General features: G+C 43.1%; 52 protein-coding genes and 1 pseudogene (2 of these 53 running past the window's edge). 19 read left to right on the forward strand and 34 right to left on the reverse strand.

All coding sequences use genetic code 11. From position 1 onward, the window contains the following. The 3 genes from rubA to RTJ53_RS02240 form a co-directional block, all read left to right on the forward strand. Positions 1-150, forward strand: the 3' portion of a protein-coding gene (gene rubA / locus RTJ53_RS02230; protein WP_036589380.1) for a rubredoxin RubA. Its footprint begins 15 nt before the window's first position; only the last 150 of its 165 coding nucleotides appear in the window; its start codon lies off the left edge, out of view; the stop codon is at positions 148-150. A gap of 21 nt (positions 151-171) precedes the next feature. Continuing rightward, entirely contained in the window at positions 172-1,611 is a 1,440-nt protein-coding gene (locus tag RTJ53_RS02235) for an FAD-dependent oxidoreductase (RefSeq protein ID WP_312275655.1), read from the forward strand. Positions 1,612-1,694: 83 nt separating this feature from the next. Continuing rightward, the gene (locus RTJ53_RS02240) at positions 1,695-2,654 is read left to right on the forward strand and encodes an alpha/beta fold hydrolase (protein WP_312275656.1); all 960 of its coding nucleotides are present in this window, start codon (positions 1,695-1,697) and stop codon (positions 2,652-2,654) included. Positions 2,655-2,658: 4 nt separating this feature from the next. On the opposite strand, the gene RTJ53_RS02245 is transcribed toward RTJ53_RS02240, so the two are convergent. From RTJ53_RS02245 to RTJ53_RS02260, 4 genes are all read right to left on the reverse strand, one after another. Further along, on the reverse strand, positions 2,659-4,323 hold the full coding sequence (locus RTJ53_RS02245; RefSeq protein ID WP_312275657.1) for an ABC1 kinase family protein: 1,665 nt from the start codon (positions 4,321-4,323) through the stop codon (positions 2,659-2,661). A gap of 145 nt (positions 4,324-4,468) precedes the next feature. Further along, positions 4,469-5,110: a ubiquinone biosynthesis accessory factor UbiJ gene (locus tag RTJ53_RS02250; RefSeq protein WP_312275658.1), complete on the reverse strand. Its 642-nt coding sequence runs from the start codon at positions 5,108-5,110 to the stop codon at positions 4,469-4,471. 55 nt (positions 5,111-5,165) lie between these two features. Beyond that, positions 5,166-6,197 (reverse strand): bifunctional demethylmenaquinone methyltransferase/2-methoxy-6-polyprenyl-1,4-benzoquinol methylase UbiE, encoded by a 1,032-nt coding sequence (gene ubiE, locus RTJ53_RS02255; RefSeq protein ID WP_312275659.1) that lies wholly within the window; start codon positions 6,195-6,197, stop codon positions 5,166-5,168. Positions 6,198-6,283: 86 nt separating this feature from the next. After that, positions 6,284-6,982, reverse strand: coding sequence for a DUF8198 family protein (locus RTJ53_RS02260; protein WP_312275660.1), 699 nt, complete (start codon positions 6,980-6,982; stop codon positions 6,284-6,286). Positions 6,983-7,204: 222 nt separating this feature from the next. Here RTJ53_RS02260 and RTJ53_RS02265 point away from each other — a divergent pair, with 222 nt between their 5' ends. Then, the gene (locus RTJ53_RS02265; RefSeq protein WP_312275661.1) at positions 7,205-8,911 is read left to right on the forward strand and encodes an ATPase; all 1,707 of its coding nucleotides are present in this window, start codon (positions 7,205-7,207) and stop codon (positions 8,909-8,911) included. Positions 8,912-9,104: 193 nt separating this feature from the next. Further along, entirely contained in the window at positions 9,105-10,973 is a 1,869-nt protein-coding gene (locus RTJ53_RS02270) for a SurA N-terminal domain-containing protein (RefSeq protein WP_312275662.1), read from the forward strand. A 136-nt stretch (positions 10,974-11,109) separates the two neighbouring features. Here RTJ53_RS02270 and fdx read toward each other — a convergent pair whose 3' ends face one another. From fdx to RTJ53_RS02310, 8 genes and pseudogenes are all read right to left on the reverse strand, one after another. Then, positions 11,110-11,448 carry an ISC system 2Fe-2S type ferredoxin gene (fdx, locus tag RTJ53_RS02275; protein ID WP_036597564.1) on the reverse strand — a complete coding sequence of 113 codons (339 nt, stop codon included), beginning with the start codon at positions 11,446-11,448 and terminating at the stop codon, positions 11,110-11,112. A 39-nt stretch (positions 11,449-11,487) separates the two neighbouring features. After that, positions 11,488-13,440, reverse strand: coding sequence for a Fe-S protein assembly chaperone HscA (gene hscA / locus RTJ53_RS02280; RefSeq protein WP_312275663.1), 1,953 nt, complete (start codon positions 13,438-13,440; stop codon positions 11,488-11,490). A 160-nt stretch (positions 13,441-13,600) separates the two neighbouring features. Further along, positions 13,601-14,233, reverse strand: coding sequence for a Fe-S protein assembly co-chaperone HscB (locus RTJ53_RS02285; protein WP_312275664.1), 633 nt, complete (start codon positions 14,231-14,233; stop codon positions 13,601-13,603). 52 nt (positions 14,234-14,285) lie between these two features. Continuing rightward, positions 14,286-14,627, reverse strand: a complete 342-nt coding sequence (gene iscA, locus RTJ53_RS02290; RefSeq protein WP_312275665.1) for an iron-sulfur cluster assembly protein IscA — start codon at positions 14,625-14,627, stop codon at positions 14,286-14,288. A 103-nt stretch (positions 14,628-14,730) separates the two neighbouring features. Next, positions 14,731-15,114: a Fe-S cluster assembly scaffold IscU gene (gene iscU / locus RTJ53_RS02295; protein WP_007116687.1), complete on the reverse strand. Its 384-nt coding sequence runs from the start codon at positions 15,112-15,114 to the stop codon at positions 14,731-14,733. Between the two features lie 97 nt (positions 15,115-15,211). Beyond that, the gene (locus tag RTJ53_RS02300) at positions 15,212-16,429 is read right to left on the reverse strand and encodes an IscS subfamily cysteine desulfurase (protein ID WP_312275666.1); all 1,218 of its coding nucleotides are present in this window, start codon (positions 16,427-16,429) and stop codon (positions 15,212-15,214) included. Between the two features lie 179 nt (positions 16,430-16,608). Further along, positions 16,609-17,040, reverse strand: a pseudogene (locus RTJ53_RS02305) (Rrf2 family transcriptional regulator); the annotation flags it as partial. A gap of 192 nt (positions 17,041-17,232) precedes the next feature. Then, on the reverse strand, positions 17,233-17,895 hold the full coding sequence (locus RTJ53_RS02310) for a hypothetical protein (RefSeq protein ID WP_312275667.1): 663 nt from the start codon (positions 17,893-17,895) through the stop codon (positions 17,233-17,235). A gap of 448 nt (positions 17,896-18,343) precedes the next feature. Here RTJ53_RS02310 and RTJ53_RS02315 point away from each other — a divergent pair, with 448 nt between their 5' ends. Continuing rightward, positions 18,344-18,616, forward strand: coding sequence for an HU family DNA-binding protein (locus RTJ53_RS02315; RefSeq protein ID WP_007116691.1), 273 nt, complete (start codon positions 18,344-18,346; stop codon positions 18,614-18,616). Between the two features lie 171 nt (positions 18,617-18,787). Here RTJ53_RS02315 and RTJ53_RS02320 read toward each other — a convergent pair whose 3' ends face one another. Both RTJ53_RS02320 and RTJ53_RS02325 read right to left on the reverse strand, forming a co-directional pair. Beyond that, a complete protein-coding gene (locus tag RTJ53_RS02320) occupies positions 18,788-21,841 on the reverse strand; it encodes a lytic transglycosylase (RefSeq protein WP_312275668.1) in 3,054 nt (1,017 codons plus the stop codon). Positions 21,842-22,068: 227 nt separating this feature from the next. Further along, on the reverse strand, positions 22,069-22,578 hold the full coding sequence (locus RTJ53_RS02325; protein WP_312275669.1) for a hypothetical protein: 510 nt from the start codon (positions 22,576-22,578) through the stop codon (positions 22,069-22,071). 346 nt (positions 22,579-22,924) lie between these two features. On the opposite strand from RTJ53_RS02325, the gene yajC reads away from it, so the two are divergent. The 5 genes from yajC (at position 22,925) to RTJ53_RS02350 (ending at position 27,806) form a co-directional block, all read left to right on the forward strand. Beyond that, a complete protein-coding gene (yajC, locus tag RTJ53_RS02330; RefSeq protein ID WP_081454568.1) occupies positions 22,925-23,269 on the forward strand; it encodes a preprotein translocase subunit YajC in 345 nt (114 codons plus the stop codon). A gap of 169 nt (positions 23,270-23,438) precedes the next feature. Then, complete coding sequence (secD, locus tag RTJ53_RS02335) at positions 23,439-25,334, forward strand: protein translocase subunit SecD (RefSeq protein WP_312275670.1); 1,896 nt, start codon at positions 23,439-23,441, stop codon at positions 25,332-25,334. Between the two features lie 112 nt (positions 25,335-25,446). Next, the gene (gene secF, locus RTJ53_RS02340) at positions 25,447-26,595 is read left to right on the forward strand and encodes a protein translocase subunit SecF (RefSeq protein ID WP_312275915.1); all 1,149 of its coding nucleotides are present in this window, start codon (positions 25,447-25,449) and stop codon (positions 26,593-26,595) included. A gap of 70 nt (positions 26,596-26,665) precedes the next feature. Then, positions 26,666-27,373, forward strand: coding sequence for an AzlC family ABC transporter permease (locus RTJ53_RS02345; RefSeq protein ID WP_312275671.1), 708 nt, complete (start codon positions 26,666-26,668; stop codon positions 27,371-27,373). A 61-nt stretch (positions 27,374-27,434) separates the two neighbouring features. Further along, positions 27,435-27,806 (forward strand): AzlD domain-containing protein, encoded by a 372-nt coding sequence (locus RTJ53_RS02350; protein ID WP_312275672.1) that lies wholly within the window; start codon positions 27,435-27,437, stop codon positions 27,804-27,806. 43 nt (positions 27,807-27,849) lie between these two features. Here the strand turns inward: RTJ53_RS02350 and purF are convergent, their stop codons facing one another. The 12 genes from purF to RTJ53_RS02410 form a co-directional block, all read right to left on the reverse strand. Then, positions 27,850-29,385 carry an amidophosphoribosyltransferase gene (purF, locus tag RTJ53_RS02355; RefSeq protein WP_159770135.1) on the reverse strand — a complete coding sequence of 512 codons (1,536 nt, stop codon included), beginning with the start codon at positions 29,383-29,385 and terminating at the stop codon, positions 27,850-27,852. A 117-nt stretch (positions 29,386-29,502) separates the two neighbouring features. Then, a complete protein-coding gene (locus RTJ53_RS02360; RefSeq protein WP_312275673.1) occupies positions 29,503-30,018 on the reverse strand; it encodes a CvpA family protein in 516 nt (171 codons plus the stop codon). A 24-nt stretch (positions 30,019-30,042) separates the two neighbouring features. Then, positions 30,043-31,086 carry a quinone-dependent dihydroorotate dehydrogenase gene (locus tag RTJ53_RS02365; protein WP_312275916.1) on the reverse strand — a complete coding sequence of 348 codons (1,044 nt, stop codon included), beginning with the start codon at positions 31,084-31,086 and terminating at the stop codon, positions 30,043-30,045. A 271-nt stretch (positions 31,087-31,357) separates the two neighbouring features. Then, entirely contained in the window at positions 31,358-31,870 is a 513-nt protein-coding gene (locus RTJ53_RS02370; protein WP_312275674.1) for a DUF4870 family protein, read from the reverse strand. A gap of 74 nt (positions 31,871-31,944) precedes the next feature. Next, positions 31,945-33,003 carry a hypothetical protein gene (locus tag RTJ53_RS02375; protein WP_312275675.1) on the reverse strand — a complete coding sequence of 353 codons (1,059 nt, stop codon included), beginning with the start codon at positions 33,001-33,003 and terminating at the stop codon, positions 31,945-31,947. A gap of 16 nt (positions 33,004-33,019) precedes the next feature. Continuing rightward, positions 33,020-34,330 (reverse strand): TolB periplasmic receptor, encoded by a 1,311-nt coding sequence (locus tag RTJ53_RS02380; protein WP_312275676.1) that lies wholly within the window; start codon positions 34,328-34,330, stop codon positions 33,020-33,022. Positions 34,331-34,456: 126 nt separating this feature from the next. After that, complete coding sequence (gene tolA, locus RTJ53_RS02385) at positions 34,457-35,422, reverse strand: cell envelope integrity protein TolA (RefSeq protein WP_312275677.1); 966 nt, start codon at positions 35,420-35,422, stop codon at positions 34,457-34,459. Positions 35,423-35,538: 116 nt separating this feature from the next. Beyond that, positions 35,539-36,006, reverse strand: a complete 468-nt coding sequence (tolR, locus tag RTJ53_RS02390) for a protein TolR (protein WP_076776109.1) — start codon at positions 36,004-36,006, stop codon at positions 35,539-35,541. 63 nt (positions 36,007-36,069) lie between these two features. Continuing rightward, on the reverse strand, positions 36,070-36,798 hold the full coding sequence (gene tolQ / locus RTJ53_RS02395) for a protein TolQ (RefSeq protein ID WP_312275678.1): 729 nt from the start codon (positions 36,796-36,798) through the stop codon (positions 36,070-36,072). A 274-nt stretch (positions 36,799-37,072) separates the two neighbouring features. Next, positions 37,073-37,819, reverse strand: coding sequence for a hypothetical protein (locus tag RTJ53_RS02400; protein ID WP_312275679.1), 747 nt, complete (start codon positions 37,817-37,819; stop codon positions 37,073-37,075). Between the two features lie 137 nt (positions 37,820-37,956). After that, positions 37,957-38,316 (reverse strand): hypothetical protein, encoded by a 360-nt coding sequence (locus tag RTJ53_RS02405; RefSeq protein WP_312275680.1) that lies wholly within the window; start codon positions 38,314-38,316, stop codon positions 37,957-37,959. Positions 38,317-38,584: 268 nt separating this feature from the next. Further along, positions 38,585-39,706, reverse strand: a complete 1,122-nt coding sequence (locus tag RTJ53_RS02410; RefSeq protein WP_312275681.1) for a DUF805 domain-containing protein — start codon at positions 39,704-39,706, stop codon at positions 38,585-38,587. Positions 39,707-39,947: 241 nt separating this feature from the next. Between RTJ53_RS02410 and RTJ53_RS02415 the strand changes: the two genes are divergently transcribed. Then, entirely contained in the window at positions 39,948-40,901 is a 954-nt protein-coding gene (locus tag RTJ53_RS02415; RefSeq protein ID WP_312275682.1) for a LysR family transcriptional regulator, read from the forward strand. A gap of 46 nt (positions 40,902-40,947) precedes the next feature. Here the strand turns inward: RTJ53_RS02415 and lipB are convergent, their stop codons facing one another. Both lipB and RTJ53_RS02425 read right to left on the reverse strand, forming a co-directional pair. Beyond that, positions 40,948-41,628, reverse strand: a complete 681-nt coding sequence (gene lipB / locus RTJ53_RS02420; protein WP_312275683.1) for a lipoyl(octanoyl) transferase LipB — start codon at positions 41,626-41,628, stop codon at positions 40,948-40,950. 44 nt (positions 41,629-41,672) lie between these two features. Further along, positions 41,673-43,016: a calcium-binding protein gene (locus tag RTJ53_RS02425; protein ID WP_312275684.1), complete on the reverse strand. Its 1,344-nt coding sequence runs from the start codon at positions 43,014-43,016 to the stop codon at positions 41,673-41,675. Between the two features lie 314 nt (positions 43,017-43,330). On the opposite strand from RTJ53_RS02425, the gene RTJ53_RS02430 reads away from it, so the two are divergent. The 6 genes from RTJ53_RS02430 to accC all read left to right on the forward strand — a co-directional run bounded on the left by RTJ53_RS02430 (position 43,331) and on the right by accC (position 51,072). After that, positions 43,331-44,845, forward strand: a complete 1,515-nt coding sequence (locus tag RTJ53_RS02430) for a protein adenylyltransferase SelO (protein WP_312275685.1) — start codon at positions 43,331-43,333, stop codon at positions 44,843-44,845. Positions 44,846-44,962: 117 nt separating this feature from the next. After that, the gene (locus tag RTJ53_RS02435) at positions 44,963-47,293 is read left to right on the forward strand and encodes an NADP-dependent malic enzyme (RefSeq protein ID WP_312275686.1); all 2,331 of its coding nucleotides are present in this window, start codon (positions 44,963-44,965) and stop codon (positions 47,291-47,293) included. A gap of 83 nt (positions 47,294-47,376) precedes the next feature. Continuing rightward, the gene (locus tag RTJ53_RS02440; RefSeq protein WP_312275687.1) at positions 47,377-48,558 is read left to right on the forward strand and encodes a tRNA nucleotidyltransferase/poly(A) polymerase-related protein; all 1,182 of its coding nucleotides are present in this window, start codon (positions 47,377-47,379) and stop codon (positions 48,556-48,558) included. Between the two features lie 10 nt (positions 48,559-48,568). Continuing rightward, positions 48,569-49,060: a type II 3-dehydroquinate dehydratase gene (gene aroQ / locus RTJ53_RS02445; RefSeq protein WP_312275688.1), complete on the forward strand. Its 492-nt coding sequence runs from the start codon at positions 48,569-48,571 to the stop codon at positions 49,058-49,060. A gap of 168 nt (positions 49,061-49,228) precedes the next feature. Next, positions 49,229-49,648 carry an acetyl-CoA carboxylase biotin carboxyl carrier protein gene (accB, locus tag RTJ53_RS02450; RefSeq protein ID WP_312275689.1) on the forward strand — a complete coding sequence of 140 codons (420 nt, stop codon included), beginning with the start codon at positions 49,229-49,231 and terminating at the stop codon, positions 49,646-49,648. Between the two features lie 56 nt (positions 49,649-49,704). Continuing rightward, positions 49,705-51,072 (forward strand): acetyl-CoA carboxylase biotin carboxylase subunit, encoded by a 1,368-nt coding sequence (gene accC, locus RTJ53_RS02455; protein WP_312275690.1) that lies wholly within the window; start codon positions 49,705-49,707, stop codon positions 51,070-51,072. 51 nt (positions 51,073-51,123) lie between these two features. Here the strand turns inward: accC and ruvA are convergent, their stop codons facing one another. The 4 genes from ruvA to RTJ53_RS02475 form a co-directional block, all read right to left on the reverse strand. Then, positions 51,124-51,744 (reverse strand): Holliday junction branch migration protein RuvA, encoded by a 621-nt coding sequence (gene ruvA, locus RTJ53_RS02460; protein WP_312275691.1) that lies wholly within the window; start codon positions 51,742-51,744, stop codon positions 51,124-51,126. A gap of 107 nt (positions 51,745-51,851) precedes the next feature. Next, positions 51,852-52,889, reverse strand: a complete 1,038-nt coding sequence (fba, locus tag RTJ53_RS02465) for a class II fructose-bisphosphate aldolase (protein WP_312275692.1) — start codon at positions 52,887-52,889, stop codon at positions 51,852-51,854. A 212-nt stretch (positions 52,890-53,101) separates the two neighbouring features. Then, positions 53,102-53,506, reverse strand: a complete 405-nt coding sequence (locus tag RTJ53_RS02470; protein ID WP_160001895.1) for a hypothetical protein — start codon at positions 53,504-53,506, stop codon at positions 53,102-53,104. A 175-nt stretch (positions 53,507-53,681) separates the two neighbouring features. Further along, on the reverse strand, positions 53,682-54,872 hold the full coding sequence (locus tag RTJ53_RS02475; protein ID WP_312275693.1) for a phosphoglycerate kinase: 1,191 nt from the start codon (positions 54,870-54,872) through the stop codon (positions 53,682-53,684). Between the two features lie 278 nt (positions 54,873-55,150). On the opposite strand from RTJ53_RS02475, the gene RTJ53_RS02480 reads away from it, so the two are divergent. Next, positions 55,151-55,477: a TraR/DksA family transcriptional regulator gene (locus RTJ53_RS02480; RefSeq protein WP_312275694.1), complete on the forward strand. Its 327-nt coding sequence runs from the start codon at positions 55,151-55,153 to the stop codon at positions 55,475-55,477. A gap of 110 nt (positions 55,478-55,587) precedes the next feature. Here the strand turns inward: RTJ53_RS02480 and RTJ53_RS02485 are convergent, their stop codons facing one another. Beyond that, positions 55,588-56,622 (reverse strand): D-alanyl-D-alanine carboxypeptidase family protein, encoded by a 1,035-nt coding sequence (locus RTJ53_RS02485; protein ID WP_312275695.1) that lies wholly within the window; start codon positions 56,620-56,622, stop codon positions 55,588-55,590. Positions 56,623-56,978: 356 nt separating this feature from the next. After that, positions 56,979-57,671 carry the end of a glutamine--tRNA ligase/YqeY domain fusion protein gene (locus RTJ53_RS02490; protein WP_312275696.1) on the reverse strand. It continues 1,059 nt past the right edge of the window, so the window shows 693 of its 1,752 coding nt (coding positions 1,060-1,752); its start codon lies beyond the right edge, outside the window; its stop codon occupies positions 56,979-56,981.

The following is a 57,671-nucleotide window of genomic DNA, read 5'->3' on the forward strand; positions in this document are numbered from 1 at the left end:
TGTATCGTGTGTGGTTGGGTGTATGATGAGGCACTGGGCTGCCCAGAAGAAGGCATCCTTCCGGGTACACGCTGGGAAGATATTCCCGAAGATTGGACTTGCCCTGAATGTGGGGTTAGCAAAGTGGACTTTGAAATGATTGAACTATAATAAATATAATAGGGTTTTATCATGCAATCAACTAACAATGTCAATAGTGCGAGTGTCGATAGTGCCAGTGACAATAGTGTAAGTCTAGACAGTATCAGTTCAAATGACGCGCCTATTGCGCAACTGTCAAATACACAACCACAACCCGTTATCATTATTGGCTCAGGCATGGCGGGCTATACGCTGGCGCGTGAGCTCAGAAAGTTAACGACTAGCTTGCCTATTGTCATGGTGTGTCAAGACAGTGGTGATAGCTACGCTAAGCCAACCTTGTCAAATGCCTATGCGCAAAACAAACTTGCCGATAGCATTGCCAATGCGAGCGCGGCAAAAATGGCAGAAACGTTAAACCTCACCCTATTAAATTTTCATCAAGTCACTGATATTAATGCCGCTGAACAAGTCATTGTGGTTCGCTCGTTAGTCAATCAAGCTTCTCAAACAACGCTTGCGTATCGAGATTTGGTATTGGCGACAGGCGCGCATTCTAGACTGTTACCCAATCTAGCTGTCAATCACCAAACCATTTTTGCCGTGAATCATTTAGATGAGTACAAAAGCTTTCAGCAGCGCCTAAACACCCTAAAATCTCAAAAATCAGCGCCCGTTAAGGTAGCGATTATTGGTGCAGGGTTGATTGGTTGTGAATTTGCCAATGATTTGATTGGTCAAAATACAGATAACCAGACCGCTGACATCACAGTGGCAGTGTTTGATAAAGCGGCACGCCCATTAGCTCAGCAACTCCCTAGCCAAGCAGGTATCATGCTACAAGACGCTTTGACTCAGTCAGGGGTGGCATTTTATTTAGGCACTGATATCACCAGTATCACGACAAACCTTAATACAAATATTGACACAAGCGATAATGCAACTGTGACCATCTCGTTTGACAGGGATAAGCAATCACAAACCTTTGAGGCGGATATTGTTTTGATAGCGATTGGTTTGGTGGCTAATACTGACCTTGCCGCATCTGCGAACATTGCCATAGCATCGTCACAGCACCTCAATCCTACAATAACCCATTTACCAAGAACAGTGCAGCAAGGCATCAAGGTCGATGCCTACCTAGCCACATCGGCAAAGCATATTTATGCCATTGGCGATTGTGCCAACGTGATGGGTAGCTATATGCCATATGTCATGCCATTGATGAACCAAGCCAAAGCCTTGGCAAAAACCCTGGCTGACCCTAATATGGCACCGACCAAAGTGGCGTATCCTGCCATGCCAGTGGCTATCAAGACACCTAGTTTACCTTTGGTGGTATTACCCGTATCAGGGCAGTACAGTGACGATCAACTGTATTGGCAAACGACCCCAACGACTGATGGTATGGTCATGACCGCTCATCCAAAAGATGGCTCTAATAGCATTTTAGGGTTTGTATTAGCGGGTAAAGAAGCAGCAAAACAGCGCTTAACGTTAACCAAGCAAGTGGCGGATTGGCTGTCTTAGTTGCCACGCTCGTGCAACGGGTCATATAACGCGGCAAGTTCATTCAACACCCCACTAGCAGATTGATATTTTTGGAATAAATTATGGATTTAGCCAAATTTAATTTTGAACCCTCAGTGATTACGGACTTTATGCAAAGTGCCATCATTGATATTGGTGATGAATTACAACTGTGTGTTGAAGTTGGTGGCAATCCCGACAATCCGCCCTTGCTGCTGATCATGGGCCTAGGCTCGCAGTTGGTGTTTTGGCCAGATAGTTTTGTCAAAGGCTTAATTGATGCAGGCTTTTTTGTGATTCGTTTTGACAATCGTGATATCGGGCTATCATCAAAAATCGCACGCCCCTTCCCCCGTTTTCCCGTCAACAATGTCAAAATGATGCTGCGTATGCAAGTGGGTTTGACGAACCGACATTTTCCTGTGGCGTATAACTTATTTGACATGGTCGAAGATACCCGCCGCTTGCTTGATAAATTAGCGCTGAACAATGTGTATGTGGTGGGGGCATCCATGGGCGGGATGATTGCGCAAATTTTGGCTGCCAAATACCCAAAACGCGTGTCGACACTGGGTCTCATGTTTACCAGTAACAACAAGCCATTTTTACCACCTACCAAGCCAAAGCAGCTGCAAACCCTACTTTCACATCCCAAAACCACCCAAATTGATGACGTGGTCGCATACGGCGTGTGGTGTATGCAGCGTATCGGCTCACCCAATCATGTGGATGAGCAAGAAGTAGAACGACTCATTCGTTTGCGGTTTGAACGTAGTTATCACCCACGTGGCGCACTTCAGCAGCTGCAAGCAATATTAGCCACTGGCTCTATCGTTAAATTCGACCAAAAAATCAAACAACCAACCATTATCATTCATGGGGAAAAAGATGGGCTGGTGCCATCGGCGCATGGTCGGGCGATTGCCAAAGCGATTGCGCACAGTGAGTTTCATTTGATTAAAGACATGGGACATGATTTGGCAAAACCCTTTATCCCTGCGATTGTCAAACTACTAGCCGATCATTATATGAAGCATGCTTAAGTCGCTAATTTAATAACCGCCACAATACAAACAGCACCGCCATCACATAAAAAATCGGCGCAAGCCAGCTACTCACCTGCCAGACGGCATGACTGGCAATCATTTGCGCGATAAACAACGAACCCACAAACCCAAGTATCGCCAGCCAATCCTGCTGGCGACTTTTGAGCATATCTGAGCGAATTTGCTGTATTTCACGCAGCTGCTGGTCTTGGTGTCCGCCTAGATTTGAAAGGCTTTGCAAACTGTTATCCAGCAATTGTGGCATGTCATTGAGACTCAGTAACAATTCAGGTAATTGCTTGCGTAGCTCACCAATTTTTTGCATCGGGTCAAATTGCTGCTTCACCCAGCCTGTCAAAATCGGTTTGGCGAGCGACCAGATATCAAGCTCAGGGTATAAATCCCGTCCTAGACCTTCCACATGCACTAGCGTTTTAAGCAGTAACATTAATTGCGGCGGTATATCCAAATGATAGCGACGAGCAATATCAAGCACCGACATGAGCACGCCTGCAAAATCAATGTCGTTGATTGGCTTACTAATCATCGGTGACACGGTGCGGCGCATATCGCGCATGAGGGCGTATTTATCGGTATTGGGTGGAATCCAGCCTGCCCGCGCAATGATATCCACCAGACCGGTAAAGTTATTGTTCATTACCGATAATAAAAGCCTTGCCACAATCATTTGGTCAGCTTTAGATAGCTCGCCCACGATTGAGCAATCAAGGGCGATGTAGCGGGGATTGGGATTGGGGGTATCGGCTGGCAGCGTTTCAACAAACACATTGCCTGGGTGCATATCGGCATGGAAGAAATTATCCCGAAACACTTGGGTGAAAAAAATCGTTAATCCTTTTGCCGCAAGTGCCGCCCTATCATATCCAAGCGCATCAAATACTTGGGTTTGCGAAATCGGTACCCCAACAATGCGCTCCATCACCATGATGTTTTTGCTGGCTTGATACACTTCAGGCACATACATCATCGATGAACCCAAAAAGTTGTTGCGCATTTGGGTGGTATTGGCAGCTTCAAGGGTTAAATCAAGCTCATTGAGCAAGACTTGCCGGTAATCTTCAACGATATCGATAATATGTACGGCACGCGCCGCTTCAATCCGTGCTGACGCCCACCCTGCCAAATCTCGCAATAATTCAAAATCTTCAATAATCTGTTCACGGATGGTTGGGCGAACTATTTTGACTACCACTTCACGCCCATCATGCAGGCGTGCGGTGTGTACTTGGGCGATGGATGCCGCCGCTAACGGTGTGCCATCAAATCTAGCAAATAGCTGGTTGATAGGTTGCCCCAAACCGCCTTTTTTTGTCGATTGTTCAATTTGCTCGATAACTATATCGACACTAAAGGGTTTCACCCTGTCTTGCAAATGCACCAACTGCTCAATAATCTCAGGGGTGACCAAATCACGACGCGTGGAAAGCAGCTGCCCTAATTTTAAAAACAGTGTGCCCATTTCTTCAAGCGCCAGCCTAACCCCGTCTGGATGGGGTTTTTGAAAATAGCTGGCAGGGTGCATACGGATAAGTTTGGCAATGGGCTCAAGCTGCGGCGTCTCTTCAATAGGCAGATGCGTATCAACACGATAATGAGCGGCAATGCGCCACAGTTGTAAAAGACGTTTGCGATGATTTAGTAACACGTTGGCAACTCGTTAGAAAGCTTATCAATGATGGGAATTCTAGCATGATATAAGCAATTTTTTAATGGTTAAAAAAAAGACGGGGATTTAACCCGTCATTTTGATTGTGCAAAAGCAACTTTTGCAATAAATCTACGCTTGTAATCTACTTTTCCAATAAAGCCGCTTGCTGTTGCTTGATGGCATCGAGTCTGGCTTGTTCACGTTCAATATCCGCCCGCAGTTTTAGTAGCTGTTGCTTTAACTCATTGCCTGTATTGTCATCATTATTTGCACCGTTGGTTTTCCACTCTCTGATATTGGCAATATCGGCAAACATCTCTTTGGCAGGTGCAGCGATTGTGCCTTTTAGGTTGGCTAACAGATTAGACAGTTGACTTGCCATCGGCAGACCAATCAGAGGTTGCAGTTTACCAATGATATCAGGGTCAAACCCAGCGACTAATTGTTTGACTTGCATCAGCACTTTATAATCACCCTCAATCGGCAGATTGCCTTGTGGTTCACCCATCAAATTGAGCAAATGCACAGGATTGTCCACTTTGACAATACAATCAGGTTTGCTTACCACGGCACTACCTTTAGGTTCAAAAACATCAACCGTCACAGGTTCAAAGCGAATGTGATCATCATTAAAAATCGTATCAAATTCAATGGCTGGCTCTGCCATCACTAGGCGCAAAACTTTACCCGATAACGGTTGTAACCCTGCTTGGGTGATGGGGTCAGTGGCAATCGCTAAATTAACCACTTTTTCAATGCCTGCGAGTAGTAATACAGTAAACATCTGATTCTCTTTTAGTATATAAATTTCAGTGAGCTATTATATTTTTCGCCATCAGTTACTTTTTAAACCCACGATGTACCGCCACGATACCGCCTGTTAGGTTGTTATAGTCACAATTCACAAACCCTGCGTCTTCCATCATGCCTTTTAAAGTGCGTTGGTCTGGGTGCATACGGATAGACTCTGCCAAATACTGATAGCTTTCGCTGTCATTCGCCACCAATTTACCCATGAGTGGCAATGCGGTAAATGAATACAAATCATACACTTTACCAAATGGCTCAAACACAGGTTTTGAAAATTCTAAAATCAGCAGACGTCCGCCTTTCTTGAGCACCCGATACATCGAGCGCAGTGCCGCGTCTTTGTCGGTGACGTTGCGTAGCCCAAAGCTAATTGTCACCAAATCAAAACTTTCATCATCAAATGGTGCCAGCGTCTCAGCATTGGCAAGTACAAAATCGACGTTACTACAGCCTGCATTGAGCAGACGCTCCCGACCGACCTCTAGCATCGCTTCATTGATATCGGACAATACCACATGACCTGTGCGACCCACCTCTTTACTAAAGGCTTTTGCCAAGTCACCTGTACCGCCTGCGATATCTAGCACCCGTTGACCTGCACGCACGCCCGTTAGGCTTATGGCATAGCGTTTCCACAGACGATGAATACCGAGTGACATTAAATCATTCATGATGTCGTATTTTTTGGCAACTGAGGTAAACACTTCTGCTACTTTTTCTTGTTTTTCAGCTTTTTTGACGGTTTTGTAGCCAAAATGGGTTTCTTCATTACCATCAGTGGCTTCGGTATGCGGATTGTAGATAGCTGATTTATCAAAACTGCTATGGGATTGCGCTGACGACTCATTGGGGATAGCGTCATTTGGGGTAGCGGTTGCAGGGCGAGTGAGCTGCTGACCTTGGGGCACGGATTCTGGCAAATCAGCTGTGCCAGTAAATTGACGGTTGATGGTCGTGTCAGCTGTCAGTGACTGTTGTACTTGGCTATTGAGTTTGTCATTGGCTTGGAGGCTGTCTTTTACCAAGCTGTCTTGGATTGAATTATGGTTATTGTCGTTCATGTGGTTTCCTAGTGAGGTCATCGCCAATCAAAAATTGGCAAAGTTAAAAGCGCAAAGTTCGTGCAAAATTTTTTTCTATTTTATCACTAAACATCAAAAGGATGTTCTTTGCCAGCATGCACATTAGTAATGATTTGCAACTCTTTTTCACAAAATGGCTCGATAAAGGCACCAATACTTTTAATCGGTTTGATGGCAGCAAAACCTTCAGCGATAAAATCATATAACGGCTGAAAACCTTTTTTATACGCTGTGCCTTTGGCAAGTGAAAATGCTTTTTGTAAGATAAATGATTTAAGATATTTATCTGTGCGATAGCACATTTGCTTGAGGTCAGCAATCTGCTGGCGTCTTGCCGACTCTGCATTGACGGACTGATAGGCTTTAATCATAGATGGCTCATCCACGGATAAATGATTTTCTTGTAAATATTGAGCAAGCTGTAAGTCAAGCTTAATGGCGTTAATCGCTTCGATGATACCGGCTGCGCCTGTGCTCACGGCATTGGCAGGGATAAATTTTTCTAGTTTTTCAGCCTTTTGCACCATACGCTCTAGCTGTTCAGCGAGCACGTTGAATTTTTCGCCGCCATACAGTTGGTCAATTAAAAATTCCCCCATGGCTTGGTTGTTGGCGCTGGCAAACAAGGCTTGATGGGTTTTATGAATACGACCGCGTTGCCAGGCTTGTACTTCACTGAGTTTTTGTGCTAACTGGGTATCGCTGTGGTATGAAAGGGCGCGGAATTGTTTTAAATCTTGTTCTAATTGGCTTAAGCTGCTCATAGGGCCTCGATTTTTTGCAAAATTTTTAAATTCAAAACAGAGAAACTGCAGTTTATCCATTGTATAAACCCACAGTAAAATGAAGTTTTGTGCCGCATTACCTTAATGTAAATCCACCAAAAATACAAATCGTAAATTGTTCAACAGTAGGATAACTGCTATCTTTTAAAAAAAATGAAGCGGTCATTAGCAAAATTTCGGGTATCTCCCTAAGAAGGTCGTATGCCAACACAAAATAGCAACAGTTTAAACAATAGCTTAGATAACAACTTAGATAATAATTTGGATAATAACAATACAGCCGCGTCTGCACCCTCTAATAACGCTGCCAAATCTACCAAAGCCAACAACGCTCACAAAACGCCACCTGCGACCCTTAAGGCGCAATTAAGTTTTGACTTGATTACCGAGCAAACCACCTTACGCGACCAACGGGCTGGCAAAAACTCGCGCGGGCTACTAATCTTGGTGAATGGTATGGAAAATTCGGGCAAAGGCGAAGCGGTCAAAGCGCTAACCGAATGGATGGACGCACGCTATATCAAGGTTCACGCCACCATGGGTCAGCATCCCAGCCGCTACCAACCGATTTGGCAACGTCACACATGGCAACTGCCTAGAAAGGGGGAAATTGCGGTGTATTTTGGCAACTGGTACGCTGACTTGATTCGTTATGTGTTTGACTGTGGCGATGATATAGATGAACAGCGCTTACAGCAAATGATTGAAGACATTGAGGCGTTTGAACAAGATTTGGTCAATAACAACACCGATATCGTCAAGTGCTGGTTTTCAGTGGATAACAAAACGCTAAAAAAACGCTTGAGCGATGAAGAGCCTGACCCTGAGCAGTTGTACCATTTAGATTGGTTTCGAAAAAAAGACGTGAAACGTTTCAAACGCTTTAGTAGCAAACTGATGGGGTTACAATCAAGCTGGCACCACATAGATGGACAAGATATTGATGCCTCAAATATCCAATTTGCGAATGTTGTATTAGCAGCGCTGCAAACCATGAACCAACTAGCTGCAGCTGATGATGCCCAAGACAACCCCCAAAAAGCCGACAAATCGGTTCACCCTAAAACGGATGAAAATCCTGTTAAACCCACCCCACTGCCTTTTAAAACCACCCCTCTGATTGATGAGTTGGTTAGCGTCGATAACCAAGCATTAGAAAAAGCAGATTATAAAAAACAACTGCATAGCAAACAATATATACTCGCTGAACTGATTCGTGAGCGAGGTCAGCGCCATATCATCTTTGTCTTCGAAGGTATGGATGCGGCAGGCAAAGGCGGTGCGATACGCCGCATCATTGCCCCACTCGACCCGCGTGAATTTACCATCCACGCTATCTCTGCGCCGACCGAAGATGAATTAAAACACGCCTATCTGTGGCGTTTTTGGACGCGCCTGCCCCATGATGAAATGGCAGATGTGGATATAGTGTATTTATCGCAAAAATTCAAACGCAATAAATGCGTCGCCTTACTCAAACAACGCCTGCATAATAGCCGAGTGACCATTTTTGACCGTAGTTGGTATGGCCGCGTACTTGTTGAGCGTATTGAGGGCTTTGCAAAAAAGGCAGACTGGCAACGTGCTTATGACGAAATCAATCGCTTTGAAAACGACTTGGTACAGAGCAATGCCATTTTGGTCAAGTTTTGGCTCGCTATCAGTGAAGAAGAAGAACTTAAACGCTTTAGAGCGCGTGAAGAGACGCCCAATAAGCAGTTTAAAATTACCGATGACGATTGGCGTAACCGCGCCAAATGGCATGAGTACGTACAAGCCGCTTCCGACATGATTCATTTAACCCACCATAAAAAACGCCCGTGGTATGTGATTGCCACCGATGATAAATATACCGCAAGACTCAAAATCCTTGACGCTATTATTTCCGAGCTATCTAAGAATTTATAAAGCGTTAGCTAAGAATTTATAAATTGTTAACAGCCTGCCTTTTTACTATTTTGCTATATCTTAAAACTGTCTACCCAACTTGATGAAAGATAATGATTTTGGTGGACAGTTCCCCTATAATATCGTGTTTGATTTGATTATTTAGCCTGATTAGTTATCCTTAATAAATCCATCTAAACTGCAAGTGAGCAATATGGAATCTTTACGCAATTTTTTGAAAGGTTGGATGGGCAAAGCCTTGCTCATTCTTTTTTTACTTCCTTTAGCCATCACGGGGTTTGAGTCAATTGTCCGTAGCGGAGATGACCCCAATGCTGTCGCCAAAGTTGCAGAGTTAAATATCGATAATGCTACCTTGCAAACCATGATTAACAATCGCCGCGAAACGTTGCTTGAGCAAGTGAATGGCGATGCAAGCCTACTTAATAGCGATAAATTACGTGAGCAGATGCTGCACAATTTAATTGACCGTTATTTGATTATCAACCAAGCCAACCAGCTTGGTTTTACGGTATCGGACGCCACCATCACCCAAATGTTGATGGCAGAAAAAACCTTTCAAGACGCCAGCGGAAAATTTTCTAATGAGTTGTTTGCTAGCTATTTAACCAGTCGCGGCATGACCAAAGAACAATTATTTGATTCGGTTCGTCAAGACTTGTTGGTAACTGCCTTTAGCCGCGGTATTATTAATACAGGGATTTTTGCGCAAGGGAGTATTGATAAACTTATGTCAATGCAGTCTGAGTCGCGCCCTGTGCAAGTGCTACGTTTGGACTGGCACAGCTTTGCGCCGCAGGTACAAGTGACGCCGCAAGAGATTGCAAGTTATTATCAAAAAAATCAAGCGACACTTAAATCTAGTGACATGGTGGATTTAACTTATTTAGAACTCAATAAAAATGCCCTGCCTGTTACTGCCCCAACGGCGCAGGAATTGCAGCAACAGTATCAAAGCTATTTGAAAAATAGCAACAACCAGACCGAATACGAATTGGCAATGATTTTGATGAATGGCGCTCAAGCACAAGCCACCTTAACCTCATTAAAAAGTAAACTTGATGCCAATCAAGCGGATTTTGCGGCACTTGCCAAACAGTACTCGCAAGATGAAGGCAGTAAAAACGATGGCGGTAACATCGGTCCGATTACCCAATCGATGTTCCCCAATGATTATGATACCATCATGACCCAAATCAAGACTCTAAAAGTCGGTCAAGTCACGAGCCCCATCAAAACTAACTATGGCTATCATTTATTCAAATTGGTAAAAATCAATGGTCAAACCCCACCAACCATTGAAAGCTTGACGCCTGTGTTAACCGAACAAATTATGACGCAAAAGCGTGAAGCCGCCTATCAAGATTTGATTGGTAAAATCAACAATGATGCAGTTGCCGGCGCTACTATCACCGAGCTTGCCAATCGCTATAAATTAACCGCCAAATCGATTAAAAACTACCCTAAAACCAATAACTTATCTGCACTCAATCAACCTGCCATTGTAGCGGCTGCATTTGAGCCACTGGCGCTGCAAGAAGGCAGTGTGTCAGTCGGTATTGATGTTTCTGATAAAGTGGTATGGTTACAATCAACCAATCACCGCACCAGCAAACTCATGACACAAGCAGAAGCCGAGCCGGTTATCAAAGCCAAACTTCTTGAAGAGAAAGCAAAAAGTTTAGCGGTAGCACAAGCCAATGCAATCGCTGCCAAAGTCAAACAAGCCAATTCAATTGCAGCGGCGAATGCCCCATTCCAAGATTTGGGAATTGTGACTCGTCAAGATAGCAAACTCAGCGATGACGAGCGTGGTGTGGCATTTAGTCAACCTGCTGTTAACAATCAACTAGCGGTCATGACGCGTCCTACTGTATCGGGCGCAAGCGTGATTGTTGGTGGGGTTATTAGCAATGACAACGCCCAAATCACGCCCGAAGTCAAACAACAAACTGCCCAAATCGTGCGCGAAAATATCGGTCAGTCTCAGTTTGAGGATTATTTAGCATACCTAAAATCCATCACTCAAGTCACGGTTAAACCGCAGACTGCTGCGCCATAATATGCTGTTAATACATATGCGCTGAATGAGTCAGCGCCTTGTTCTAGCTATGAGTAGTTTTTAGAGATACGCAGCGCCATAAAAAAAGGCTTACTAACCATGACATGATTAGTAAGCCTTTTTTTATCGGTTGGTATTAATGATTTTCAGAGGCGTGATTGATGGTATATTTTGGAATTTCAATGGTCAAATCTTGATCTTCGATGATGACTTGGCAAGACAATCTTGAATCCGGCTCTAGCCCCCAAGCACGATCTAGCAAATCAGCTTCGATATCATCCATTTCCTCCAAGCTATTAAACCCTTTTCGCACGATAACATGGCAAGTAGTACAAGCTTTTGACATATCACAAGCATGCTCAATTTTCACGCCTTTTTCTAGCAAACCACGGCATAGATTGTCGCCTTCGTTGAGTTCAATCTCTGCACCGGTAGGGCAAATTTGGTGATGCGGTAATACAGTAATTTTTGGCATAGCAATCTCTTAACGATTAATAGTCTTATGTATTCAAAATTAATTTGACCAATCCGCGGTTGAAGTGCCTTTCATGGTTTCATTGACCGCTTGGTTCATGATAAGTGCAGCAAAATCATCACTATGAACTTTTAGCTGCGCGCTCGCTGTTTCTAACTGGGCTTGTTCAGCACCATCAATCGCGTGTTGAACATCAGCCATCGAGGTTTGCAGCGTATTTTTCTGCGCATCGCTTAACAAAAAGCCAAATTCTGCAAGCGCGGATGCTAGCGCCAATAATTCTCGTTTTGCTTCTACTTGACTTTCAATCAAGCTACGCTGCAGTCGATCTTGCATGGCAAAATCAAAGCCTGCTTTAAGCAATTTTTCCTGCTCATCTTCTGACAACCCGTAAGACGGCTTGACTTGAATTTGGCTTGCTTTGCCCGTTGTCAACTCTTTAGCCCAGACGGTTAACTGACCATTAGCATCAATTTGAAAAGTGACTTCGATACGCGCCAACCCTGCTTTCATCGCTGGGATGTCAGTCAGTTTGAACTGTCCTAACGAGCGATTGTCAGCCACCGTATCGCGTTCACCTTGCACCACATGGATAATCATACCATTTTGGTTATCTTGATAGGTTGTAAATACCTGTTTGCGCGTCACAGGAATGGGCGTGTTACGCGGAATAATCACTTCGGTAAGACCTCCCATGGTCTCAAGCCCTAAAGATAAAGGCGTAACATCAAGCAGCAACACCGTATCTTGCTGTTGTCCGATTAATTGGTCAGCATATTTGGCTGCGCCCAACGCGACGACTTCATCTGGATTGATGCGTGACAGTGGCGATTGGTTAAAAGTTTCTGCCACGATCTGCTGAATCAATGGCATTCGTGTCGAACCACCTACCAATACCACTTCATCAAGCTGAGACGTCTCAAGTCCAGCATCACGTAATACTTGCGCACAAACCGCTAATGTACGGTCAGTCACAGGTTGGATGATTTGACGAAGATTGCTTTGGGTTAACACAATATCAAAAGCTTGACCATTCAGTGAAACTTCGGCAGTCACTTGGTCTGCTTTTGACAACTGCTCTTTAAGCGTGCGAGCCTGTACGTTTAGCAGCTGTTTTTGATGGTTATCAATGCTTGATGGATGCAGGCCTGTTTGTTGAATGAGCCAATTAGCGATCAATCGGTCAATATCATCGCCACCCAGTGCGCTATTGCCGCCCGTTGCCAGCACTTCATACACACCGTGATTGAGTTTTAACACCGATACATCAAACGTGCCGCCGCCCAAATCATAAATGAGATGATAAGCTTCGTCTTGTGCTTGGTTAAGCCCGTACGCCATCGCGGCAGCCGTCGGCTCGTTTAATAAGCGAATCACATGAATGCCTGCCAATTTAGCCGCATCTTTGGTCGCTTGGCGCTGTGCTTCATCAAAATAAGCCGGTACCGTAATTACCGCACCCACAATACTATTGTCAGGTAACGCCAATCTTGCTCGGTCATACAGATGTTTTAACAGGATACTTGATACTTCAACAGGATTTTTGGCACCTTGTGGGGTTTGGATACTTGGCATGACGTCGACATCACCAACTAACTCATAAGGATGATTGAACTTAATATCCTTGATGCTTCGACCCATAAACCGTTTGACCGAGCGTACAGTATGATTTGGTGCTTGTTCTGCCATCGCTTCAGCATGACTACCTACCAAAGTTTCTGGAGTGCCATTGTCATCTAAGCCAAAATATACCACCGAGGGTAAAAGTTTTTGGCAATCGATACCTTTTACCTGATTAGCAATTTGACTGTCGTCATTGGCGTTATTGTCACTAGATTGACACTCACTAACTTTATCGCCAATCACTTGTGGCTCGCCTGAACGGACTACCGCTACCAGTGAGCGCGTGGTTCCTAAATCAATTCCTAAAGCAAAACGATGCGCATGGGGCTTGGCACTTTGATTGGGTTCAGCGATTTGTAATAACGACATAAATTGGACCAATTAAAAAATAGAAAAAATAATTTGAAAATAAAACCAGCTTAGGTTATATCTTTATAGAAAGTCAAAACGGATGGTATTATAAATTAAAAATATGATAAACCAAATAAAACTTAACCACTGCTAGGACGACTTACCCTTTAATCATGATTTACACATACAGATCGTCATCATTATCAAAATTCTGCTGGGCTAATTCATCGGTGGTTTTTGCCACATCTGCTTGCAGTTTAACCAAAAACTGCAGTTTTTGAATGATATCTATCGCCTGTTTGATTAAGGCATCATCATTAGCCTCAGCTGCAGCTGGGTTATCAATTTTTTGGTAAACTTCGTCAAAGGCAAGTTGATAATTATTTAGCCATTCGCTAAGTTTTTTGCTAAGCAAGGTAATACTTTGGCTATCAGCATCATCTAAATCGATGCGAAATGACATGGCATCGTCTAAAAAGTCCAAATCACGAATCGGCTGATTAATAGATTGTGAAATGCCTTTGAGTGCCAATAAATGTGACGCGCGAGAATCAGGGTTTTTAAGCGTATTATAGGCTTCATTAATAATTGCAGACGCTTGCTCAGGCTTTAGTGCGGATAATTTGGCAATTGATTCACGCAAAAAACCATCCGTATTAGCAGGTAGCGAAAGGTTTTGCTCAGCTACAGACGCATCAAGATTATTATCAGGATGGAACTTAGATTGAAGTTGGCGAAGGGTCTGCTGAAGCTTGGCGATATCAATTTGATATTGTTGGGGTACATTCATCAACTCAAAATAATTAACCATTTTCAACTTCCCCTACCGAGCCATCACTATACTGAAAAAAAAATATTAAAAACTAAACGGTGAAAGATTCACCACAGCCACACTCACCTTTTTGGTTTGGATTACTAAATTTAAAGCCTTCATTGAGACCTTCTTTGACAAAATCCATTTTCAAACCATTAAGATAAACTAAGCTTTTTGGATCGATAAATACACTAACACCATTGCTTTCAAAACGTTGGTCGTTAGGGTCTGGCTCATCGACAAATTCCAGCACATAAGCTAAGCCAGAACAACCTGCGGTACGGATACCCACACGGATACCTTCCCCATGACCACGGTTTTGCAAAAAATCGCGTACATGTTCAGCTGCATCGTTTGATAATTCAATCACTTTAATACCCCATTTACTCATGTCAATCTGCAATCATTTCAATCTTTAGGCCAGTCACTTTGAGCGACTCACACACAGTCCTATTGAGGATGAATCAATAAGACTGTGACAATCGTGAAATCAATCAAGCTTCAGCTTTGGATTTATAATCTTCAATCGCTGCTTTAATGGCGTCTTCTGCCAGCACTGAGCAGTGCACTTTAACAGGTGGCAGTGCCAGCTCTTCAGCGATATCTTTGTTTTTAATTGCGCTAGCTTCATCCAGAGTTTTACCTTTAAGCCATTCTGTGACTAATGAACTTGAGGCAATGGCTGAACCACAGCCATAGGTTTTAAAGCGCGCATCTTCAATAATACCGTTATCACCCACTTGGATTTGCAGGCGCATCACATCACCACAGGCTGGCGCGCCGACCATACCGGTACCGACATTTTTGGCATCTTTATCTAAGTTTCCCACATTGCGTGGATTTTCATAATGGTCAAGCACTTTATCACTGTAGGCCATTTCATTTTCCTTTTGGCTGGTTACGTCAAGCGTAACTGACTAATCTTTAATTATTAAATTGAATAAATTTCTAATGGAAATTAATTTTTAATACAAATTAATGTTCGTTCCATTCCACACTATTTAAATCAACGCCTTCTTGGTACATATCCCAAAGCGGTGATAAAGCACGTAATTTTTCAACCGCAGTTCGCATCTCAGCAATCGCATGGTCAACATCTTCTTCGGTGGTATAGCGACCCAAACTAAAACGAATTGAACTGTGAGCAAGCTCATCTGACAATCCAAGCGCGCGTAATACGTACGAAGGCTCAAGCGTCGCTGATGTACAAGCAGAACCCGATGAAACGGCAAAATCTTTCAATGACATCATCAAGGATTCGCCTTCTACAAAGTTAAAGCTGATATTGACGATATTTGGAATACTGTGATTCATATCACCATTAAGATAAATTTCATCAAGCTCTTTTAAGCCATCCCAAAGTCGTTGACGCAGTTTTGTAAGTCTGGCTTCATCTTCTGCCATACGTTTGCCGGCAATGGCAAAGGCTTCACCCATCCCCACGATCTGATGCGTTGCCAAAGTACCTGAACGCATACCACGCTCATGACCACCACCTTGCATTTGTGATTTTAGACGCACACGTGGTTTACGGCGAACATATAGAGCACCAATACCTTTAGGACCATAAATTTTATGGGCAGAAAAACTCATCAAATCAACTTTTAATCGTTCTAAATCAATCGGAGTTTTACCGGCTGCTTGCGCTGCATCGACATGAAAAATAATACCTTTTTCACGTGTGATTTCACCAATCGCCGCAACATCTGTTAAGGTGCCAAGTTCGTTGTTCACCATCATTAGGGTCACTAAAATAGTATCTTCACGAATAGCCTCTTTAACTTGGTCAACCGTGATCAGACCTGTCTTTGGTTGTGGATCTAGATAAGTGATTTCAAAACCTTCTGTTTCTAATTCACGGCAGACGTCTAGCACAGCTTTATGTTCAATTTTACTGGTAATGATGTGTTTGCCTTTACCACTATAAAATTGCGCCGCACCTTTAATCGCCAAATTGTCTGACTCAGTAGCCCCTGAAGTAAAGACAATTTCACGTGAATCGGCGTTGATTAATTCTGCGATTTGCTCACGGGCAGTTTCAACCGCTTCCTCAGCTTGCCAACCAAACCCGTGCGAACGCGAGGCAGGATTACCAAACACGCCATCAAAGGTCATGTACTTCATCATCTTTTGGGCGACTTGCTCATCAATTGGTGTAGTCGCGGCATAATCTAAATAGACTAATTTATTCATGCTAACAAATTCTCCCCAGAATTTTGTTTTAAGGTTTCGCTGTTATCAGCTAATGAATGATTATTACTAATATTACTAACTTTAGTGGTGCTATGCTTTGCTCGTTGTGATACGGGTGCCTCTGTCATCGGATTTACCGCAGATTGATCCTTATGCTGCATATCTTCAACCATCAAAATTTGACGCTCAGAAATTTCACGGATAATTTGACGATTAATAAGCGTATCTAGTGTCACGGTGGACAAATAGTTTTCAATTTGCTCAGACAATCCATTCCATAAATCATGGGTTAAACACATGGCGCCGTCTTGGCAGTTACCCTTACCTTCGCAAGCTCTAGCATCCACCGACTCATCAACGGCTGAAATAATGGTCATAATCGAGATTTCATTGATGGGTTTGGCAATATGGTAACCGCCTGACGCACCGCGAGTGCTTACCACCAAACCTTTTTTACGCAGCTTTGAAAACAACTGCTCAAGATAAGAAATAGAAATCTCTTGACGTTTTGCAATATCAGACAATGACACAGCCAATTCATGTTTTTGCTCTTGCAATGCCAAATCTAGCAGCGCTGTCACTGCATAGCGTCCTCGGGTTGTCAATCGCATAGTAGCCCCACTTAAGTTAAAAATTTAAATCCGTTCAAGCACAGTAAGCTGTGAAAACACGTTTTATGGTTGGTATGGCTATTATATGAAAATCCGAGTCTTTTAGTCAAGATTAATTCTTACTAAAACACTCGGATTTATTTACTTAATGATAAGCAATTTTTTATCAAAGCCATACACGAGGAATTGGGATTATTTTACCGCCCAGCCAATGGCACAAATGATGAATAATACAAAAAATGCGATTGCCGCGCGTTTCATCCATTTATTTTTACTGTTTAATTCTAAAATTTGTGCTTCAAGCGCTGTTTTTTGTAGATTTGCGGCGTTGACTTGGCTATTGAGTGCCTCGACTTGTTTTTTGTAGTCAGCATCAGTTTTGATAGGTTTTTTGACTTTTTGTTTGTCTTTATCCCCTTTGACTGATTTTGTGATGACTTGTAATAGCTGATTGATACCAATTTGATGTAAAAAAGCCTTCACCTCTGCCGTCTTTTGTGCTTCGCCGCGGATTTGTAGCTGCTCGATAGTTTTGGGCTGGTTGGTAAATAAATTCTGGGCGATTTGCCAAGTAAAGCCATTGATGGTCACGTCGACCTGCTGAGAAGGCTGTAATTGACTGTCTAATAAAATGCCGTTAACGGTAAAAGTCACATAAAAAGTGACGTTTGGGATATAAGCGTGAATACGAACGACAGTATTGGTAGTGGCTAAAGGATAGACAACCTTACGAAGATCTGCGTCAAAACGTAGCAACAGGGTCAGCAAGGTTTCAATAATCACTAATACCACATTGAGCGCTGTCGTGGCTATATTGCTTGGGGCATTGGTCGAAGTTTGAAAATTATCGTTCATTAAATTTCCACAAAATTAATCAAATATGGGTTTTGTAATTTGTCGATAGTGTAGCTTTAAAAGGGTGTTAATAACATTAATTATTGTAAGTCTGGTATAAAACACTGTCAGTCGTTGAGTATTAGTCAAAAAATCATTGCGAGATTGATTCTTAGCCACTTTTACTCACTATAGTCGTATATATCAATTTTTAGCGGTTTTTGTTGAAATAAAATGTTATTGTTTGGTGTGACAACGGCTATATTTTGCAAAAACACGTTAATCAATGCTTAATTGCACAGAAATTATGATTAAACTGCTTGTGAAGCCGTTGGAGTTTACTTATAATCGAAGCATAATTACTTATGCAGCACTTGATACTCAAGGCTTTGCGCCTAATTACTTGTCAAGTGTATGCTTTGTATATATAACGTTTATTTTCGTCCCTAAAAATTTGAAGGATATTCTTATGAATAAGTCAGAACTAGTTGATAGCATTGCTAAAAAAAGTGGTCTTTCTAAAGCCCAATCAACTGAAGCATTAAATGCCTTTATCGCAACGATTGGCGAAGCGATGAAAGCCAATGATACTGTGTCATTAGTTGGCTTTGGTACGTTTAGCGTAAAAGAACGCCAAGCACGTACAGGTCGTAACCCACAGACTAAAGAAGAAATCCAAATCCCAGCAAGCAAAGTGCCAAGCTTTAAAGCAGGTAAAAGTTTAAAAGATATGGTTAACTAATTAACCCTATATCTCTTTATAGCTAAAAAAGCGTATTTTTAATTAAATACGCCTTTTTATTGCCTTAATAGCTATGAAAATCAAATACAAAAAACCATGTAAAACAGATAAATAAAAAAACCACTAGTTTGCACAGTGGTTTTTTTATTCTATAAACTAACTATAGTTAACCTATTTTGGCACTGTAATGGTTTGACCCACTTTTAGCGACGCTGTTGGCGACAAGTTATTTAGACTAGCCAGCTCTTTAGGGCTGATGCCAAAGCGTCCTGCCAAAGAAATTAAGCCTTCGCCTGCTTTGACTTTATAGGTTGTTGTGGTTTTTGGAATTTTGATGTTTTGACCAATTAGTAACGACTCATTACCTTTTAAGTTATTTAAAGCGGCAAGTTCACTTTTAGAAACGCCATATTTTGCACTCAAGTTTGTCAGGCTATCACCTGATTTTACTTGGTAGGCTTGTGCATCACTACGATCATATTTACTTACTGGCTTTGACGCTGGCTTGTTATCATCCTCTGATTGGGCGTTTTTGGCTGCTTTGGTCTCTTTTTTTGTTTCTTTTTTGCTCTCGGGTTTTGCAGAGTCGCGTTTGACGATAGGTTCGCGGGTCGCTGTCACACTAGCCACCGTACCCAATCCCGCTTGAGGAATAACCAGTTTTTGCCCTTGAATTAAGTTTGCCGTCGGTTTTAGATAATTGGCTTTGGCCAAGTCTGCTACCGTTAAATCAAAGTTATTGGCGACACTACCTAAACTATCACCTGGGCGTACTGTGTAGTTAATCGATTTGCCAGCTAGCGCATATTTGACCTTTTCAACTGTGACAGGCACGATGATGACTTGTCCTTTTTGCACACGATAATTGGTGTTAAAACCGTTGACATCAGCAATGTCTTTGGGCGATACGGATAATCGATCAGCGATACCCGACAAGGTATCACCCGTCTGAACCGTATACCGACTTGATACCGGTTGCACTTCAGCTCTAGCAGGGGTAGGCTTCTGCGCTGCCGGCTGTGCCGCTGGCGGCTTTGGCATTTTGTCTGGAATTAACCACAAGTTTTGGTTGGTACGCACTTGATAAGTTACTGGTAAATTATTAAATTTTGCTAACTCACTGACATTTAGATCAAACTTGTCGGCGATGCCTGTCAAGGTATCCCCCGCTTGCACGACATAGCTATTGGCTTTACGTTTTGGCGCTTCCGCTACTTTGGGTTCGATAGGCTTGGCGTTGTATAAGTAAAGTGTTGAACCGGCTAGCAAGGCAGCATTTGGGTCAATTTGGTTCCATTCAGCGATATCTCGCCAATTCACGCCCATGCGACTGGCGATATTTGCCAAGGTGTCGCCAGCTTTGACTTGATAGATGCTGCGTGTGCCGCTCGGACGTTTTTTGGCAGCCGGTTTGCTAACCGTGACAGCTTTGCTTGCACTGGTGGTATTGGATTTGCTCGTGACTGCTTGCGCCGTGTTTGGTGCTTTACCATTTAAGCTCGACGCTTGGGTAATTTTGACCTCTTTTGGCAATACCACTGGCGGCTCTTCGTAACTGAGTTTTTTGGTTTCGCCTTTAGCTTCTAATATAGATTGCTGGGTCTGGATGGCATTGAGCTTGATATTACCATCTGTAGGGTTAATCGCTTGCTCTACTTGTGGTGCGGTTTTTTCAATTTCTTTAGCAATCAAGTTACGCTCTTGATTGGATAAAGGTGGCTCTTGCACCACGGTGTTGTTGGCACTAACAACCGCTGAAGTGGTTGGTAATGTATTGGTAGACTGCATTTCAGCGGTCACTATTTTTTGCTCAGTGGCGGTAATCGGTGGTTCTTTGATGACCGTATTGCGGCTTTGGATACTTGGCGTACTAGGAATGGGGGCGATATAAGTCGTGGTTTGGTTTTTAACCATACTAGTTGCCATCGCCGCCAAATCGCTGCTAGAGGATGGCAAGTTAACTGTTTCTTTTTTACTATAGGCTTGTTTGGCGGCACTGAGTGAATCACCCTGACTTGTGGTCGTAGTTCGGGTTTGGTTGCCTAAATTTGTGGTCGGTGTGTTATAAGTCGGTGTAACAGTTTTAGGGGTGACATAACTATTGTTTGCCAAATAACCTTGTTGACTCATATAACCATTACCCCGTAACTGGGTGATTTTACGGTCAATTGATTCATTGAGATCATTGGGAATCAGAATACGGCTTGGGCCTGACATATCTACCGCACCTGCAATCAACGCAGGATTTAGAGCGCGCAGTTCATCGTAGCTTACGCCTGTCAGACTGCTAATTTCATACAAGCTCACGCCAACATTGGCGGGGACACCTCTAAAATGCTGACGGTTTGCAATTGCGGGTAAATACACATTGTAGGTACTCGGATTTTTGACAATTTGCGCCACTGCCAAAAATCGAGGGACATAGTTCATCGTTTCAGTGGGTAGTTTGAGCGACCAATAATCCGTGGGTAGCCCGCGCGCTGCATTGTAATTAATCGCAGATTGGATACGACCAGGACCGGCATTATACGATGCCAATGCCAATTCCCAACTCCCAAATTGGTTATACAAGGCGGTCAAATAGTCATAAGCGGCACGGGTTGACTCAATCACATCACGGCGACCATCAAAGGTACTGGTTTGATTCAACCCATAAATACGACCTGTACTTGGAATAAACTGCCATAAACCTGCAGCAGATGCGTTACTGTTGGCATTCGGGTCATAAGAGCTTTCAATCACAGGCAATAATGCCAGTTCCGTTGGAATATTACGACGTTCAGCTTCGCGCACTGTATAGTATAAATAGCGGCTAGCACGCGCTGTTAATCGGTTTAGATAGTCTTGGCGGCTAATAAACCAACTTTTCTGCGCTTCAATACGCGGATCGTACACATTTGAGTTCATACGAAAATTGACGCGCAGTCTATCCCACAGATTACCATAGCGCTGAACCAACAAAGCGTTATTCTCTACCATGGTCATGTCGGTGGCTTCAAGCAGCCCTTCCAGTTCATCCAAACTATCCATATCCAGTAACGCTGCATTTTCTTGCGCGCTACGCACCGTACTTTTGCTGTGACTGGATGATCCCATCATGGGTTTACCCGCTGGACTGGTGGTGCTGGTTGGCGCACTGCTACAGGCTGCCAAAATAATAGAGGAAATAGCTAAACTTAACGGTTTGATAGTTTTTTTTGATGAATGGCTTATCGAAAGCAACATGATAATTCCTAGCTCTTTTTTGCAATTTAGATGTAGGACATATATCCATCCCATAGCGTAAAACTATGAAAGAATATAAGCTAAAATTTGACATTATAAATAAAAAAACGGCTGTGATTTCAAGCCAGTGAAATTAAATATTGGCTGAAATTATACTAGAATCCATAAAAAAAGTGGCACAAAACTTTTGTACCACCCTGTTTAACACCACTTTTAATACTACTAAATTAGTGCTTTTCAATCACAAGCTGGCTAATCGCCCTAGACAATAACACCGAGTTACCGCTTTCAGCAAAGGTAATACGTGAAGTTGTTACTAAACGTGTCGTCACATTATTTTCGACGATGACTTCTGTGGTTATGGCATCTGCTTTGGCATGGTTACCGCTAAATACCACATTGTTTAATTGTATATCATAGCCATATCGCGTTGCTTTTGACCAGTTGTTTTGCAGCAGGTTTAGATAATTGCTTTTATTTAAGGTGGTGGTTTTTCCTCTACGCGACACAGATATCAAGGCATCATCGGCCACTAGGCTTGCAACGCGAGAAATACTTTTGGCATTTGCTGCAGCCGCCATCGCAGTACCGTAATTATCGATATCACGCTGGGTGATTTCAGCGTTTGCCAGCGTTGGGACGGTTAACGAAGTCGCCATAACTACACCTAGCCATAGTTTTGACTTTACTTGCTTTCGGATTTTATCAATCGGTTGAAAATTTAACGTGATAGTCATGAGATTTTCCTTCAATTGGTAACACCCAATTGTTTGACCCTAAAAGAAATAATTTGTTACAACTAAGCATAGCATAACCATTAACTTTATTGTTACTTCATTGTTAATTATCAAGCATAAAATAGTGAATAACCCTAATAAAACCCTGTGACCCTCATATCCCAAACTATCCAAAATCGCTAGATTGCCAAAGCAATCATCGTTTTTACAGCGGTGAATTATTTCAGCAAACAAGGGTTAATCATTTATTAATTTGGCTAAATCGGTTATCATTACAGGTTGTTTTTATCACCATTTTATGACTAAATCTCAATTGAAGGGTATTTCAACTATGCTACTTACCGCTATTTTAGCATTTATCCAATCTGCCCATGCGGAAGGTGCGGCGGCAGCGCCTACTGGAACGGGTGCTTCCACCATCATGCAAATGCTATTGCCATTGGCTTTTTTTGCTATTTTTTACTTCATTATTATCCGACCACAAAGCCGTCGTAACAAAGAGCATCGTCAAATGATTGATGCCATTAAAGAAGGCAATGAAGTGGTATTTGCCGGTGGCTTGATGGGAAAAATCAAAAAACTTCAAGGTGAATATGCGGTTGTAGCATTAAATACTACCCAAGAGGTGATGGTGCAACGTGCCTCAATCATTTCGGTATTGCCTGTGGGTACCATTGATAGTCTTAAATAATTGCTGATGCAGCTCACCTGTCAGGTTGGCGACCTAGCATTCTGTTAAGTTGCCAACTGGCTATTATGATATTGTACTGCCTTGTTGATCGCGGTTAATAGCCCTACGGTTAATAAACCTTGTAGAACAACTAGTTACCTAAAAAAATCAAGTTTAAGAAGTCAAGATTATGCACTACCCTGCTTGGAAATACTTTTTAATCGGCATTGTGCTGCTACTGAGCACCCTGTATGCCCTACCAAACCTTTATCCAGACAAGCCCGCCGTTCAAATCACGGGGGCTTCCGCTAGCACCACATTGACCAATGATGTGCTAAAGCAAGCGGAAACCATCCTAAATGCCGCCAATATCCCAACCAAAAACAACAGTTTTGATGGTAAATCAGCCTTGTTAAAAATTGGTGATGAGTCGACTGAAACGCAGCTTAAAGCGCAACAAGTGCTAAAAGAAAAGCTTGGCGACAATTACGTTGTGGCACTGAACTTGGCGCAAACTACGCCAACATGGCTACGTAATATTGGCGGCAATCCTATTAAATTAGGCTTGGACTTGCGTGGTGGTGTACGGTTTGTACTAGAAGTTGATATGAGCAAAACCGTTTCTCAGCGTTTGGAAAACTTAACCCGAGATATTCGTACAGAGCTACGCAACCAAAAAATTGCCGTGACCAATTTACAAGCAGGGCAAAATAATCTGACGTTAAACTTTGTCGATAATGCCGCGCGTGATCAAGCCATTAATGTGTTACGTAGTCGCTTTGGGACAAATTACGAATTACAACCGCTCATCAATGCGGGGGGTCCAGCGATTAACATGACCTTGACCCAGTCGACGATTTCACAAATCTCTCAAGATGCGGTTACCCAAAACTTGACGACTTTGCGTAACCGTATTAATGAGCTAGGCGTGGCTGAAGCCGTGGTGCAATCACAAGGTGCCAATCGTATTGTGGTGGAATTACCGGGGGTACAAGATACCGCAGAAGCCAAACGGGTCATTGGTCGTACCGCCAATCTCGAATTTCGTATGGTCTCTGACCAAAACAATACCTTCCAAGCCAATCCATCTGGGGTATTGCCTGCAGGCACTGAAGCCTACTCATTTGGTGAAGTTGACAGCCCACAAAAAACCTTATTGGAACGTCAAGCTGTAGTCACCGGTCGAAACGTACAAGACGCCCAAGCAGGGATGGATCAAAACGGTCGCCCCCAAGTGAATATCACGCTGGATAACGCGGGTGGTCGTTTGATGCAAAATACCACAGCAAAATCGGTAGGCAAACAAATGGCGGTGCTGTTTATTGAAAATAAGCAGCGTGTCACCTTCCAACCAGACCCAGTGACGGGTCAAAATAAAGAAGTAAGAACACCTTACGCAGAAAGCCATATTATCAATCAGGCGACCGTTCAAGGCGTCTTTGGCTCAACTTTCCAAATTACGGGCTTAGATAGTAATGCAGAAGCCTCAGAGCTGGCTTTGTTACTTCGTGCAGGTGCGCTAGCGGCGCCCATGTATTTTGTTGAAGAACGTACTATTGGTCCATCATTGGGACAAGACAACATCCAAAAAGGTATGTTCTCTACCCAAGTCGGCTACTTACTCGTGTTCTTATTTATGATTATTTTTTATCGTTTATTTGGTTTGATTGCCAATATCGCGTTGATTTTTAACTTAATGATGATTTTAGCCATCATGTCATTGATTGGTTCTGCCCTAACCTTGCCGGGTATCGCAGGTATCGTGTTAACCATCGGGATGGCGGTGGATGCCAACGTACTGATATTTGAACGCATCCGCGAAGAGCTTGCCAACGGCGCCAGACCCAAATCTGCGATTGTGGCGGGTTTTAACCGCGCATTTACCAGTATTTTTGATGCACAGCTGACTACCTTGATTGTCGCATTTATTTTATTTGCGATTGGTACAGGTCCGATTAAAGGTTTTGCTGTTACCTTAGCCATTGGTATTGCCAGCTCTATCTTCACCTCAGTGACCGTCACGCGTGCACTGGTACAGTTAGCTTATGGCTACCGCAAAACTGTCAAACGCCTAAGTATTGGTTAAGGAGCGAATAATGAATGATGATAAGTTAGAGGATCTAGAAGGTTTAGACGGCTCAGAACACATTAACCCCGAGCAAAAACTCTCCGAGCTGGGCGTACGTCGTAGTGATGAAATGGCATCAAATACACAGCACCGCAAAACGCCGCGCCGTAATGGTAAAGGGGTGAATAAAAATTTGGTCAAGCAGCCCGCTACTCCCACCGATAATGCAACCCAAAACGCTGGGTCAGCGGTGGCTAACCCTGCCACGTCTGAATTTTCGGCAGAGGATTTTGGCGGTGAAAAACTCTTTGCGGGTCGGCGTATTATTGATTTTTTAAAGGTAGCTAAACCTTTTGCCATATTATCCGCCATTTTAACGGTTCTTGCCTTAGTCGCTATTTTAACCAAGGGTTTAAATTTAGGCTTAGACTTTACAGGCGGTGTGTCAGCCACGGTTGTTTATGAGCAACCGGTACAACAAGCCCAAGTTCAGTCAGCCTTAGCGAGCCATAAAATCAATGACAGTGTGGTGCAATATTTGGGCAGTAACAAAGAAATTTTGGTACGCCTGCCCCCGCAAAAACAAATCGAAGGGTTATCCAACTCTCTCGATACTGCGTTAGATTTACCCAACAATAATGCCACCATCAAGAACATTGACGTGGTTGGCAGTCAGGTAGGTAATGAGATTTATGTCAGCTCCTTGGGGGCAACGGCACTGGCATTACTGTGTATGTTTATTTATGTGATGGTGCGTTTCCAAGCCAAATTAGCCTTAGGCGCGGTGTTGGCGTTATTCCATGATAGTATTATCACCGTGGGTATTTTCGCATTTTTCGGATGGCCGTTTGATTTGACCGTGCTTGCCGCGGTGTTATCACTGATTGGTTATTCGATTAACGATACCATCGTCGTCTTTGACCGTATCCGTGAGAATTTTCGCCGTGTCCGTGGTGCTAGCCCAACGCAAATTGTCAATTTATCGCTCACTGAAACGCTACGTCGTACTATTATGACCATTTCAACGGTGCTGCTGGTGGTGGTCGCGATGCTGCTGCTTGGCGGTGAAAGCTTACATTGGTTCTCTGTAGCATTGCTCATTGGCTTGATTTTAGGTACTTTCTCATCGGTGTATATCGCCAGTGCGATTCCACTGTGGCTCGGTATGTCGCGCAAAGACTTTATTGTCGAAGTCAAACCAGAATTTGTTGAGGACGAAGTGGTTTTTGAAGACCGTAATGCGCCTATCTATGACAACAAAGTATTAGATAATCAATAAATGATTTGAGCGGCAAAAATACCCTACTTGCTAGGGTATTTTTATGGCTAGAATCTAAACAAGAATAGCAATGATGACAAATGAATTAATGAAAAATGGGTTATGGCAACAGGCGTTTAAAGTAAGTTTTCCTGTGGCAATGGGCTATATCCCTGCAGGGATTGCCTTTGGCGTGTTGTTTGTGGCAGCAAAACTTCCTATATGGGCGGCGATTTTATCTAGTATGGTGTTATACGCGGGTGCGGCGCAATATGCTTCTATTACGCTGTTAGCGGGCGGGGTTGGAATTTCAACCATCGCCAGCAATACCTTAGCCATAAATTTGCGCCACGCTTTTTATGCCATTCCTTTGTTAAAACAATTACCAACCAATCCTATCAGTCGATTTTATTGCTTGTTTGCATTAACCGATGAAACTTTTTCCCTATTAACCACCCTTCCTGAAAATGAACGCCAAAGGCTGATACTACCGGTGAGTTTGCTCAATCAGTGTTATTGGGTTATCGGTACCATATTGGGCATTTTGCTGGGTGCAGGGCTCAATGATTGGGTGCCCCATTTGGATTTTGCGTTAGTGTGCTTATTTGCTATTTTAGCCTACGAGCAGTTTAAAGCAGTCAAGGCTTACTATCCCATATTCATCGCCATCATTGCGTTCACAGCGGCGTTTTATTTTATATCCGATTGGTTGCTACTATCAGCGATCTGCGTGAGTTTGGGACTCATTATCATCCACTTTTTTATGGGCAATAAATCTGCTCATGAGCAAGCTCTCTGACAGTTCAAACTATCTGACAGCTCAACCGCCAAAAAATTTATCCATTAATCGTTAGAATATTATGAACTCACCACCTGATAACTTTTATTTAGTCGCCGCTACTTTTGCCATGGCTTTGGTGACTTTACTCACCCGCTTGACCCCGATAATTTTGCCAAAGCGTTTATTGGATGCGCCCTTGTTGCTCGCGGTGAATAAAGCATTGCCATTATCCGTGATGACGCTGTTGATTTTAACTTCCTTGCATTGGCAGCAGCCTAAGCCTATAAGTATGAGTCTGGGCTTATCGCCATTACTTGTGGCAGAGATATTAGCGCTGATAGTGGTGTTGCTCAGCTATCATTGGAAAAAGCAATTACTGCTAAGTATGCTAGTAGGGATTGCTAGCCTTAATGGGTTTTTATGGGTATTAAATCTGATAGGTTTTCAATAGCCATAAAAAAAGCCCAACTTGGGCTTTTTTTATGCAGGATAACTTATACCTCGGTTTGCACCCCGACGATATCCACAGGCGTATCGGCCACGTCTTGTATCCCAGATTTTTTCTGTTTGGCTTTATCACTGCGTTTACGCTGCAATTCATCCAAATAATCTTCATCAATACCACCGGCGATGTATTTGCCATCAAATACCGAGCAATCAAATTTTTTGGCATCGCTGTGTTTGTCTTGTACCGCTTCAATCAAGTCATCCAAATCTTGGAATATTAAACGATCCGCGCCAATGATTTTACACACTTCTTCCACACTATGACCTGAGGCAATCAGTTCATTGCGCGCTGGCATGTCAATACCATATACATTGGGATATTTGACGGGTGGCGCCGCACTGGCAAAATACACATTATTGGCGCCTGCATCACGTGCCATTTGGATAATCTCGTGGCAAGTCGTGCCACGTACAATTGAATCATCGACCAACAATACGTTTTTATTTCTAAATTCAAAAGGCACCGCGCTTAATTTTTGACGTACCGATTTTTTGCGCTGCTGTTGACCTGGCATAATAAAGGTGCGACCGATATAACGGTTTTTCATAAAGCCTTCACGGTATTTCACACCTAGATGCTGGGCAAGCTCCATCGCAGAAGTACGTGAGGTATCGGGAATAGGAATAACCACATCAATCCCGTGATCTTCGCCCCATTCTTTGATGATTTTCTGCGCCAAAGTCTCGCCCATACGCATACGGGCTTTATAGACAGAAATATTATCAATAATCGAATCTGGACGGGCAAAATAGACATATTCAAAAATACAAGGTCTAAATTCTTTGGCTTCGACACATTGGCGACTAAAGAAGTTATTGTTTTCATCAATAAAAATCGCTTCACCGGGCTTCACATCTCGAACGATATCAAAACCCAATGCAGTTAACGCAACTGACTCAGATGCCACCACATATTCAAAACCGCCATTTTCCGCTAATCGTTGACCAAAAATCAGCGGACGAATGCCATTGGGGTCACGAAATGCCAAAATACCATAGCCCGTAATCATAGCGACCACCGCATACGCGCCTTCAATACGTTTGTAGACGGATGTCATCGCTTCAAAAATATCATCGGGGCTTGGATGCTGGATACCGAGTTTTTGCATTTCATGCGCTAGCACATTGAGCAAAACTTCTGAATCAGAATCGGTATTAATATGGCGCATATCTTCCATAAACAGTTCTTTGGCAATCTCTTCGGCGTTAGTCAAATTACCATTATGCGCTAAGGTAATACCATAAGGCGAATTGACATAAAAAGGCTGAGCTTCCGCACTGCTAGACGTACCAGCCGTTGGGTAGCGTACATGCCCGATGCCTTGATGACCGACAAGACGCATCATGTGACGTGTCATAAACACATCGCGCACCATGCCATTTTCTTTACGCAAAAACAGACGGCCATCTTGACATGTCACAATACCCGCGGCGTCTTGCCCGCGATGCTGCAGCATAGTCAGCGCATCGTATAGCATTTGATTAACCTCACTGTGAGCGGCTATACCGACAACTCCACACATATTTTACCCCTTTGATTTTTCACGGATGGCTCTAAGACCTGATGAAAATTGAATGAAACTACCTTTTTTGCCGGCTGACAATTACAATACTTTAGCCGTCAGTCAAACTTACCAATACTATTGACCCATTTGCTCCATTTTATCGGCAGCGGTTTTACCCAGCGTGGTAGCAAGCTGTTGGGTGATTTGTGTCGCAAAAGGTGCCAGTGGCCGTAGCGCATTGGCAAACTTAGACTGCTGCCAAAAGTCACGTTGACTGACAAAAGGCGCAAGTAAACTCAGCAGCATCAACACAATGACCAAATTTTTGACCAAGCCAAACCCTGCGCCCGCCAATTTATCTAGGATGCTCAGCCTAAGCCCCTGCAAGGTTTTACTCATCACCCATAATACGATTTGCAGTCCCACGATGACAAATAAGCCAATTGCCAAGAATGCCGCAATGATACTAAGGCCAGTTGAGCCAGTGAATAACACAAAAAACGGCGCTAAAGGTTTTGCCAAATAACTGGCTAGCAGCAGTGCTAATAGCCAACCAAACATGCCCACCAGTGAGCGCATCAAGCCATTATTAAATCCTTGCCACAACCCGATAAACAATACAAACAACACTACCATATCTAACAAAGTCATCGGGTCAAGCTCGTATCATGGGATTTACAAAGTAGACGGTAAATGTTGGCTTAGACGATAACCGTCAATGGCTTCAACACAGGTTTGAATAAGCTCAGGTCCTTCATAAATCAAACCACTATAGAGCTGAATCAAATCCGCACCTGCTTCAATCTTTTTAACCGCACGTTGACCATTGTCAATGCCGCCTACGCCGATAAGCGCAACTGAGTTTGGTAAGCGTTCGGCAAACTGCTCAAGAACTTGGGTACTACGGTGACTGAGTGGTCGACCTGATAGCCCGCCTGCTTCTTGACTGGTTTTGTAATCTTCTACCCCATTACGGCTTAAGGTAGTATTGGTAGTAATCAGCCCATCAATATCAAAACGCACCAATTCTTTGGCAATATAATCAATTTGGTCTTCTTCCAAATCTGGGGCAACTTTCAGCACCAATGGTACATAATACTGATGTTGGCTAGCCAGTTGGCTGTGCCGTGATTTGATACCATCAAGCAGCGCCGTGAGCGCATCACCACTTTGCAGGTCACGCAGGTTTTTGGTATTAGGAGAGGAGATATTTACCGTAATATAAGACGCGTAAGGATACACGCGCTCTAGACAATAAATATAGTCATCTAGGGCATTTTCAACCGGTGTGCTGGCATTTTTGCCAATGTTAATACCCAAAATGCCTTGATATTTTGCACGCTTGACTTGCTCAATGAGATAATCGACACCTTTATTATTAAATCCCATGCGATTGATAATGGCATGGGCTTCTTTAATACGAAATAGACGGGGTTTGTCATTGCCAGGCTGTGGTTTTGGGGTAATCGTACCAATTTCGATGTAGCCGAACCCCAATGCCGCTAACGCATCGATATATTCGCCGTTTTTGTCAAGCCCTGCTGCCAAACCAACTGGATTGGTAAAGGTTAACCCCATACATTCAGTTGTTAGTTCTTGTTTACCGTACAAAAACCCGAGCATCCCAAATTTTTGCGATTTTTCGAGTAACGATAACGTGATTTCGTGGGCTTTTTCAGGATCGGTGTTAAATAAGAACGGACGAAGAAAGGCATACATAGTTGAATAAGCACTCACATTGCATGGGTGAATCTAATTGACTCTGCCCTTGATACAAGCAGAACTAACCTATTTAGCTTGAGAGATAGCACCCGTTAACGCGCTGCGTGATGACTATCTCGTCAAAATCAGAAAAGCTATTATATCAGTGTTGACGCCAAATAAACACCTGCAATTTTCTTTGCCTTAACGGCTATATTAACTACTATAGCAACTATTAACTCAGCTTATAGATTGCAGGTTCTAGCTTTTAATGTCCTATAATCAAAGGCTAAGGCACGGCTCGACCATTTGACAACGCAATCCAACCGCGAATAATGCGATACAGATGCCATAAGACTGTGGCGACGATTATCAAGCCACCTAAAGCACCGACAATAAAGCTACCACCCATTGTATGATTGCTATCAACGGCGGCGCCAAAAAATAGCCCGCCAGTCGCAAAAATCACCATGACAAAACCAATCACCCAAAAAAATATACTGTACCAAAACGTTTTGATTTGCCAATCAAAGTGACTATAAAGCCACGTGTTTCTAGCCTCATCGCGCTTTAAGTAATTCATCACAATCGGAATAATCCAAGTCAAACCCGCGGTAAAATAACTAAACAGCGCCAACGCATAAGTAATGTGGTTATAACTGATTTGGCTTTGGGTCACTGGTAAGTTTTGACTAAGCTGCGTGTATTGCGGTAACGCTGATGGATAACCATTCGCCCCACTACCAAATTGTGGGTTGACTGGGTCAGGTGTGTGAGAGTCTGTTGGTTTTTCTAGGTTCATTATAATTTTCCATCAATGATTATTACTTTTTTTATCGGGTCGTAGTATAGAATTTCAATTGATTGTTATTGACTTTAGGGTGTTACCCAAATCGGTTCTCGAATGGTAAATGGTCGGTGATTGCTATCGGCAAACTCGATAGTCCAGCTAACAGGGGACTGCTGTGGTGCCAATGGCTCAAAGGTTGGTACTGGGATGATTTTTATACGGTTTTTCGCTGAATACAACAAATAGTTGCCATCGGGTGAAAAGTTGGCAGGTTCAGCCAATCCTTCATCATTGATAGCGATACTTTTTTTAGTTGCCATATCTGCGAGCCTGCCTTGGCTATTATCGCTGACGTAAGTGATCAAACGCCCTGTGGGACTAATCCGAGCGATGGCATTGGTTTTACCAGGCAAGTTTAAAGGCAAAAATTGTTGTTTTGCAAAATAGTATTGATAAAGTTGCGGTTGTAAAAATTTGGCTTTATCTGACGTAAATATAAAGGATTGACCATCTGGCAGCCATACAGGGGCTAAATCAATCGCTGGTTGATGAGTCAGTTGTTGTTTAATATTGCCGCTGCTATCAGTCAAAAAAATCTCTGGATTGCCCATTTGGCTATTTGCTAATAACAATTGGCGTCCATCGGGGGAGATTGCCCCGCTAAAATTATGGGTGCGTTTGGCAGACACTCCAGAAACCCCAGAAACATCAGTGACTTGCAAAGTCGCTCTATCAAGGATAACGACTTTAGGATAACTTTTGCCTGCTTGAACCGTAAAAATCAGGCGGTCGCCTAAGCGACTAGCGGATAAGCTCATTATCGTCCCATTGACCTTATACAAAGTCTTTGGGTCGCTGCCATCAATTTGGATCTCAATCAGCTGCGCTTGGCGATTTTCCCCAAATCCGGTTAAATAAATAAAAATTAACTTGCCTGACAGCTGGCTAGCATCCATGTGCGGCAAATTGGTTGGCGCAGTCGCTATGACTTTGGGCAGTGAGGACGAACTTTGCAGGGTGGTGCTAGATATGTTTGTTGATGGCGAGCGCATGGTCTGACACCCTGTCATCGCCAAGCTAATTGCCATGACAATTGCCATAACAGCGGCGCACCATAAATGGGGTAATTGATAAACATGCTTCATGTTATGTGTGGCTTGGTTAAGGCAAAACATCATTGGCGTCTGGATTGAGCCAAAGTGGTCCATAAATCAAGCCATTGGGTACGCCATTTTGGGATGGGCTAATACTGATGGATTTGCCATTAGAGACAATGGTAATGACATTTTTATTGGAATAAATATAGTGTTGTCCATTGGGTGAGACCCCTGGGGCTTCACTTAACCCAACGTTATTGACAGCAGTTACCGAGCGCGAACCCAGATCCATCACTGCGCCTTGATTGGCACCCGACAAATAGGACATTTTTTTACCATCATTGCTGATGCGCCCCATGCTGCTCAGTCCGCCGCCCGTCAACCGCTGCTCACTACCGGTTGCCAGATTGTAGAGATAAATTTGACCTTTATTACCGCCTTTTTTACCACCGGCTCTGTCTGAAGTATAGACAAATGATTGCCCATCAGGCGCCCAACTAGGATAAATAGCCCCCACAGGGTCATTGGTCAAGCGACGAGAATTGCCACCTTGCGCCAAATAAATCTGCGGTATGCCGTTCTCAAAACTACTACTAAATATCACACGACCATCTTTACTCACGGACGCGCCATAGTTCATGGCTTTAAAATTCGTCAAATTGCTGACTGCCCCACTGACAATATTGGCAGACATGACCTGCGGATAGCCTAGCGTGTCGGGCTGAACTTGGAAAGTAAAGGTTTGATTGTCAGCAGAGGTATTTAGGGTTTTAATGGTACCGTTAAACTCATAAATCACTTTTGGGTTAAACCCATCCACATCAGAAATGACCAAACGTGAGACACGGTTTTTAGGCTTGCCTGTTTCCACCACATACGCAATACGCCCAGAAAAATCGCCTTTGATGCCTGTCAATATCTCATAGATACGGTCAGCAACCTTATGCCCTGCCATACGCAAACTTTGTGAGTTATTTTTGGTGGTGACGGTTTGCAGACCTTGCATCACCTCGCCTGTCGCCACATTAATGACTTCAAAATTGATTTCAACATTGCCACGATTGCTGCGCGTATTGCCGACCACCAGATAAGGGACGGCGTTATGCTGCCAGACAGGCAAAGTGACTTCACTACTGCTATGAGGCCGCTCTGGCAAATTGTTGTCTAAAATAAATTGCCCCAAATTGGTCAAATCATTGGTGACAATCCCTGAGATACTCTCCGCGCCAGCAAATGGTACGATGGCGACTTGCAAGTTAGAGCGTGGTGCCTGCTTGACTAGAGTAAAGTCAACATTGTCGGCAGCGTTTGCTAGAGGTGCCATCGCAGTGGTAGCCAAAGCAATGACTGCCGCTTTAAAAAAAGTCTTGTTCATAATTAGCCTGCAACATTTATAATTATTAAAAAATTGATTTTCAAATAATAGCATTGTTTTGCTCGCCAAAAAAGATTGCGCAAGACTAAGCGTTACCACACTATTTAGCTTTACTACTTAGTTTTACTATTTAGCTTTAAAATTGCCAGTCATGCTTCTTGCGCCATTTGGCGGGGGCGGCAGCGGACTTGATTGGTTGATTGCTTGTTGTAAGCTTGCTTTAAAAGCGGCATCACTACTGCCGCGAATAGTGATGTTACTAATTGTACCGTCCGCAGCAATGCTAAATGATGCCGTTAATGAATTACCATTACTATTGGTTGGTACATTCCAGTTTGCATCAATCATCGCCATGACTTGGCTGACATAGCCTGCCGAGCTCCCACCCGATGCACCACCACGTCTGCTAGAACCTTGACCGCCAGATGATTGCGATTGCGCTGCACCTGTAGATTGACCATCTTTACCCAAATCCAATGATTTTATATTATTGTCACTTTGCCGCTCGCTACTGGCATTGAGATTTTTATTATAGGCGGCATTATTCGCGCGTATTTCGTTTTTTACCTCATCAATATTGCTTTCGGCAATTTTATAATCTTGCAGATTTCGCTGCTGGGTTTCGTTGCGCTGGTTTAATTCATCAATCACGCCTTGTCTTTCAGCTGCTACTTCCCGGTCTAGCTTTTCAGCAAATAGCGCCTGCTCTTTTTCCCATTGCGCTTGCTTGGCAGCCAAATTATCTTTGACCGTTTCAATTTGATTCGTTGAGGTCGAATGGGGCGTGTTCATTGGCACAGTTGATAGGGTTTGGGAATTTAAAGACGGTGTGGGCGCATCAGCCATCTCGCCAGCCGTGGCTTGGTTTTGCGCAAGCTCATTTTGTTGGTTGGCTTTGATTTGCCCTTCCATTGCCGACAACTGCTCAGGGGTAATCAACGATGTTTCCATGGGCGCTGGTGGGGTGTTATGATAAAAGAAAAACAATAATCCAACTACCAAGGCATGGGCAATGGCACTGAGCACAATCGCCCATACTGGGTAATCAGGCGTTTTGACGGGTACATAGACTGAGGTCACTTCAGCATACATCGTCTCAGTATTTCCTTATTCTACCAAAAATGTTCAATCAAAAATTAAAAGGTCATCGTATTAGAAGGCTGCTTGATTAAAAAGCTACTTCATTAAAAAGCCATTTGATTAAAAGGCTACTTGCTGGCTGCTTTTGGCGGTGCCGTTAACAAGCCAACCTTTTGGATGCCCGCTTGCTGCAAGTTTGCCATTAATTGGATAATATCCCCATATTGGTTATTCTGATCGGCATTAATCATCACATTGACATTGGGCTTACCATCGAACTGGTATTGAGGCTGAGATTGTAAATTATTCAAAGTCGCGATTAGTGCCTCTTCGCTCATTGGCTCATCGGTTTTGTCTTGGGTACTTAAATATAGCTGCCCATCAGATTTTAGTGACACAATCACTGGTAACTGCGTGCCTTGCTGTAGTGATTTGGTTTGCGCTTTTGGCAAATCAATATCTACTCCCGTCGTTAGCATGGGCGCGGTCACCATAAATATAACAAGCAGCACCAACATAACGTCAATATAAGGCACCACATTCATACCCGCATTGAGTTTTTGTGGACGGCTACGGCTGTAAGGATTTGCTTTCATAGTGTCAAGTTGTTCAATAAAATTTATCTAACATTCATTTAGCATTTAGCGTTTAGCATTTATCTAGCGAGAGAGCGGAGGCATCATGGCAGGTGAATTGAGCCCTGTCGTTAAATTGGTAGCCGTATCCACAGTTTGTCGCAACAACATGCCTGTCATCTCATCACAGAATAGGCTACGACTTTGATAAACTTTATCGTTTTTTGCGGTAAAATGGTTGAAAGCCAGTGCTGCTGGAATCGCAGCAAACAAACCTAGCGCCGTGGCAATCAAGGCTTCGGCAATACCAGGGGCAACCGCAGCCAGTGTGGCTTGCGCAGAAGTCGATAAGCCCATAAAAGCCGTCATAATCCCCCAGACCGTGCCAAGCAGACCGATATATGGCGAGACCGAGGCAATACTTGCTAGTAATGGCAATCCTTGCTCAAGCTCGAGTTGTTGACGACCCAAGCCAACGCGAAGTTTGCGCTCGACGCCTTCAATGATTTCACTACGGGCTTGGGTGTTTTTGAGTAGTTTTAAAAACTCACTAAAGCCAATAAAAAAGATTTGCTCAAGTCCACTTCTATCTGGGTTACCTTGAACGCCTTTGTATAAGGTTGGCAATTCAACCCCTGACCAAAAGGTTTGCTCAAAATAATTATCGGCGCGCGTGGCAATTGCCAAGCGACTACTTAAACGAAAAATAGTGACCCAACACAACAAAGAAGCAAATAATAAAATGCCCATGATAATTTTGACGAAAATACTGGCATGCGTCACCAAACTAACGAGATCAATCGAGCCTTCCATAAAGTTATGCTTCCCCAACCATCCAAATTACTAAATATAAATTACTAAATATAAATCACTAAATATTTTGATACCAGCTTGTCAACAGCCTGCCAGCTATACCCGATTAAAACCAAAAACTAGTGCAATTATAAGGTCGAGCACTAGAATTAACATAAGCATATTGTAACCAATAACATTTGCTAATCGTATAAAAATTTTGGGACTTTGCTAGTATTGATAATGGCATGGCTGCTATGACTAAAAGCGAAGGCTAAAAAGATACTTATAAAAGTCATGGATCGGCAATAAACTGCTGTGTTTGGGCATAAGATTGTGCTTCTGATTTGATTAGCGCCAACCATTCATTGGCAATGACAGGATGCGACTGAAAATATGCCATCATCCAATGGGCTAACGGCGTAGGCACGGGTACAAATTGGGTAGAAGGCAAAATGGATTGGGTGCCATTGGTTTCATCACTGTCATACACAAGCTCAACCTGCGGATTTTTTTGAATAATTTCTACCCCAGTAATCTGCCAATTGGTAAAAGCGTTATCAATCGCATAGGGCAAAGCTTCTGTTTTAGATAATTTCGATGAGAGGTAGATAGGCTCAAATGTTTTGCTAGTATTCACCCAATGCAAACGCAAGGCAATATCAGGTTGTTGGTAAAACACCACCAATTTGCCAGCAAACTTTATTTGCCAAGGATCGACAACTTGGTTGGGATGAATGCCAAGCATTTGCGCAAATTGCTCTCGCGTCAGCAATCTATCAAAGCTTGCTAACAATTGACCATTTAATGGATGTTGCAGTTTGAGTAGGTCGGATAAATACTCATAATGGTAAATAAATTTCATAGGCAGGTGCTGTGAAATAACCCCATCCGTCACTTGACAGCGATGCACTTTCCAATGCGGCATGGTATCGGTGACAAGCGCAAGCAAGTCTATGATTGTATTATTTTTAGTTTTTGTTTGATTATCGAGTGTTAAATCGATATTTGGCGTATTAGCATCCGTTTGAGTGACTAGCAAGCGATTTCCTCTTAACTGGTTGGTTTATCACAATTGCTTCATTATAAAACTTTTTTCATTCATTTAAGCCAAAAAAAATCATTACATGGTGAAATGCAATGATTCATCTAAAAAACTGTTGTAGCTAATAGTTTTAGTTAATAATAAGCAGCGTTTAGCAATAAACCGACCGCTAAAAAAAACCAAATCATAAATACGACACTAAGCCATTTGCGATGATGTCGCCAAGATTCATTATCGATTTTGTTATCGGTTGTCAAATCATCCGTCAAATCATCTATGGCTGATTTTCTTGGTGACTTTGCAGACTTTTTAAAAATGTCTTTAAACCGTAAATCTCTGGTTAAGTGATTGTCCTCATCTTTTATGGTAAAAAAATTAGATGAGTAATTTGCCAAATAAGTTTGAGAACTAAGCGAATGCTGTAATGCCGATTTGACGGTCGCTTGGCGATAATCATGCTCAGCCACGTCAGTAAAAACTAACTGAGACGCCAAACTTTGAGATGCTAAGCCACTCCTTATATTGTCATGTGTTTTGTTAATCTTCATGTTAAATACCCCTTCTTGATAGGTAACATTATAGGGATATCGCGGCGTTATTTAATCATAGGTTTGATTGTGGTTTTGTTATACTTAGCTAACTTGTATTAGCAAATGTGCAGATTTGAAACCGTTTGTAAACCGCGGATAGTTAAACTCACTGACAGTTAATTTATACTTTGGCCAAGATTAAACCATTTATTTAACCTTAGCTGTAAACAAATTATCTTCTATCGATAAATATTTGTTGTTCAGAGGCTTTGACAAAGTCTTCATAAGAAACCACCCCTTGACCATTAGGGGCATTCGTTGTTGGATTACTGCCCGTCTGCGCGCGCTCATTTGAACCTTGATTTAGGTTATTGGGATTTGAGCTATTAGGATTTAGGGTATTGGGATTAGCAGCGTCAGTTGGCGCCTCAGGCATCTGATTAGTCCTACTTGGCGTGTTGGCAAGCGTGTCTGACACTTGATTGGTGGTTGTAGCGGAATTGACATTCGCTGGCGCAGGGGGTTGCGGGGTGGAAGCCACGCCGTTTCCTAATTGCTCACCGGTAATTACCACCGCTTCTGTTCTTAAATTCTCTGGTTGAGTGGTCGAGGCGGCAACCGCTGAAGCAGTTGCAGGCAATACCTGTGCCGATTGGATAGGATTTGTTGCCGTTACAATGATATTGTTTTGAGCGTCTCTACTATTTTTCATCGCTTGATAACTGTGATAGCTAGGCACGACAACTTGGGTTAACAAACCGATGAGTGACATGACTAACAGCGGAATCAATACCATCAGTACCGTTTTTAACTGGGTAGCAGGTCTAGCAGGTAAGCCATAATAATTGGCGCCTGCCGTCCCTTCGACTGCTAGCAAGTAAAGGTAAACTAAGATATTTACCCCAGGCACTAGCATCAATAGCGCAAGCCACCCTGTTTTGTTGAGGTCATTGAAGCGCCGTTTGCTAACGGCAAGCTGTAGATAAAACAAAACCACCACACCCACACTACTTGCGCCAAGCAAACTTATCGGCAACTGCTCACTACTAGCATTCACCATGCCCTGAAAGCCACCAATCATCACAAATAGTAAAGCGACCAGCATTAATACTATCAACGCATTAAAGGTGGAATACGCTAAAAACTGAACACGGCTAACCCGACCATGCCAATCAAAAAACCGACGATTATTAAAGCCTTCATGTATCTCGGTTAACGTGACAAAAGACGTACCCTCTTCAGTTGCAATTATTTCATCAGCTTGCATTTCATCAACTTGATGCACATTATCGAAACTGGGTTCAATGGGGGGTAAAGACTGGGCTTTTTTTGGCTTGGGTAGACGGATGGCCATAATGAGCAACTTAATCTAGAGGTTTAAACTTTTTTTAGCGTAAGGTTTTTAGCGTAATATTTTTAGCATAGTATTACCCAAATTTTATAATATATTGGTTAGAATATCTTGAAATGTGGACATAAATTTGACATTTTTTGTAACATTCATTGAAATTTTTGGCGGGATAGCAAACTTAATAAATCAATAAATAGCTTTTAACCCCGATAACACAACGCTGTAATTATCATTGAGTATTGATATGGATATTTCACAACTCACTTATTTTGTGGTAGTGGCAAAAGCAGGTAGTTTTAGCCAAGCTGCCAAAACCTTGGCTATATCACAGCCATCGCTAAGCCGCCATGTCCAGCAACTTGAAAGCGAGCTGGGTGTCGAGCTTCTGGATCGCTATCACCGCCCAATGACTTTAACAGCGGCGGGGCATTTTTTTTTGGCACAGATTGAGCCAATATTGTTGCAACTTGAGCAAGCCCGTGAGTTGACTCAGCGCTTTGCCCAGCCGCATCGAACCAATCATCTCACGATTGGATTTGTCGCCTCAGTGCTGTACGGTTTGTTGCCTGAAATTATTTCTACAGTCAAACAGCGACACCCAAATTTGGATATCAAGCTGGTCGAAATCAATTCAGAGCAGCAAATGTCAGCGCTAAAGTCGGGGGACATCGATGTGGGATTTGGAAGATTTCGGCACAGTGACAATTTTGTGCAACAGATATTTTTACGTCATGAACGCTTTGTGGTGGCGCTGCCGATGGCGCACCCCTTGGCATCACGCCCCGATGATATCGGTATCGCATTCAAAGATCTGCTAGAAGATACGCTCATTTTGTATCATCGTACGCCCTTGCCAATCCTGCAAAATCCGCTATTTAATGGCGAAACCGACCAACTCATGTATTTGTTTGCCCGCCATCAGTTGTCACCTCATTTGACCACCAAAGTGCGCGATATCCAAATCGCTTTGGGCTTGGTGGCGGCAGGTGAAGGCGTTACCCTAGTGCCTGATAGTTTAAAAACCGTCCGTACCGAGCAAATTCATTATCATCGTCTACGCCACGAAGATGCGACAACCCCGATTTTTATGAATATATTGGCACACCAATCCAATCCGTATATTGATGATTTACTGCAGGCGACTTACCAAGTGTATGAAGCTAAAGGCATTACCTACTCTAATCAATCGTTGAATTAAACACAGTTATATTAAAGGCTCTTATATTTAAGCCTCTAGCAAGGTTTTATTTGCTTAGGCTAAATTGACGTTCTTGGTTGACACGGCTGATAAATTGTTGGGTAAATGCTTGATAATCCACATCCGCAAAATCTGCTAGACGCAACATGGTCATGCCGGCATAGCCACAAGGGTTAATCATTTGAAACGGGGTCAAATCATTTTGTACATTGATGGCGATGCCATGATAACTAAAGCCGTGTTTTATCTTAAATCCCAATGACGCAATTTTACCAAGTTCTAAATCGTCTTGATTATATACATACACCCCTGGCGCATCCGCACGCGCTTTGGCATAAAAATCTGGCGGCAAATAAGGCGTGATGACATCAATGATGATGTTTTCAGCTTTACTGACCAAATCGCGCACGCCCCACCCCAACGCATTTAAATCAAATAAAAAATACACCACCAATTGCCCATGACCATGCCAAGTGACTTGACCACCACGATCGGTGTGGATGATGGGGGTATTATCTCTTTGCAAAATATGTTCAGGTTTGCCCGCTTGACCCAGCGTAAACACATTATCATGATCTACAATCCATAACTCATCAGCGCTAAGCTGTGCCTTTTCGCTGCTGGCAGATTTTTTTTGCTCGATACGCGATAACACGCATGTCAGCATCGCCGCGTGGGTGGGTTCATATTGAGCGTTTTGCAAATATTTAATTTCTAATGGTAACATCGCATTTCCTTACAGTGGCTTTTTGCGTTTGTGTGACAAACCGCTTATTTGTCGTTTGTAGCAGTAACATTGACTTTATCCAATTGTAAAAGAGATTTTTGCAGCACTGGCTGATAATCAGTCATATCACGCTGCACTCCTGAGCCAAAATTTGTTAATTGACTGGTTAATTGACTGACTGGCATCAGCATCGCAGACTTGGCGTTGCCGCTTTTTGCAAAACCGATGGCTAAACTGGCGTTATCGCCACCCAAATAAAAATCTTTGATGGTAAGTTGATCGTCAGTTGGCGTATGGTTGTTCTCATTGTTATTGGGCGAACTAGTTGCAAAATCCAGCGTTAAATCCTGCTTTTCTTGAGTGACTAGGCTCAACTCGTCATAGCCTCTATCCGCAAGATAAAGCGTATCTTTGCCACCCCCCACATTGATGATGGTATCATGACCAAATCCTTTGGTGAAATAATATAAATCATTGCCCGTGCCACCCACTAGCACATCATCACCGGCATTGCCGATGAGCACATCATCATCAGCACCGCCTAGCAGCCGATCTTGACCGCTATTACCCACTAGCACATCGTCCCCCAGACTACCCCATAATAAATCCCCTACACCCTGCTGTCCAAGCACAGAACCGTCAATATGGTGATTGATGATGACGTCATTAGCTAAGGTGCCAAAATGCTGGTTAGCTTTATTAGCAAGGGATTTGGCTTCATAACTGTTCCAATCCAGTGGCTTGCCAAATGCTTGCTGATAATCTTGCGATATACGCGAAATAGCAAAACGGTTATTCAAGAACACCAAGGTATTGTATTCATCATAGGTATAAAGTGGCGCATGAAACTGCCCACTGGGCAACATGCTCTGGTTGAGCACTGCCAATTGGGTTATTTTGTCGTTTTCACTGATAGCTTGGCGCATGATTTCATCAACTTCATTAAACACATCTTTATCTTGCGGTTTTGCCGCGTTATCAAGCCACAAGGGTTTGACAAACCGTTGATAGCCTAATTCTTTTGCTACCAAAAACTCATAATAAGTTGCCTCACCCTCTGCTTTGGCGCGTGCCATTCCATAGGCTTGTGGCGTATCAAATTGATACAAATTGTTTTTATCACGATTGATTTGTTGGTATTGACCGGTTGCGTGCCCTAGCTCATGGGCGATGTTCAAAAAATTTTTGTAACTTTTAGCAATATGAATGGTATTGCCGTAGGCTTTTGCGCCGGCACCAACGGTGGTATCTTGCTCATCAATGAGTAAGTTACCTTGGAATCGATTGAGCAAATTGACCAAGGTAGGCGATTTTTCGATATCTTCGACATTAAACCCCGACTGAACCAAATAGACATTGTTGGGATTGTTCAGATCTAACGTAGGCATGACCTTCCTTTACGCAAGTGGCTTTTTAGGTAGTTTTTTAACTGCTTTTTTAAGCGGATTTTCTATCAAGTAACGCTTGATGACAGCAAAAAGTGAGTTTTACAGCGGTAATGATTCATGCACAGTTATCGCACAGACCCTATCGTCGGATAAAGGTATAGTAAGCAATATAAATTTTCAAAAACATCAGCAAGCTTAATCAAATTTTCAGCCGGCGGTTAACGCGCTATTATAGCGCAATTAATGACTTAAAATGCCCTAAACACGGGGCATTTAACCGCCAAATTAGTACTGCCTATAAAAATGGAAAAATTATGAAAATCGAAAACTCGTATGCCACGCTCGATCCAAGGCTCTACTATAAACAACCCCCAAAACCGCTCACCAATCCGCAAGCAGGGCATTTTAACCCGCAAGTCGCCCATCAGATTGGTTGGGCAGACGATGAGTTTTTAAGGCAGCATTGGGTTGAAATCTTGGGCGGTGACATCGTTCCCGACGGCTTTGAACCGTTAGCCATGGCATATGCTGGACACCAATTTGGGCAATGGGCAGGGCAACTGGGCGATGGTCGTGGTCTATTACTCGCTCAGGTAATCGATAAAGACGGAGAATTGACCGATTTACATCTGAAAGGGGCAGGATTAACCCCTTACTCGCGAATGGGGGATGGTCGTGCGGTGATTCGAAGCGTAGTACGAGAGTATTTGGCAGGTCATGCGCTTAATTGCTTGGGCATTCGGTCTAGCAACGCGCTAGGCTTTGTGGTTTCAGATACCCCTGTCAACCGTGAGACACGCGAACGCGGCGCGGCGCTACTACGTACCGCAGATTGTCATATTCGCTTTGGGCATTTTGAATGGGTGGCAAATTATGCGCCTGATTTATTGCTGTATTTTACCCGTTATGTCATCAAAACCTATTTTAACCCATGTTTTGACAGTGACACGCCCATTCAAGATTTTTTGAGACAGGTGGTTGATAAAACTGCCAAAACCCTCGCTGATTGGCAGCTGATTGGCTTTGCCCATGGGGTCATGAATACCGACAATTTATCCATCACAGGTGCAACCATCGATTTTGGTCCTTATGGCTTTATGGAGCGCTTTAATCCGATTTGGATCAACAACCATTCTGATTACAATGGGCGTTATGTTTATCAAAACCAGCCTTCCATTGGACTTTGGAATTTGTCACGTCTGATTACCTTATTTTTACGCCTTAATGGCGAAAAACTGACCGCCAATCATCCGCCAGAAACTTTGTCGCGTGAGCAGTTAACCGACATTTTAGACAGTTTTGGCGAGATTTTTTATCAGTATTATCAGCAAGGTCTTTGCCAAAAATTTGGCTTAGCCATCAGTGAAGAAAACTGTGACTTTGCTTTGCAGTACTTAGAGATCATGCAGCAAAACAAACTCGACTTTACCAACAGCTTGCGAGCGCTAGTAGCAATCGTTGCTGACGCCAAGCCCAATGATAAATTAAACCTACTACATGAATTTAATTTGCTTAATCAGTTGAAAGTTTCAATTAGCAGCGGTAACGGTCAACCCAATGCCACCTTAGCGGATTGGATTGCCACCTACCATACCAAATTACAGCAGGATTCTTTGCAATTGGTAATGAGTCACAATCCAGTGTATGTCCTAAGAAACAGTATGGCACAGCAAGCCATTGAATTGGCTGAACAAAATGACATGAGCGAGGTGGATAGACTGTATCAGCTACTAGCTAATCCTTACCAAGTTAGTGCATTAGCCAAACCGAGTGACACCGAGCCACCGTTGGCAGATGCGCCTGAAATATGCGTCAGCTGCTCATCTTGAGGTGATAGACAAGATCGGTAGCGTGATTTTTTAGCTAACTAGTTTTATTTTTTGCGGTTACTCAACTAGTCATCAATCTGTCAATAGTGCTAGAATAGCGAACACTACGATTCGAAAATGACTGTCGCAACGAAGGATATTATGGATAAATTATCGCCGACCAACAATGGCTTATCAGACAAAGAATTATTTGAACAAGCCGCCTTGCATTATCATGCCAATCCACGCCCAGGTAAAATTTCTGTTACCCCCATCAAGGCACTTGCCAACCAACGGGATTTGGCACTTGCCTATTCGCCTGGCGTTGCCGTACCTTGTCTAGAAATTGAAAAAGACCCCAAAAAAGCCGCGCTTTATACCGCTCGTAACAACTTGGTCGGGGTGGTGACCAATGGTACCGCTGTTTTAGGATTAGGGAATATCGGTCCTTTGGCGTCAAAACCTGTGATGGAAGGTAAAGGCGTGCTGTTCAAAAAATTTGCCGGCATTGATGTGTTTGATATTGAAGTGGCACAAAACGATCCGGATAAATTCATCGAAGCAATCGCCTCTTTAGAGCCTACCTTCGGCGGTATCAATCTTGAAGATATCAAAGCACCTGAATGTTTTTATATCGAAAAAGAATTGCGTAAACGCATGAATATTCCTGTATTCCATGATGACCAACATGGCACCGCGATTATTGCGTCTGCCGCGTTATTAAACGCGCTAGAAATTACCGGCAAAAAAATCGAAGATATCAAAATTGTGGTCTCTGGTGCGGGTGCCGCAGCGATTTCTTGTTTGGATTTGATTTGTGCGTTAGGCGCAAAAAAAGAACACATCTTTGTAGGCGATTCAAAAGGCATCATCACCAGCAACCGAGCAAACCTCGATGAGTCAAAACAGCGTTATGCCCGCGATACCGAAGCCAAAACCTTATCGGATGTAATTGAAGGCGCGGATATGTTCTTAGGTCTATCTGCCGCTGGTATGCTGACCCAAGATATGGTAAAACGCATGGCGCAAGATCCCATTATCTTTGCCCTAGCCAATCCAAACCCAGAAATCCTACCTGAAGACGCCAAAGCGGTGCGTCCCGATGCGATTATCGCCACAGGTCGCTCTGACTATCCAAACCAAGTAAACAACGCACTGTGTTTCCCCTATATATTCCGTGGGGCGCTTGACGTCGGTGCCACGACCGTCAACGAAGAAATGAAAATTGCCTGCGTGCGTGCCATTGCTGCCATGGCACATGTGGAAGCCACCCCACAAAAAGGTCAAAAAACGGTGGATGAAACCAAACGTTTTGGTCGTGAATACTTAATTCCGGGACCGTTAGAGCCAAATTTGATTTTGGAGATTGCACCAGCGGTTGCCAAAGCTGCGATGGATTCTGGCGTTGCCACGCTACCCATCGAAAACATGCGTGCTTATCGCGATAAACTCTCAGAGTTCGTTTATAACTCTGCCTTCTTGATGAAACCTATTTTCACCCGTGCCAAACAAGACCCAAAACGTATCGTTTACTGTGAAGGTGAGGATGAAAACGTATTACGGGCAGTGCAAGTGGTGGTGGATGAAGGCTTGGCAAAACCTATCTTGGTCGGTCGTCCAACCATTATTGCCAACCAAATTCAGCGGTTGGGCTTACGTATGGTGGCGGGTGAAAATTATGAACTAGTCAACATCGAAAGCGACCCACGTTACAAAGACTACTGGCAGTTTTATTATGAAATGAACAAACGCAATGGTGTGACGGTTGAATTGGCACGTCGTGATGTTCGCCGTAAAACTTCTTTGATTGGCGCGCTAATGGTTGAACGTGGCGATGCTGACGGTATGATTTGTGGTACGTTTGGTTCATATCACTTGCACTTAAACTACGTGCAAAACGTCATCAAAAAACAAGCGGATGCTAAAGATTTTTATGCGTTAAATGCCTTATTAATTCAAGGTCGTAACTTGTTCATTGCTGACACTTATGTGCATGAAGACCCAACTGCTGAACAACTAGCAGAAATGACGGTATTAGCAGCGCAAGAAGTCCGCCGCTTTGGTCTTGAACCCCGTGTGGCATTGTTATCACACTCAAACTTTGGTTCATCTGACTTTGAAAGCGCCAAAAAAATGCGTCAAGTCTATGATTTACTGACAGATATGAATGTTGATTTTGAGTTTGACGGCGAAATGCATGGTGATACCGCGCTTGATGACCGTATCCGCCATACCTCATTCCCATTTAGCAAGTTGACAGGTTCAGCCAACCTACTCATCATGCCAGACTTAGATGCGGCTAACATCGCATTTAACTTGCTAAAAACCGCGACCAATAGTGTCACTGTCGGCCCATTGTTATTGGGAGCGCAACGACCTGTGCATATCTTGACATCTTCTGCGACAGCACGTCGTATCGTCAATATGACTGCTGTAGCGGTGACGCAAGCGCAAGAATTGGCAAAATAATTTTGTGTTGATTGATAAAACCAGTTTAGTGCTCTAAACTGGTTTTTTTATGGGTTTAATTTAGTTAAAACATCGGGGTAGTCATGCAAGTTTATTTGGTCGGTGGTGCGGTACGCGATTATGTATTAGCGCGAGAGGTCACTGAACACGATTATGTGGTAGTCGGCGCAACGCCTGAGCAGATGCTGGAGCTGGGATTTTCGCAAGTAGGTGCCGATTTTCCGGTTTTTTTACATCCAAAGACCCATGACGAATATGCACTGGCTCGCACGGAACGCAAAAGCGGTAACGGCTATCTTGGTTTTAACGTACACGCTGACGCTGCTGTCACCTTAGAAGAGGATTTAGCCAGGCGCGATCTCACCATCAATGCCATGGCCATAGAAGTTAATGGGTTGTTTGACTGCGGTTTTAAACAGGGCAAATTTGATGTGGGCGATATCATCGACCCGTATGGTGGCTTAGCAGACATTCAGCAAAAAAAATTACGCCATGTGTCCGCCGCTTTTGCAGAAGATCCGGTACGCGTATTGCGCCTTGCCCGTTTTGCCAGTCGTTATGCCCCGCTCGGATTTACAGTCGATGAATCAACCACGAAACTTACCAGCCAAATGAAAGCCGCGGGTGAGCTCAATCATCTTGTCGCTGAGCGGGTATGGTCAGAGACGTCAAAAGCGTTAACGCAGGCTTGGTCGGATATTTATTTTGACACGCTTTATCAGCTCAATGTCCTCGATGTCATTATGCCAAAACTGCATCAAGCATCGAATGATAATCCTAAGCAATGGCAATTGATGCTACCCGCTCTGCGAATGGCGGGAGAGCAACAAGCGGACAATCTCATGAAGTTTGCTTTGGTTGCAACCTGCTTTAAGTCTGATCAGCAACACAATAACCCAACCACTGAGTATTTAGAATTTTGCCAAGGTTTAAAGGTACCAAAAAACACTGAGCGCTTGGGGTTATTTATTCTTGAACATTTTGATGAATTAAAAAATTTCGATCACTTAACTGCACACCCATTATTTGCGCTGTTAAGATTAAGTAATAGCCTTAAAGACACCTCACTTTTAGAGCAAGCCTTGAAAGTCGTTCATCTTTATCAACAGGTCAAACAAACCGCGCTATTAACCACTATCAAAACACAATTAACTCAAATTTCTGCCAAAGATGTGACAAGCGAGCTGACCGGCAAACACATCGGTGAAGCCATTGACAAGTTAAGGTTGCAAAAACTTGAGGAAATTTTAAATCACCCACGATAAAGGAATCATCATGACGACAACGACAGCAATAGCAACAAAAACCCAACTAACCCATGTGTTAGTATTAAATGGTCCCAATCTCAATTTGCTTGGCAAGCGAGAACCAGAAATCTATGGATTTCAAACCCTACAAGATATTGAAGATGATATAAGACAACTAGCCAGCAAGCATCAAGTTAAACTCACCTGTTTTCAAACAAATCAAGAATCTGCCCTCATCGATAAAATCCATCATCACGGTTTGTTGACCACAAATCCTGATGAGCAGATTGACGCGATTATCATCAATCCCGCTGCCTTTACTCACACATCGGTAGCAATTCGCGATGCCCTACTCGCCGTAAATAAACCTTTTATAGAAGTTCATCTTTCCAATATTCACACCCGTGAGCCATTTCGACAGCATTCTTATTTTAGCGATAAAGCTGAAGCCGTCATCTGTGGTATGGGGGCATTTGGTTATACCGCAGCGTTTAATTATCTGGTTCAAAAATATCAGTAACAACATAATTTAGCCTAAAATCAATAGCAACATGGCAGCAAATTTTAAGTGTACAAACGTACACAAATATACCCTGCTATATCTATTTATTTTAGAAAAATCTTGTTACAATACGGCAATCTATGAATTAGTTGTCTATGAAGCGTATAATTTTAAGGTAGTTAGGATATGGATATAAGTAAAATCAAGCAACTTATTGACTTAATGGAAGAGCGAACGTTAGCAGAATTAACCGTACAAGATGGCGATAAAAAGGTCTCTATTTCACGCCATTTACCTCAAGCGAATATTCAACCCGTCACAGCAACGACAACCACCACGACAACCGCTAATGCTGCCCCTGTAAAATCTGGCATGGTAGAAACATCACCAATGGTTGGGGTGTATTATGTTGCACCGAGTCCCAATGACGCGCCATTTATCAAGGTGGGTCAACAGATACAAGCAGGCGATAGTTTAGGCATTATTGAAGCCATGAAAATTATGAACCCGCTTGAAGCAACCCAAAGCGGTATCATTGCAGAAATCTTGGTACAAAACGGCGATGTGGTGCAATTTGGTCAACCGATTGTCCGTTACGAGTCTTAATTTTTAACTTTTTTTTATATTTGAAGTTTGATTATCGATAAAAATTAGGGATAGCAATGATAAAAAAATTACTGATCGCCAATCGTGGTGAAATTGCGCTTCGCATTGTTCGCGCTTGTAAGCAGCTTGGCATTCAAACGGTGGGCGTCTACTCAACTGCAGATGACAACTTGATGCACCTTCGATTCGTTGACGAATCCATCTGTATTGGCAAACAAAATGCCAGTCAAAGCTATCTCAATATCGATACTATCTTAACAGCCGCAGAAATCTCTGGCGCTGATGCTATTCACCCAGGCTATGGCTTTTTATCTGAAAATGCTGAATTTGCCGAACGCGTGGAAGAGGCAGGGCTAACTTTCGTAGGTCCTGCGCCTGAGCACATTCGCTTAATGGGCAACAAAATATCGGCTATCAACGCGATGAAAAAAGCTGGCGTGCCTACCGTCCCTGGCTCAGTGGGTAGCGTCACTCTGGCTAACGCTGAAGAACAAGCCAAAGCCATTGGCTTTCCTCTGTTAATCAAAGCGGCAGCTGGTGGGGGTGGTCGTGGTATGCGTGTGGTTGAACGCCTTGAGCAGTTATTGTCTCAAGTGCAAGCCGCCAAACAAGAAGCCGAATTGTGGTTTGGGGATGATAGCGTCTATATGGAGCGCTTTTTAAAAAATCCACGCCATGTCGAAGTGCAAGTGTTAGGTGACGGCGAAGGCAATGCCATTCATTTATTTGATCGCGATTGCTCGCTACAACGTCGTCACCAAAAAGTGCTTGAAGAAGCCCCTGCCCCAGAGATTCCTGAGGATATCAAAGAGCCCATTTTGCAAGCTTGCGTTCGTGCTTGTGAGCAAATTAAGTATCGGGGTGCAGGGACGTTTGAATTTTTATATGAAGACGAGCAATTTTTCTTTATTGAGATGAATACCCGCGTACAGGTTGAACATCCTGTTACCGAGATGATTACCGGCATTGATGTGGTGGTTGAACAACTCAAAATCGCATCTGGCTATGGCTTATCGTATCGTCAAAACGAAATCGAAATTCGCGGTCATGCCATCGAGTGTCGTATCAATGCCGAAGATCCTGTGACTTTCATGCCCTCACCCGGTACGGTGACCCACTTTTTTATGCCAAATGGTAGCGGTGTACGTTTTGACTCGCACCTTTATCCCAACTATGCTATTCCTACCTTTTATGACTCATTGATTGGCAAATTAATCTGTCATGGGCAAACCCGTGAACAAGCGATTGCCAAGCTTCGCCATGCCCTTGATGAGCTGATTATTACAGGTATCAAAACCAATGTGCCATTGCATCGCGATGTGATTTTGCAAGACCAGGCATTCTGTAAACAAGCGCAAAACATTCATTATCTAGAAAAAAACTTATTATCTCACCCAGAGACGTCAAAAACCGAAAAAGAATAAGGTTAACGGTTAAAAAAAGAGGGTCATTTGAGCCTCTTTTTTTATGCAATTTTAATTCATCGCCAAATTTTTCAGAGATGCCTTAAGCAGATTTTGGATGGTTAACGGTGAATCAATGGCAGATTTTGCCAGTTTTATCGCGGCTTGCGCTTCTTTATCGCGATAACCTAGTGCAATTAACCCCGCTTCGACTTCGGCAATAATAATGCCTTCATTGCCACTATCGGTCTCTAGTGGCAATGAAGGTGCAAAACCTGACGTATCACCTAAGTGTTTGATTTTATCTTTTAATTCAACAATCAATCGCTGTGCGGTTTTTTTACCGACACCTGGAATACGCGTCAATGCCAGCTCATCATTGTTCATCACAAACTGGTGCAACTCCTGCACCGTTACGGTTGACATCATCGCCAAGGCCATCTTTGCCCCAACCCCATTGACTTTAAGCAACAGTCTAAACACTTCCCTATCGCTATGGCTTAAAAACCCAAATAACAACTGAGCATCCTCGCGCACCAAAAAATGTGTCCACAAAGTGACGGACTGATTTAATTGTACTTGGCAAAATGCATTGAGCGGCATCTCAATTTCATACCCAACGCCCGCTGTGGTCATCACCACTACCGTAGGTGCCATTAGGTAATGCACTTGCCCTTGAATTAATCCTATCATTGATGACTCACTACAAATAATTTAATCCAATAAAAAAGTGGGCAACCTCAGTTAACCCACTTGAATGTCACGCTTTTTAGTCATTTACTAAAACTTAGTTCTAGTATTTAGTTATAGAAATTAACCATTTTTTCTAGACTAATTGGGCGAATTTTATCCGCATTACCCGCCGTACCAAATGCGGTATAGCGATCGATACAAACCGCTTTCATAGCATCGATGGTTTTGGCAAAATATTTGCGTGGGTCAAACTCTGCTGGGTTTTCAGCGAGGAATTTGCGAATGGCACCGGTTGATGCCAAACGTAAATCGGTATCAATATTGACTTTACGTACACCATGTTTGATGGCTTCTACGATTTGCTCAACTGGCACACCGTAGGTTTCACCGATATTGCCGCCGTTTTCATTAATCACTTTGAGCCATTCTTGTGGCACACTTGAAGAGCCGTGCATCACAAGGTGTGTATTAGGAATGCGGGCATGAATTTCTTTGATACGCGCAATCGATAAGATATCATCGGTAGGTGGTCGGGTAAATTTATACGCCCCGTGGCTAGTGCCTACTGCAATCGCTAGGGCATCAACATTGGTATCTTTGACAAATTGCTCAGCTTCATCAGCACTGGTTAACAGCTGTGAATGGTCAAGTTTACCTTCCGCCCCTACGCCATCTTCTTCGCCAGCCATACCCGTTTCGAGACTACCCAAAACGCCAATTTCACCTTCTACTGATACGCCACAAGCATGAGAGAGTTTTACCACTTCACGCGTCACTGCCACATTATAATCATAGTCTGCAGGGGTTTTACCATCACTCTTTAACGAGCCATCCATCATCACCGATGAAAAACCCAATTGGATTGAACGCTGGCAAACCTCTGGGCTAGTACCATGGTCTTGGTGCATAACCACTGGGATATGTGGCCACTCTTCAATGGCAGACAAAATAAGATGGCGTAAAAATGGGGCACCTGCGTATTTGCGTGCGCCTGCCGATGCTTGCACAATCACAGGTGAATTGGTTTCATCCGCTGCCATCATAATGGCACGCATTTGCTCTAAGTTATTGACGTTAAATGCAGGAACACCATAGTTGTTTTCTGCTGCATGGTCTAAAAGCTGACGCAAAGAAATCAAAGCCATATTACTTTCTCTTGGTAAAGTTAATAATCAATTGAAAATTTTAGAAAAATTGGGTTTTGCCGTGTTGGACAAGGCTTGAGTATAACAGAAGTACACTACAATTTAAATTCAAAAAAAATAACTTTGCGATGATGGATATCATGACAACATGCCTCACCCAATCAAAAAGCCCCAAAATGATTTTGGGGCTTTTTTAGGCTAAATGCTAAAGATTAGTATTTTTGTTTTTCTGGTACCGTGGTTTGGATGTCAGTTTTACTATTTGCTGCATCGTTCTTAACCGCTTCTGCACCTTGTGCTACATTGGCTGCACCAGTCGCTACAGCAGAGGCTACGTTTGCGGTGGCTTGCGCGGCACCATTGGCAACAGCTTCAGTCGCATTGATTGCTGCGCCTTGGGCAACCGCGGCACCCGTGGTAGCAGCACTGGCAACTGCGTCACCTGCATTTGCTGTTGCACTGGCGGCACTTGCAGTCGCGTCTTTAATATCTTGACCCGCTGCGCTTGCTGCGGCTTCAGGTTGACCGTTAGCTGCAGCTTCTTCCGTTTTTTTACTACATGCCGTGATTGATAAAGTGGCTAATAAAGCTGCCAATACTAAATTACGTTTTAACATATTAATTCCTTAAACGCCAAACATATGGGTATACATACTTATATAATATGTTATCGATAATATATTTTTAGTGCAATTAATTACAATGTTTACCATACAAATATTAACTTAACATTACATTAATTCGGCGATAGTAAATTTAAATCGCTGAATTAATGATAATGATTATTAGCATTTAGGCACGTTGGCTCAGTGCGTGCACGGCAGGTAATGTTTTACCTTCCACAAATTCTAAGAACGCCCCGCCCCCGGTTGATGTGTAGCTCACTTTATCGGCGACCTTGTATTTATCAATCGCAGCGAGCGTATCACCACCGCCTGCAATGCTAAAGCCTGCACTTGCTGCGACTGCTTCACTAACGATTTTGGTACCTTCACCAAATTTATCGACTTCAAATACGCCGACAGGACCATTCCATAAGATGGTTTTGGCATTTTTAATCGCATCGGCAAGTTTCGCCGCACTGCTTGCACTAATGTCTAGAATCATTTCATCATCTGCAATGGTATTGACCGATTTGGTTACGGCATCGGCAGATTCTAGCGAGCCCAAAAAATCATCAAAATCAATTTGTGATTTTTTGGCGACGACCACTTCTTCAGGTAATAATACATGGGTTTCTTGCATAATACTTTTCGCCGTTTCCACCATGTCCGCTTCATATAGTGATGCACCGACATTGGCACCTTTGGCTGCCAAGAATGTATTGGCAATACCACCGCCCACAATAATTTGGTCACAGATTTTTGCCAATGATTTAAGCACATCTAATTTGGTAGAAACTTTCGAGCCACCAACAATCGCAAGCATGGGCTTGGCTGGGTTATCTAAAGCTTTGGCTAATGCATCAAGTTCTGCCGCCAATAACGGACCTGCACACGCAGTCTTTGCTTTGGCGATAACCCCTTCTGTCGACGCTTCGGCACGGTGAGCAGTACCAAAAGCATCCATCACAAATACATCACATAAAGCGGCGTAACGTTCAGATAAAGCAGCATCGTTTTTCTTCTCACCCGCATTAAAACGTACATTTTCCAGTAGCACAACTTCACCTGGGGCTACTGTCACATTATTTTGGGCATAATCGGTCACTAATTTGACAGGTTTGCCAAGAGCATCGCCCAAATAATCTGCGACTGGTTGCAATGAATATTTGGCTTCAGGGTTTGATGGGTCTGGGCGACCTAGATGTGAACACACGATAACCGCTGCGCCTTTATCTAAAGCCAGCTGAATGGTGGGCAAGCTTGCTTTTAAGCGGGCATCATTGGCAATTTTGCCATCTTTTAACGGTACATTTAAATCTTCGCGAATCAAAACTGTTTTGCCAGAAACATCAATATCGTTTAAACGAGCAAATTGCATGGATTAACCTCTAAGTTAACAACAGGATGGTGACCCGTAGGGGTTGCTAAAACGTCATCATATGACAACAAAAATTCAATAAAAAAATAAGCGTAGATTAGCATATTTTGAATATTTTTAACATTATTGATACTACTAACTAATGCCGCGCCCGGTGATAACACGGTATGACTACTATATTACTACTTTATTAAGAAGGGTGTTGATGATAAGCTTATAATAACAAAAACATGAATGCAGCAATACGTTCAATATTTTATTAGCAAATTGGAGGCTTTATGGTTGATCTTGACAAAGCAAAACAACGATTACTTGACCTAAAACAAGAATACCAAACTCGCGTGCATAAAATCCAACATGATATGCAAAATCCTGATACAGATATGACCCAAGATTGGGATGACCAAGCGGTGATTAATGAGCAAAACGATGTACGTAAAAACTTGCTAGTCGAAGCCCAGCACAACCTTGAATTGGTGAATAATGCCTTACTTCGTATCGAAAATGGGACTTACGGTATTTGCACCGTGAGCGGTGAAGAAATCGAACCTGAGCGTCTAGAAGCACTACCCTTTGCCACCACTTGTATGAAACACGCTAAATAGCTTATAGAACATACCAAATAGCTGATTTTGGTAGTTTTGTACCCATAAAAAAGCAAGGACAGTTATCCTTGCTTTTTTTTCAAAAAATCAGTCTGTAAATTGCGAATTGATTAGGTGAATCGGCGCATGCTTAAGTTAGCAATAATGTTTTCTGCATCGCTCCAACGAGTTTTTGAGTCATTGGCACCCAATAAAACTACGATGGCTGGACGATTACCGACATTGGTTTCAAATAAAACACAGTTACCGGCTTCACGAATATACCCCGTTTTTGATAAGCCAATATTGTACAGACCGTCACGCACCATGTAATTGGTACTACGCGCCGCAACCGTGCGGTAACCTGAGTTAATATTATTTACCCCAAATTGGCGGCTAGGCGTGGTACTAAACTGGCTAATTAAATTATGCTTATAAGCATAGCGCGCCAAAATTGCCAAATCACGCGGTGATGCTACATTCCGAGAATCCAAACCTGATGGATCATAATAACGGGTTTGCGTCATCCCCAATTCACGCGCTTTTTGGTTCATACGGCTGATAAAATTGTCATAGCCCATAGGGTCAGTACGTGCTAATGCTTTAGCCGCGGGATTCTCTGATTTCATCATCATCATCAACAGCATCTCAGCACGATTAAGCTGATCGCCAACTTTTAGACGGTCACTACCTGATTGTTTTGGGGTTTTGAAATCTAATGGACTAATCGTCAATGTTTCGCTCATGTTAGCGCCTGATTCCGCCACCACCACAGCTGTCATCAATTTACTGATTGAGGCAATGGGACGGGCGATATCAGCATTTTTTTCATAAATGGTATTGCCCGTTAACGCATCCACTACCAAAGCACCTTTGGAATTGGCAAAATAGCTGCCCGAAGCCCGCGTGCCATCTTGAGACCATGCTGGATTGTAGCTATCATCCTCACTGTATGCATTGTTATAGCTATTATAATTACCGCTATTAAAACTTGTCGTCTGTGGCGTGCTGTTATACATGATGGCACGGGCTTTGTCTAAACTACCCTGCCCACCCCAACTAACCTTAGCTTGGCTACCTGTCTGCATATTTAATTCAGCATTACTTTGTACGCCAACCAGTGCAATGACCGCACCTAACAACGTTTTCTTTAACAATGTTTTCATTTCAACACTCTCAATCAAATCATGGTTAACTTGCTGTTGGATAAAGCATACAGTTACCAAAACTACCAATATATTTACGAAAAACAGATGAACAACCATACCTTAAGCCTAATAGCCATTAAAATCAAGTCGTTAAAAGTTACAAAATCTAACAAGAATAACGGATTGATTACGCAAGACTGACTTAAATTTACGATGAGTAGTTTAGCACAGTACAAATGTTACGCATGTAAAAAAATAAAAAAACCGTTTAGCAAATACAATAATAAAACCCTAAGTAACAATAGGTTAAGATATCCTTTGACAAAAAAAGCTGACATATTGCTATGCCAGCTAATTTATAAGTTAAAGATGATTTATGGTTTGAAACTGTCTTTTAAAGTCACGATACGGTTAAACACCAAATGCTCTGGTGAATAATCTTTATTATCTGCCACAAAAAACCCTTCACGTTCAAATTGGAACCGCTCGCCTGCATTGACTTGTGATAAAGAAGGCTCGACAATAGCCTCTACTTCACGTAGTGAATTAGGATTAATCTCTGCGGCTAAATTATTGATGTCAATTTTGGCGGGGTCTTCTTGGGTGAACAGCTGCTCATAAAGACGCACCTTCGCAGGTACACCTAGACTGGCTGACACCCAATGTATCACACCTTTCACCTTACGTCCTTCTGGATTGTTGCCCAACGTTTTTGGGTCAATAGTCGCTGTCAACCCCACCACTTCGCCATTGTCATCGGTAATATGCTCCTCAATCTTTAGCACATAGCTATTGCGTAAGCGGATTTCTGGGTTTTGCGGTGACAAGCGTTTATAGCCTTCAGGCGGCGTGATTTCAAAATCCCCTTTATCAATATAAATTTCCTTGGTAAAGGGAATATCACGCATACCTTGGCTGTCATCATGGCTATTTTTAGGCTGGGTCAACCATAAAACACCATTGTCGAGTCTAGTTTTTACACTGTCTTTTTTAAGTGTTTCAACATTGGCGACGGCTTCATCAAAATTGGTAATGGTCACTTTTAGTGGGCTTAATACCGCCATGGC

Source organism: Moraxella sp. CTOTU46711 (assembly GCF_031975715.1).
Taxonomy (GTDB): Bacteria; Pseudomonadota; Gammaproteobacteria; order Pseudomonadales; family Moraxellaceae; genus Faucicola.

Bases quoted from the DNA above. Each gene is read 5' to 3' on its own strand.
- RTJ53_RS02430 (WP_312275685.1), top strand. From the start codon at position 43,331: ATGAAAATCGAAAACTCGTATGCCACGCTCGATCCAAGGCTCTACTAT.
- ruvA (WP_312275691.1), bottom strand. From the start codon at position 51,744: ATGATAGGATTAATTCAAGGGCAAGTGCATTACCTAATGGCACCTACG.
- RTJ53_RS02325 (WP_312275669.1), bottom strand. From the start codon at position 22,578: ATGACTATCACGTTAAATTTTCAACCGATTGATAAAATCCGAAAGCAA.
- RTJ53_RS02480 (WP_312275694.1), top strand. From the start codon at position 55,151: ATGGTTGATCTTGACAAAGCAAAACAACGATTACTTGACCTAAAACAA.
- secD (WP_312275670.1), top strand. From the start codon at position 23,439: ATGCACTACCCTGCTTGGAAATACTTTTTAATCGGCATTGTGCTGCTA.
- RTJ53_RS02425 (WP_312275684.1), bottom strand. From the start codon at position 43,016: ATGCCTACGTTAGATCTGAACAATCCCAACAATGTCTATTTGGTTCAG.
- RTJ53_RS02265 (WP_312275661.1), top strand. From the start codon at position 7,205: ATGCCAACACAAAATAGCAACAGTTTAAACAATAGCTTAGATAACAAC.
- fba (WP_312275692.1), bottom strand. From the start codon at position 52,889: ATGGCTTTGATTTCTTTGCGTCAGCTTTTAGACCATGCAGCAGAAAAC.
- purF (WP_159770135.1), bottom strand. From the start codon at position 29,385: ATGTGTGGAGTTGTCGGTATAGCCGCTCACAGTGAGGTTAATCAAATG.
- RTJ53_RS02475 (WP_312275693.1), bottom strand. From the start codon at position 54,872: ATGCAATTTGCTCGTTTAAACGATATTGATGTTTCTGGCAAAACAGTT.
- accB (WP_312275689.1), top strand. From the start codon at position 49,229: ATGGATATAAGTAAAATCAAGCAACTTATTGACTTAATGGAAGAGCGA.
- RTJ53_RS02380 (WP_312275676.1), bottom strand. From the start codon at position 34,330: ATGAACAAGACTTTTTTTAAAGCGGCAGTCATTGCTTTGGCTACCACT.
- RTJ53_RS02360 (WP_312275673.1), bottom strand. From the start codon at position 30,018: ATGACTTTGTTAGATATGGTAGTGTTGTTTGTATTGTTTATCGGGTTG.
- RTJ53_RS02470 (WP_160001895.1), bottom strand. From the start codon at position 53,506: ATGTTAAAACGTAATTTAGTATTGGCAGCTTTATTAGCCACTTTATCA.
- RTJ53_RS02270 (WP_312275662.1), top strand. From the start codon at position 9,105: ATGGAATCTTTACGCAATTTTTTGAAAGGTTGGATGGGCAAAGCCTTG.
- hscA (WP_312275663.1), bottom strand. From the start codon at position 13,440: ATGTCGTTATTACAAATCGCTGAACCCAATCAAAGTGCCAAGCCCCAT.
- RTJ53_RS02345 (WP_312275671.1), top strand. From the start codon at position 26,666: ATGATGACAAATGAATTAATGAAAAATGGGTTATGGCAACAGGCGTTT.
- RTJ53_RS02410 (WP_312275681.1), bottom strand. From the start codon at position 39,706: ATGGCCATCCGTCTACCCAAGCCAAAAAAAGCCCAGTCTTTACCCCCC.
- secF (WP_312275915.1), top strand. From the start codon at position 25,447: ATGGCATCAAATACACAGCACCGCAAAACGCCGCGCCGTAATGGTAAA.
- tolA (WP_312275677.1), bottom strand. From the start codon at position 35,422: ATGTATGCTGAAGTGACCTCAGTCTATGTACCCGTCAAAACGCCTGAT.
- RTJ53_RS02285 (WP_312275664.1), bottom strand. From the start codon at position 14,233: ATGGTTAATTATTTTGAGTTGATGAATGTACCCCAACAATATCAAATT.
- lipB (WP_312275683.1), bottom strand. From the start codon at position 41,628: ATGTTACCATTAGAAATTAAATATTTGCAAAACGCTCAATATGAACCC.
- accC (WP_312275690.1), top strand. From the start codon at position 49,705: ATGATAAAAAAATTACTGATCGCCAATCGTGGTGAAATTGCGCTTCGC.
- tolQ (WP_312275678.1), bottom strand. From the start codon at position 36,798: ATGGAAGGCTCGATTGATCTCGTTAGTTTGGTGACGCATGCCAGTATT.
- ubiE (WP_312275659.1), bottom strand. From the start codon at position 6,197: ATGAACGACAATAACCATAATTCAATCCAAGACAGCTTGGTAAAAGAC.
- RTJ53_RS02320 (WP_312275668.1), bottom strand. From the start codon at position 21,841: ATGTTGCTTTCGATAAGCCATTCATCAAAAAAAACTATCAAACCGTTA.
- RTJ53_RS02485 (WP_312275695.1), bottom strand. From the start codon at position 56,622: ATGAAAACATTGTTAAAGAAAACGTTGTTAGGTGCGGTCATTGCACTG.
- aroQ (WP_312275688.1), top strand. From the start codon at position 48,569: ATGACGACAACGACAGCAATAGCAACAAAAACCCAACTAACCCATGTG.
- RTJ53_RS02365 (WP_312275916.1), bottom strand. From the start codon at position 31,086: ATGTATGCCTTTCTTCGTCCGTTCTTATTTAACACCGATCCTGAAAAA.
- RTJ53_RS02440 (WP_312275687.1), top strand. From the start codon at position 47,377: ATGCAAGTTTATTTGGTCGGTGGTGCGGTACGCGATTATGTATTAGCG.
- RTJ53_RS02375 (WP_312275675.1), bottom strand. From the start codon at position 33,003: ATGAAGCATGTTTATCAATTACCCCATTTATGGTGCGCCGCTGTTATG.
- tolR (WP_076776109.1), bottom strand. From the start codon at position 36,006: ATGAAAGCAAATCCTTACAGCCGTAGCCGTCCACAAAAACTCAATGCG.
- RTJ53_RS02250 (WP_312275658.1), bottom strand. From the start codon at position 5,110: ATGTTTACTGTATTACTACTCGCAGGCATTGAAAAAGTGGTTAATTTA.
- RTJ53_RS02415 (WP_312275682.1), top strand. From the start codon at position 39,948: ATGGATATTTCACAACTCACTTATTTTGTGGTAGTGGCAAAAGCAGGT.
- RTJ53_RS02300 (WP_312275666.1), bottom strand. From the start codon at position 16,429: ATGAATAAATTAGTCTATTTAGATTATGCCGCGACTACACCAATTGAT.
- RTJ53_RS02350 (WP_312275672.1), top strand. From the start codon at position 27,435: ATGAACTCACCACCTGATAACTTTTATTTAGTCGCCGCTACTTTTGCC.
- RTJ53_RS02235 (WP_312275655.1), top strand. From the start codon at position 172: ATGCAATCAACTAACAATGTCAATAGTGCGAGTGTCGATAGTGCCAGT.
- RTJ53_RS02310 (WP_312275667.1), bottom strand. From the start codon at position 17,895: ATGAACGATAATTTTCAAACTTCGACCAATGCCCCAAGCAATATAGCC.
- fdx (WP_036597564.1), bottom strand. From the start codon at position 11,448: ATGCCAAAAATTACTGTATTACCGCATCACCAAATTTGCCCTACCGGT.
- RTJ53_RS02435 (WP_312275686.1), top strand. From the start codon at position 44,963: ATGACTGTCGCAACGAAGGATATTATGGATAAATTATCGCCGACCAAC.
- iscU (WP_007116687.1), bottom strand. From the start codon at position 15,114: ATGGCCTACAGTGATAAAGTGCTTGACCATTATGAAAATCCACGCAAT.
- RTJ53_RS02315 (WP_007116691.1), top strand. From the start codon at position 18,344: ATGAATAAGTCAGAACTAGTTGATAGCATTGCTAAAAAAAGTGGTCTT.
- RTJ53_RS02240 (WP_312275656.1), top strand. From the start codon at position 1,695: ATGGATTTAGCCAAATTTAATTTTGAACCCTCAGTGATTACGGACTTT.
- iscA (WP_312275665.1), bottom strand. From the start codon at position 14,627: ATGAGTAAATGGGGTATTAAAGTGATTGAATTATCAAACGATGCAGCT.
- RTJ53_RS02370 (WP_312275674.1), bottom strand. From the start codon at position 31,870: ATGAACCTAGAAAAACCAACAGACTCTCACACACCTGACCCAGTCAAC.
- RTJ53_RS02260 (WP_312275660.1), bottom strand. From the start codon at position 6,982: ATGAGCAGCTTAAGCCAATTAGAACAAGATTTAAAACAATTCCGCGCC.